Raw genomic sequence first — 57,671 nt, 5'->3', positions numbered from 1 at the left:
GTGACGCCACCGGGAGCTGTTGCGGCGACGGCGGTTTCGAAGGCGCGCACATTGCCCGCGGCCTCGATCACCACGTCGGCCTGCACGCCCTGCTCGGCGATCTCGCCTGGCGTGAACACGGCGGTGGCGCCGAATTCTCGTGCCAGCGCGAGCTTTTCGCCGACGGTGTCGACGGCGACGACCTCGCCGAGTCCGAGCGAGACCGCGACGAGCACCGCGGCCATGCCGACACCACCGAGCCCGACGACCATGATCCGGTCGCCCTGCACCGGTTTCGCCGCATTGAGCAGCGCCCCACCACCGGTGAGCACCGCGCAGCCGAGCACCGCGGCGATCTCCGGCGGGACGTCGTCGTCGACGGGAACCACCGACCGCCGGTCGACGACGGCATGGGTGGCGAACCCGGAGACACCGAGGTGGTGGTGCACCTCGGCACCGTCACGGCTCAGTCTGCGCCCGCCGCCGAGGAGCTCACCCGCGTTGTTGGCGACGCTGCCCGGACCACACGGGGTGCGCCCGTTGCTCGCACAGCCCGCGCAGTCACCGCAGCGTGGCAGGAACGTCATCACGACCCGCTGCCCCACCGCCACATCGTCGACGCCCGGCCCGACGGACTCGACGATGCCCGCCGCTTCGTGGCCGAGCAGCATGGGCACCGGGCGCACCCGATTACCGTCGACCACCGACAGATCCGAATGGCACAGTCCCGCCGCCTCGATCCGGACCAGCAGCTCACCCGCACCCGGCTCGGCCAATTCCAGCTCACACACGGTGATCGGCTGCGACGCGGCGAACGGCGCCGGGTCGGCGATGCGTTCCAGGACGGCTCCACGAATCCTCATGGCGCGAACCTACCGCGAAACGGCCATTGCGAGACCGCGGATTCGGCGCTAAATTCGTTCGCGGTGATGGTGCTCCTGTCGGCCGCCTCGTACCGTGCCCAGGGTCGGCGCCATCACGAACCTAGGAGAAATCCCCTGTCAGTACAGTTCAATCACACCATTGTCGGTTGCCGCGATAATAGGGAAACCGCCGAATTCTGGGCGGACATCCTCGGGTTGGACATAGGAAAGGAGTGGGGTCCGTTCATTCCGATCCCGCTCGACAACGGCGTCACCTTCGATTTCGCCCGGGTGCCGCCGCATGCTTCCGAAATCCAGCCGCAGCATTACGCATTCCTCATCTCGGAGGCCGAGTTCGACGCGGCCTACGCCAAGATCCAGCGCTACAAGCTGGACCATTGGGCTGATCCGCAGCAGCACGGAGTGAACGAGATCAACCACAACGACGGCGGTCGCGGAGTCTATTTCCTCGACCCCAACGGGCACTTCCTGGAGATGATCACCGTCCCGTACGGTGGCTGGCCCTCGTAAGACGCCATGACACCGGCCGGTCCGCATCCCGCGGACCGGCCGGTTTTGTCGTTATCGCGCGCCAGCCCGGCTGCCGCGCAGTCCGAGCAACGCGGCCAGTACGCACGCCACCGCGACGATCACGATGAACCAGGGAAACACGGTCGCCAGGCCCCAGGTGGTCGCTGCCCAGCCCGCCGCCAGCGTCGGCAACGCCATCGCGGAATAGGCGAGCAGGTAATAGGCCGACATGGTCTCCCCGCGCCGATGCGGCGGCACGACTTCCGACAGGTGACGCAGCGAACCACCGAACCCGAGCCCGAAGGTGGCGCCGAGCACGAGCCCGGCGATCAGCACCGCGACCGGTTGCCTGGTAGCCAGTGCGGGCACCGTGGCCAGCAGTGCGGCCGCCATCCCGAGGTCGCCGATGATCGCGGCCCGCCGCGCCGGAATCCGGGTGGCGAAGAGCTGGACCATGGCGGCGGCGAACGCGGTGCTGGCCACCACCACCCCGCCGAACAGCAGATTGTGCACCCCGGTCTCGGCCGCGGCCAGCGACGGATACAGCGACAGCAGCACACCCAGCACCGACCAGGCCGCCATCACACCGATCGCGGAGAACCAGAAATCAGCCCTGATCTCGTGCGGCACAGCGGGTTTCGCGATGGTGATGCGCCCCTTCACCCGGGCGGTGTGCGGTTCACGCAGCGCGAGCATGCCCGCGGCGACGGCCAGGCAGACCACCGCGATCACCACATACGGCGTGCGCAACGGCGAGGGCGCGTACTGCGCCAGCGCGGCCGACCCCAGCACGGCGACCGCCATGCCGACATTGAACGCCACGCCGCTGAGCTGCCCGGAGCGCGCGCCATGTTCGGGCCGCAGATCGAGCAGGGCCGCGGCGCCCGCCACGACGGTGGCGCCGACCGCAGCGCCGTGCAGCGCCCTGGCCAGCAGCAGCATCGACACCGAATCGGCGAGCAGGAACGCGACCAGCCCGAGGATCATGGTGACGAACGCGCCGACGATCACCGGCTTGCGCCCCACCACATCCGACACCCGGCCCGAGACCAGCACCGCGCCGAGGGCGGCCACCGCGTACACGGCGAACACCATGGTGGTGGTGAGCGGCGAGAGATGCCACTCGGTCTCGTAGATGCCGTAGAGCGGGGCGGGCGCCCCCGAGACGCCGAGCGCCACCCCGGTCGCGGCGAGCACCAGCCCGTACGCCCAGCGCTGCCCGGCTTCGACCGGCGCCATCGTTGTCGCTGCCATGGCGGCCCCCATCAGGTGAGTTTGATAACCATCGAACGGCTCCGACACTACGCCGAGTATGATGGCTATCAAACCCCGGAGTGAGGTAGATCATGACTCAGGCTAATGGTCACGCCGCGGCGCCGACCCTACCGGTCGCGGCGCTGCCCGCTGTCCTGGGTGCGCTGCACGATCCGGTACGGCTGGAGATGGTGCGCCGCCTCAGCAATGCGGCCGAGCCGCTGCGCTGCGCGGCGCTCTACGACGCGATCAACAAATCCACGGCGACCCACCACTTCAAGATCCTGCGCGAGGCGGGCCTGATCGAGCGCCTGACCATCGACGGCCAGACCTACCAGCGCCTGCGCGCCGACGCCGTCGAGGACGCCGTCCCCGGCCTGCTCCCCTCGATCGTCGAGGCCGCCAATCGCGCGCATCGCGAGGAGTAGGACCGGTCCGCTCAGCGGTCGGTGGTCGACGGCGGTGCGACGGTAGTACTCGGCCGCTTCGGCGGTGTCGGCAACAGCCGGCTCGGAATCGTCGGGAGCGTCGGGAGCGGTCGCCGCGAGGTCGGCGGCGCGGGCACGTCCACCAGGTCTCGCCCGCGCACCTCGCCCTCGACGATCTCGCCGCCACCCCACCACACGGCGGCACCGGCCACGACCAGCAGCGCGAGTACGCACGCCACGATCGCGGGCATCCGGCGATAGCTCCCTCGCTCCCGCCAGATCGCGATCACCCCTTCGAGCACGACGGTGGCCAGCACGATGCCGAGCACCGCGAGCAGGACACCGAGCAGCGCCGGCTGACGCGCCCATCCCCGCCCCAGTACAGCGATGACGAGCAGCGGCACCCCGAGCAGCGCGGATCCGATGAGCATCCCGAACGCGAAGTCGAAGGCGTCACCGGGAGAGGGATCGTCCCGACTGCGCTGCTGCCACGCGGTGAAGAGCAGCAGATGTCCGAAGGCCGCACCGAACGCGCCGAGCACCACACACCACCCACCCAGCCGGACGAGTTCGACGTACTGCGACCGCATCGCGATGGCGCCGAGGTCGGCGATCAGTCCGGCCCCGCCCACCGACAGCAGTGCGAACAGCGGCCGCGGCCGCATCACCCTGGCCCGCAGGTAGCCGGCGGGGAGTTGCTTGCGCAGCTTGCGGAACACCCCGTACCAAGCCAGCGGCAACGCCACGAACAGCACCGGTGACAGCACGCGCAACCCGCCCGCGGGGATCCACATCGTCGCGAAGGCGAGGCAGGCCGCGAACGCCCACACCCACGCGGCCAAACGCATCAGCGCCCGCCAGTGCACCTCGGCGAGGAGCCGGCGAGCCTTGGTGTCGGTCGGGGTCCGGGCGAGCACTCCGCGCAGGATCGCGACGGCCGCGGCCCGGCCGCCGTCGACGCCACCGAATTCCAGTCTGGCCTGCCTATGCAGCAGGTCGGTGTGGGTGGGGTCGATAGCAAGGCCCGCCGTCACGTGCCGCCGGACCGCGTCGAGGTCGGTCAGATGCTGGTAGATCTCGGCTGCTGAGCAGTGGACATCGGCGTCGTCGGGCATGAGGGTGACCGCTTCGGCCAGCGCTGCCCGCGCCCGTGTCTCGTCGGGTTCGGGCCCGTAGGCGAGCAGCCACGCCATCAGCAGCAATGCCGGCGCGTCGTGTGGACTCAGCCGCCAGCAGTTCCGGGTCGTCGGGCGCCGTCGCCAACGCCGTTCCCAGAATCCGCCGAGCCTCCTCGACCTTCCCGATCTCCTTGGCCACCCTGGCCCGTTCGATCGCCGCCTGTACCGGCACGACCCCTCCCCTCCCCTGTGCGGTCATCCGCGTGCAGAGTACCGGCCCATCGGGGTCGAAAAGATCAGTGCTCCACCAGTTTGCGCACCGAGGCCGGCAGGTCGCGGGTGCGCCGGTACGGACCAGCCACGGCCGCGCCGTAGGGCCGGGCGAGCAGGGTGCGGGCGATCGCGCTGACCTCCTCGGTGGTGACGGCGTCGATGCGGGCCAGGGTCGCCGAGACGCTGCGGTGGTTGCCGTAGCTGAGTTCGCTGCGCCCGATGCGGTTCATCCGGGAGGCGGAGTCCTCGAGCCCGAGGACCAGACCGCCGCGCAACGAGCCTTTGGCGCGGGCGCATTCGGCGTCGGTGACCCCGTTGGCCGCCACGTCGACGAGCACGTCGCGCGCCAATGTCGCGACCTGGGCGAGGTTTTCGGGCTGGCAGCCGAGGTAGACGGAGAACGCGCCGGTGTCGGCGAAGGTGTCCACGCTCGAGTACACCGAGTACGCCAGCCCGCGCTCTTCCCGGATGCGCTGGAACAGGCGGGAACTCAGGCCGCCGCCCACGATGGTGTTGAGCACCGACAGCGGCCAGCGCTGCTGTCCTTCGTGCCTGCCGAACGCGCGCACACCGAAGACGAGGTGGGTCTGTTCGCTGTCGCGGTTGATCCGGACCAGGCTCGGCGCGGCCTGCGCGCGGAACTTGCCCTCGCGGCGCGGCGCCGGTTCGACCGCGGAGTCCAGGTGCGCGGCGAAGGCGCGGTGCACGAGTTCGACGGTGCGGTCGTGGTCGACGTTGCCCGCGACGGCGACGACCATCCGGTCGGGCCGGTAGCGGCGCTGGTGGAATCCGCGCAGCTGCGCGGCCTGCATGCCTTCGATGGATTCGACGGAGCCGATCACGGGTCGCCCGATCGGGTGGTCGCCGAACAGGGCGGTGAGGAAGGAGTCGGCGACCAGGTCCTCGGGATCGTCGTCGCGCATGGCGATCTCCTCGAGCACCACCTGGCGTTCCACGTCGACATCGACGGCCCGGCACAGCCCGTTGAGCACCACGTCGGCGACGAGTTCGACCGCCAACGGCAGGTCCTCGTCGATGACGTGGGCGTAGTAGCAGGTCTGTTCCTTGGCGGTGAACGCGTTGAGTTCGCCGCCGACGGCATCCATCGTCTGGGCGATGTCGAGCGCCGAGCGGGTGGGTGTCGCCTTGAACAGCAGGTGTTCGAGGAAGTGTGCCGCGCCGGCGACGGTGGGTCCTTCGTCGCGTGACCCCACGCCGACCCACACGCCGATGGAGGCCGAGCGCACGCCGGGGACGTGTTCGGTGACCACGCGCAGCCCGCCAGGGAGCACGGTGCGCCGCACACCACCGTCGGTGGAGACGTCGTCAGCGGTTTCGGTACTCGACTCGGTCAACTGTGGCTTCGTCACCCGATCCCACCGGACGGCTGTACTGACATGGGGTTCTCAACCTCTCGGAACGGGTGCTGGCGACGTGCGCGGATGCCTGGGGCGAGCAGGCAGCAGGCTCGACGGCCGGCTTCGCGATTCTATGCGCCCGGCACCCCCGCCCGCGCATCGGGCCTCGTGGCGTCGATGCGGTCGTGCGCCGGTTCGGGCGCGTCGAGCACGGCGGCGATCCGGGCCAGCGCGGCCTCGCCCGCCATCGCCCAGTGCGTCGCGTCGATGCCGTAGCGGTGCACGTCGCCGCCGATCGCCGTCGCCCAGCTCGCCGCGCCGCGCGCGCCGGTCGGGTCGTCGACGGTGGCGGCGAAGTAGACGAGATCGCCGTCGAACCGGTCGGGCCGGTAGGTGTCGACCATGCTCATCGAGGCGGTGGCGGCGTCGATGACGCGGGCGATGCGGGTCCCGTCGAGCGCGGCCAGTGGACCGCCGATCCGCGCCGCGGCGGCGGCGAGTCCGTCGGCGTCGAAGACCACGTCGAGCGCGTCACCGGCCAGGCCGCCGAGCAGGTCACCGACGGTCGGCATGGGGGTCTGCGCCGGTTCGTCGCCGAGCCAGCTGTCCATCATCGCCAGCTGCGCCACGTCCGCGCCCTCGGCCTGCAACCGGGTCGCGACGGCGTGCGCGAGCAGACCGCCCAGCGACCAGCCGAGCAGGTGGTACGGCCCCTCGGGCTGTACCTCGCGAATGGCCGTGACGTAGCGCTGTGCCCAGGCGTCGATGGTGGCGGGCAGCGGTTCGTCCGCGGTGAGGGCGGGCGATTGCAGACCGTAGATCGGGCGCTGCGGGTCGAGGTGGCGGGTGAGGCCGGCGAACGACCAGGACACGCCACCCACGGGATGGATGCAGAACAGCGGTGCGCCGGTCCCGCTCGCGCGCAGCGGCAGCAGCACCGCGAACGCATCGTCGGCCGAATCGTCCTCGGCGCGCAGCCGTTCCACCACCACGGCCGGTGTCGGGTCGGTGAAGAACCACGCGACGGGCACCGCGATGCCCAGTGCCGCACCGAGCCGCGCGGACAACTGGACCGCGGTCAGCGAGTTGCCGCCGAGGTCGAAGAAGTTGTCGTCCATGCCGATCCGGTCCAGCCCGAGCACCCGGGCGAATTCGCCGGCGACGACCCGTTCGGTCTCGGTGACCGGGCCACGGTAGGCGGCCTGGCGCAGTTCCGGACGGGGCAGGGCGGCACGGTCGAGCTTGCCGGAGGTGTTGACCGGGAACTCGTCGAGCACGAGCACCACGGCGGGCACCAGGTACGCGGGCAGTTCCGCGGCCAGCGCGGTACGCACCACGGCCGGATCATCGTGCGCTCCAGCCGAATCCGCGACGATGTACCCGACGAGCCGATCCGCGCCCGCGCCCGACACCACCGCGGCCGCCGCCTGGGCCACACCGGGCTGCCGCAGCAGCGCGGCTTCCACCTCACCGAGTTCGACGCGCTGACCGTTCAGCTTGACCTGAAGGTCACCGCGCCCGACGTAATCGAGTGCGGCGGAGCCATTTTCGTCCAGGCACAACCGGACGAGGTCACCGGTCCGATACATCCGGGAACCGGCACCGGCGAACGGATCGGGCAGGAAGCGCTCGGCGGTGAGCTCGGGCGCGCCGACATAGCCGTGCGCGAGTTGCGCACCGCCGACGTACAGTTCGCCGGTCACCCCCGGCGGCACCGGCCGCAGTCGCGCGTCGAGCACATAGAGCCCGGTGTTCCACACAGGCGCACCGATCGGCACGGACACCGTGTCGGCATCGCGCACCACGTGGGTGCTCACCTGCACGGCGGTCTCGGTCGGCCCGTACAGGTTGATCACCTGGGCACCGGTCAGCTCCCGCGCACGCTGTGCCAGCGCGGCGGGCAACGCCTCGCCACCGGCGAACACACGCCGCAGGCCGGTCGGCGCTGCGAGCTGCTCCGTCCCGTCAGCCGCTGATTCGGCGGCATGGGCCGACTGCCGCCTCCCGGGGACGACCCCGGCATCCGCGACCTCGGACACCTGCCACCCACCCGGGACAACGCCCAAATCTCCGGCATCAGCCGACTGCCACCCACCCGGGACGGCCCGGGCATCCGTGGCATCGGCCGACTGCAGCTCGGCCTGGGCGACCTCGGCAACATAGGCCGCGAGCAACGTGGGCGCGAACTGCACTGTGTCGATGCCGTGTTCGGCGATCAGTGCCGCCAGGTAGGCCGGGTCTCCGTGGCCGCCGGGGCTGGCGAGGACGGTGCGGGCGCCGACGCGCGGCGGGAGCAGCAGTTCCCAGATCGACGCGTCGAAGGTGACCGGCGTCTTGTGCAGCACGGTGTCGCCCGCGCCGAACCCGAATTCGGCCGCCATCCAGTCGAGCTGGTTGACGATCGCGCGATGCGGCACCCCGACGCCCTTGGGCAGACCGGTGGATCCGGAGGTGAAGATCACGTACGCGGTGTGCTCGGGCAGCAGCGGCTGCACCCGTTCGGCGTCGGAGAGCGGTCCGGCCGGATAGGCGGTGAGGTCGACGGTGTCGGCCACGACCACGTCGACCCCGTCCAGCGGGGTACCGATGACCGGCAGGTCCGCGCGGTCATCGGACGTGGTGACCACGCACACCGGCTGCGCGATCCGCAGGATTCGTCTGATCCGCTCGGCGGGATGATCGGGGTCGATCGGCACGTAGATGCCACCGGCGGCGAGCACCGCGTGCACCGCGACCAGCAACTCCGGCGACCGGCGCGCGGCGACAGCCACCGCCGTGTCCGGCCCGACGCCCTGGTCGACGAGGTGCCGGGCGAGCCGGTTCACCCGCGCCGCGAACTCGGCGTAGGTGAGCGAGGTGTCACCGTCGGTGAGCGCGATCGCCGACGGTGTCGCGGCGGCCTGCCGGTCGAACGCGACGGGCAGTACTTCGGTGGACACCGGATACGCGGTGTCACACCAGCTTTCGAGCAGCACGCGGTCATCGCCGGTCAGCAGGCCGACATCGCCGATCGCCCCGGCCGGGTCGGCGGTGACGGCATCGAGCACCCGCACATAGCCATCGGCGATCCGGGCCGCGGTCGCGGCGTCGAACAGGTCGGTGGCGTAGGTGAGGCTCACCGCGCAGCCGCCGTCGGCCGTGTCGGCGAGCACCAGGTCCAGGTCGAACTTGGCGACGGCGGTGTCGATGTCGAGCCCGGTCACGGTGAGGTCGGGCAGGCTGACCTCGGCAGGCGCCGCGTCCAGGTTCTGGAAGGCGAGCATCACCTGGAACAGCGGGCTGTGCGCCGTCGAGCGGACCGGATCGAGTACGTCGACGAGCCGTTCGAACGGCACGTCCGCGTTCTCGAACGCGTCGAGGTCGACGCGCCGGGCCTGGCGCAGCAGGTCGGTGAAGGACGCGCCCTGGTCGACGGCGGTGCGCAGCACCAGCGTGTTGACGAACATGCCGACCAGGTCGTCCAGCGCCGCCGCACCTCGACCAGCGACGGGGGTGCCGACGGCGATATCGCCGGTACCGCTGAGCCGGGCCAGCAGCGCGGCCAGCGCCGCGTGGGCGACCATGAACGCACTGGCATCCGCACGCCGGGCCAGCTGCCCCACCCGCTGCCAGATCTCCTGCGGCACCACGGTTTCCACGCTCGCGCCGCGCTGCGAGGCGACCGCGGGCCGCGGCCGGTCGGCGGGCAGCTCGAGCAGTCCGGGCAGCCCGGCCAGCTCGTCGCGCCAGAACCGCACCTGCCGGGCGGCGACCGACTCGGCGTCATCCTCGCTGCCAAGCACCGCGCGCTGCCACAGCGTGTAATCGGCGTACTGGACTTCCAGCGGCGCCCACCCGGGTTCGGCTCCGGCCCGGCGGGCCAGGTAGGCGGCGGTCGTATCGCGCAGCAGCGGGCCCGCGGAGAATCCGTCGGCGCTGATGTGGTGGATCACCACGACCAGCACCACCTCGTCGGGCGCCGAGCGCAGCACCCGCACCCGCACGGGCGGTGCGACGGTGACGTCGAAGCCGCGGCCGATCTCGGCGGCCACCATGGCGGGCACCGCGATCGGGTCGACGGTCTCGACGACCGGGGTCGGCACGAACTGCCACACCGTCTGATAGCCGATGCCGTCGATCGCCGGGTACACGGTGCGCAGTACCTCGTGGCGGTCGAGCACATCGGTGACGGCGGCGGCCAGCGCCGCGGCGTCCACGTCGCCGCGCAGACGCACCGCGATCGGGATGTTGTAGGCCGCCGAGGCCGGATCGAGGCGGTTGAGCAGCCACATCCGCTGCTGCGCCGCCGACAGCGGAATCCGGTGCGGCCGTTGACCTGCCGTCAGCGCGACGCCGGCGCCGCTGCCCATCTGCGCGGCGAGCGCGGCCGCCAGGTCGACGACGGTGGTCGCTTCGAACAGGGTGCGCACCGGCACCCGGGCCGACAGTGCCGCGCCGAGGCGGGCCGCGACGCGGGTCGCGATGAGCGAGTTGCCGCCGAGCTCGAAGAAGTCGTCGTCGAGACCGACCTGCGCGCGCCCGAGCACCTCACCGAAGACCTCGGCGACCGCCCGCTGAGCCGGCGTGACCGGCGCACGGAACGGCCTTGCCACGAATTCCGGTGCGGGCAGCGCCTTGCGGTCGAGCTTGCCGGAGGTGTTGAGCGGGAACGCGTCGAGCACGACGATCACCGACGGCACCATGTACGACGGCAGCACCGCGCCCACGGCCGAACGCAGCCGCGCCGGATCGAGTTCGGCGCCGGGCACCGGCACCGCGTACCCGACGAGCCGGTCACCGGTCGCGCTCGCCGACACCACCGCCGCGGCCTGGCTGACCATCGGCAGCCCGCCCAGCGCGGTCTCGATCTCACCGAGTTCGATGCGCTGACCGCGGAACTTCACCTGGAAGTCGCTGCGCGCCAGATAGATCAGGACGCCGTCGCGGGTCCAGCGCACGAGGTCGCCGGTGCGGTACATGCGTTCGCCCGCCGCCCCGAACGGGTCGGCGACGAACCGGTCGGCCGATAGATCGGGGCGACCGAGGTACCCGCGAGCCAGCTGCTCGCCCGCCAGATACAGCTCACCGGCGACACCCGGCGCGACCGGCCGCAGCCGTTCGTCGAGCACGTAAACCCTGGTGTTCCACTCGGGCACACCGATCGGCACGGTCTGCCCGGTCGCGGCGCCGTCGGCGGGCCAGGCGGTGACCGACACGGCGGCCTCGGTGGGCCCGTACAGGTTGTGCACGGCCGCAGCCGATTTCGCGCTCAGCGCGGCCACGGTGTCCGGGGTGAGTGCCTCACCGATCGCGAGAACCAGACGCAGGCTCGTCAGCTGGCCGGGCTCGGCGTGCGCGGCGAACATCGCCAGCATCGACGGCACGAAGTCGGCGATGGTGATCCGCTGCGCGGCGACGAGTTCGGCCAGGTACAGCGGGTCACGGTGCCCGTCGGGAGTGGCGAGCACCAGCGTCGCGCCCGCGGCCAGCGGTGCGAAGAAGCCCCACACCGACAGGTCGAATCCGGCGGCCGACTTCTGCAGATACGTATCGGCATCGCCGATCCGATACCGCTCGATCAGCCACGCGATCTGATTCCGGACACCCGCGTGGCTCATCGCCACGCCCTTGGGCCTGCCGGTCGAGCCCGAGGTGAACAGGACATAGGCGAGGCTCGAATCCCGCAGGTGCGCGCGGAGTTCGGTGTCGGTCACCGCGTGCTCCGGGTACGCGGCAGTGTCGATGGTGTCGAGCACGACGATCCTGGGCGCCGGCGCGCCCCCTGCGACGATCGGCATATCGACGTCGTCCCCGGCAGTCGTGAGAACCAGGTGCGGCCGGGCGGTGTCGAGCACCTGGGCGATGCGGTCGGCCGGATGATCCGGGTCGACGGGAACATACGCGCCGCCCGCGGTGAGTACCGCGTACATGGCGACGACGAGGTCGACGGATCGCCGGATGGCGAGCGCGACCAGCACATCGGGGCCGACGCCGTCGTCGATCAGGTACCGGGCGAGGCGGTTGATCTGGGCGTCGAGCTCGCCGTAGGTCAGCTCGGTGCCCTCATAGACGAGCGCCGTCGCCTCGGGGTTCGAGCGCACCTGCGCGCGGAACGGGGTGAGCAGCGTTGCGGTGCGGTCGATCTCGTGTGTGGTGGCGTTCCACTCGGTGAGGATGCGGGTCCGCTCGGCAGGCTCGAGCACGTCCACGGTGTCCAGCGGCGTGTGCGGTGCCGCGGCGACAGCGGTGAGCAGTCGCTCCAGCCGGCCCGCGATCGACGCCGCGGTCTCGGTGTCGAACACGTCGTCGGCATAGGTGAGGACGCCCGTGACACCCGCGGCGGCACCGTCGGCGTACTCGTCGCTGACGATCAGGTGCAGGTCGAACTGGGACAGCTCGTTGTCGGTGTCCAGACCGGACACCGTGATCCCGGGCAGTGCCAGTTCGGCGCGCTCGAAGTTCTGGAAGGAGAAGCCGACCTGGAACAGGGGGTGCCGTGCGGTGGAGCGGGCCGGGTCCAGCACCTCGACGAGCCGTTCGAACGGCACGTCGGCATTGGCGTAGACCGCGAGGTCGGTGGCGCGCTGACGGGCCAGCAACTGCGCGAACGTCTCCCCCGCGACCAGCCGGGTACGGAACACCAGCGTGTTGACGAACATGCCGATCAGGTCTTCCAGCGCCGCCTCACCGCGACCGGCGACCGGGGTGCCGACGGTGATGTCGGCGCTACCCGAGAGCCGTCCGAGCAATGCCGCGAACGCCGTGTGCACGATCATGAACAGCGTGGCGCCGGATTCCCTGGCCAGCTCGCTCAGCCGGGCATGAGTGGCGGCATCGAGGGTGACCGGCACCGTGCCACCGGTGAGGGTGCGCACGGCCGGGCGCGGCCGGTCCAGCGGCAGGGCGAGTTCGTCCGGGAGGTCGGCGAGTTCGCCGCGCCAGAAGTCGAGCTGGCGGGCGGCCACCGAGGCCGGGTCGGCTTCGTCGCCGAGCACGGCGCGCTGCCACAGCGCGTAGTCGGCGTACTGCACAGGCAGCGGCGTCCACCGCGGCGTTGCGCCGTCGCGGCGGGCCAGGTAGGCGGTCATCAGGTCGCGCACCAGCGGCGGCACGGACGAACCGTCGGCGCTGATGTGGTGCACGACCATGGCCAGGACGGCCTCGTCGGCGGTGATCCGGTAGAGCACGACCTGCCACGGCACCCCGGCGGTGACGTCGAACGTGGTGGCGGCCAACGCGGTCACGGCCGCCACGACCCGCTCGGCCGTGACGTCGCGAACCTGAAGGGCGACACCGGCTTCGGCGGCAGTCAGGATCTGCTGTACCGGGCCGTCGGCGGTCTCGGGGTAATACGTCCGCAGGACTTCGTGGCGCTCGACGAGATCGCCGACTGCCGCGGCGATGGCATCGATGTCGAGCGCACCGTTCAGGCGCACCGCGATCGGCACGTTGTACCCGGCCGACTCGGGATCGAACCGGTTGAGGAACCACATGCGCTGCTGCGCGGGCGAGAGCGGGACGACCACGGGCCGCTCCCCCGCCACCAGCGCCAGCCGGGCGTCGCCGTCGGCGCCGTCGAGCGCGGCCGCCAGCGCGGCCACCACGGGCGCCTCGAAGATCCGCGCCACCGGCACCTGCTGGTCCAGCGCGGCGCCGAGCCGGGCGGCGACGCGGGTGGCGACGAGCGAGTTGCCGCCGAGATCGAAGAAGTCGTCGTCGGCACCGACCAGCTCGAGTCCGAGCACCTCGGCGATCACACCGGCGACCAGCTGCTCCGACGGTGTTGCCGGAGCGCGGAATTCGCGAACCGCCAGCTCCGGCGCAGGCAGTGCGCGCCGATCGAGCTTGCCGGAGGCGTTCACCGGCAGCACATCGAGGACAACGAAGGCACTCGGCACCATGTACGCCGGAAGCGCCTGCCGCAGTGCGCCTTTCACCGCATCGAGGTCGAGCGGACGACCGGCTGTGCTCGCGGGGACGAGGTAGGCGGTGAGGTAGTCGCCGGCGCCGTCGTCGCGGACGGTGACGACGGCACGGTCGACGGTGCCGAGGGCGGCGAGGACGGCTTCGATCTCGCCGAGTTCGATGCGCAGGCCGCGCAGCTTCACCTGGAAGTCGGTGCGGCCCAAGTATTCCAGCTCGCCGGTGCGGGCGCGCACGACGAGGTCGCCGGTGCGGTACATGCGTGCGCCGGGTGTGCCGTACGGGTTGGCGACGAAGCGGTCCGCGGACAGGTCGGGGCGGGCCAGGTAGCCACGGGCCAGCTGCACACCGGCCAGGTAGAGCTCGCCGGGCGTGCCGACCGGCACGGGCCGCAGGCGGGCGTCGAGCACGTGCAGGGCGGTATTGGCGACCGGCGCGCCGATCGGCACGGTGACGGTGTCGGCGTCGGTGACCTCGTGGAAGGTGACGTCGACCGCGGCTTCGGTCGGCCCGTACAGGTTGTGCACGGCTACCCCGGGCACCAGTGCGCGCAACCGTTGCGCGTCGACGGCGGGCAGCGCCTCACCGGAGGCGAACACCTGCCGCAGCGACACACACTCGGCGGCGCGGGGTTCGGCGAGGAACGCGGCCAGCATCGACGGCACGAAGTGCGCGACACCGACTCCGGTGCGGGTGATCACCTCGGCCAGGTAGGCGGGGTCGCGGTGCCCGTCGGGACGGGCGATCACCAGGGCGGCGCCGACCTGCAAGGGCCAGAACAGTTCCCACACCGACACGTCGAAGGTGATCGGCGTCTTCTGCAGCACCGTGTCGGCCGCGTCGAGCCGGTAGGCGTCCTGCATCCAGACCAGGCGGTTGACGATCGCGCTGTGACTGACCGCGACCCCCTTCGGCTTACCCGTCGAGCCCGAGGTGAACAGGACATAGGCCAGGTCGGCGCCACGCAGCGGCCGGATCCGGTCGTCGTCGGTGACCGGATCGGCGGCGAACCCGGACAGGTCGAGACCGGCGGGATCGACAGTGCGGGTATCGATGGCCGGGAAATCGTCCGCGGCCAGCACGCACACCGGCTCGGCGGTGGCGAGGACGTCGGCGATCCGGTCGGCCGGATGGTCGGGGTCCAGCGGCAGATAGGCCGCACCCGCGGCCTGCACCGCGTAGACGGCGACCAGCAGGTCGATGCCGCGGCGCAGTCCGACACCGACGATGGCGCCGGGGCCGACACCTTCGGCGATCAGCATCCGGGCCAGGCGGGCGACCCGAACAGCGAACTCGCCGTAGGTGATCCGCTCACGCTCGAATTCGAGCGCGACGGCGTCGGGTGTGCGGCGGGTCTGCGCGGCGAACATCGAGACGAGCGTCGCGTCGGTGTCCAGTGGCGTCGCGGTGTCGTTCCACGCCGCCAGCTGGGCGGTCTCGGCGGCATCGAGCAGGTCGATCTCGCCGACGGGCGAGGTGTCGTCGGCGACGACCGCCGCGAGGATGCGGACGAAGCGCTCACCGAACGCGGTGACCGTCTCGGCGTCGAACAGATCGGTGGCATAGCGCAGCCAGCCGCGCAGACCGGGTTCGCCCGCCGCACCGGTGATCTCGTTGATCGCCAGCGACAGATCGAACTGGGTCGTGGCGGCGGGCAGGGCGAACTCGCCGATCCGCAGACCGGGCAGCTCGATGGTGGTGTCGTCGCGGTGCTCGAACGCCAGCATCACCTGCACGATCGGCGAATACGCCGTCGACCGAACCGGATTCAGTTCGTCGACCAGCCGCTCGAACGGCAGATCGGCATGCGCGAACGCCCGCAGATCGGCAGCACGCACGTGCGCGAGCAGATCGGCGAACCCGACCCCACCGTCGACGGTCGTCCGCAGCACCAGCGTGTTGACGAACATGCCGACGAGATCGTCCAGCGCGGCATCGGCCCGTCCGGCGACCGGCGTGCCGACCACGATGTCGGCACCCGCCCCCTGCCGCGCCAGCAGCACCGCGAACGCCGCGTGCACCACCATGAACGTGGACACCCCGTGGCGACGCGCCAGCTCCTCGATCCCGGCCACCACACCGGCAGGCACATCGAACCCGACGGACCCGCCGACACCCGTGCGCACGGCAGGCCGCGGCCGATCGGTGGCGAGCTCCAGAGCCGGTGCGAGACCGGCCAATTCGTCCCGCCAATGCGCCAGCTGCCGCGCCAGCCGCGACGACGGATCCGCGGCATCACCGAGCACCGCGTGCTGCCACAGCGTGAAGTCGGGGTACTGCACCGGCAACGGTTCCCACACCGGCGCGCTGCCGGCACTCCGAGCGGCATACGCCGTGATCAGATCCCGGGCCAACGGCGTCGTCGACACACCATCGGCGGCAATGTGATGCACCGCGAGCACCAGCACATGCTCCGCATCCTGCACCACTTCGCCGGCCGACAACGGGTCGCCGAGAACGACACGCATCGCTACGTTTTCGACCACCGCGCCAGCGGCATCCGCACCGTTGCGCGCAACGCCATCGAGCACGGCACCGTCACGCACAACGCCATCGGCCAGCGCATTATCCGGCACGACACCATCGGCCACGGCACCGTTGCGCTGGACACCGTTGGGCACAGCACCGTCGCGCGGGGCGCCATCCGCCGCAACACCATCACGCACGGCACCGCCGGCCACCGCACCGTCGCACACGGCACGGTCGGGCACAGCGTCGGCGCGCGAGGCGCCACCGGCCACAACATCGGCCACTGCGTGATCCGGCACGGCACCTTCAGCCACCGCGCTGTCGCGCACGGCACCGTCAGCCACCGCACCGTTGCGCAGGACATCGTTGTGCGCAGCATCATTGCGAGCGACTTGGGCCAACGCGCCATCGAGGATGACGCCGTTCCGAATGGCAGCGGAATGGCCGGTGGTCCGGCGGCCCGACTGCGCCCGGCCGTCGGTGCTCGTGCACCGGAGAAGCGCAGCACGCACCGGCGGCTGGGTCGTCAGGTCGTAACCCGCCCCGACGATCTCGCGTACCACCCCGGCCAGCTCAGCCTCATCGACTTCGCGGACGACCGCGACCGGCAGCACGCGGTCCACCGGGAGGACGACCTGGGTCGGTCCCTCGGCGTCCTCCGGGAACACGGTCCGCAGCGATTCGTGCCGCTCGAGCACGTCGCCCAGCGCCGCCCACAGGGCGCCGGTGTCCAGCTCTCCGGACAGGCGCAGGGCGATCGGCAGGGTGTAGACGGCCGAGTCGGGGTCGATCCGGTTCAGTAGCCACAGGCGAGTCTGGGCCAGCGACAACGGAATACGGTCCGGACGCGGAGAGGCCACGGTCAGTGGCGGCAGGTTCTCGCCGCGGGCGGCGGCGCGTTCGGCCAGGCCCGCGACGGTCGGGGCGTCGAAGACATCGCGCACGTCGAGCGCGCTGCCCAGTGCCGCGTTGGCGCGGGCGACGAGCCGCATGGCGAGCAGGGAGTTGCCACCGACGGCGAAGAAGTCGTCGTCGGCGCCGACCCGGGCCAGCCCGAGCAACTCGCCCACCACGGCGGCGAGCGCGGTCTGCGCGCCCGGTCGCGGCGCCACGTAGGCGGTGGTGACGGACAGGTCGGCGGCCGGCAGCGCCGAGCGGTCCAGTTTGCCCGCGGAGTTGAGCGGGACGGTGTCGAGCACCACCAGGTGGGCGGGCACCATGTACGCGGGCACCCGGCCCGCGACGTGCGCGCGCACCACGGCGGCATCGACGTCACCGGCGACGTAGGCGACCAGGCACTGGCGCCCGGCGTCGTCGGTCGCGGGTACCACGGTCGCGTGGGTGACGCCGGGCGCGTCGCCGAGGGCGGCCTCGATCTCGCCCAGCTCGATCCGCAGCCCACGGATCTTGACCTGGAAGTCGTTGCGCCCCAGGTACACCAGCGCACCGGAGCGGTCGCGGCGTACCAGATCGCCGGTGCGATACATGCGCGCACCGACCCCTGCCCCGGTGAAGGAGCGTGCGCCCGTCGCACCATTGATCGCCGTCGCGAACGAGTCGGCAACGGGGCGTCCGCCCGCCACACCATCGAACTCCCCGGCGAACGAATCGGCGACGGGACGTGCGCCCGCTGCACCATCGAACGCCCCGGCGAACGAACCGGCGACGGGACGTCCGCCCGCCACACCATCGAACTCCGCGGCGAACGGATCGGCGACGAAGCGGTCGGCGGTCAGGTCCGGCCTGCCGAGGTAGCCACGGGCGAGCTGGTCACCCGCCAGGTACAGCTCACCCGCGACACCGGGCGGCACCGGGTGCAGCCGTTCGTCGAGGACGTAGGCGCGCACGTTCCAGGTCGGCCTGCCGATCGGCAGCTCGGTCAGCTCGACCGGTGCGGTGATGTGCTGGAAGGTGCTGGTAATCGTCACCTCGGTCGGGCCATAGGTGTTGTGCAGTTCGGCGGGGACGGTGTCGAGCACGGTGGCCGCCAGCGCGGCGGGCAGTTCCTCACCGCCGAGGTGCAGCATCCGCATACCGGCCAGGTCGCCGGCGAGCCCTTCGGCGAGCATGGCGGCCAGCACCGACGGCACGAATTCGGCGATGGTGACGCGCTGTTCGCGCACCACGCGCGCCTGGTAGGCCAGGTCGAGGTGGCCGCCGGGCCGCAACAGGACCAGGGTGGCACCGAGCAGCGCCGGGCACAACAGCTCCCACAGCGAGACATCGAAGGTCAGCGGCGCGCGCTGCAACAGCCGGTCTGCCGAGGTCAGGTCGTATTCCCCACGCAGCCAGCACAGTTCGTTGACCACCGCCCGGTGCGAGACCAGCACACCCTTGGGCAGACCGGTCGAGCCGGAGGTGAACAGCACATAGGCCGGGTGGTCGGGGTGCAGCGACGCGAGGCGTTCGGCGTCGGTGACCGGGCCGCTCGCGACGGGCGGCTGGGCCGGGTCCTCGAGCTGCGCGACGGTCAGCACCGGGAAGCCGGACCGCGAGGCAGCCGCGAAATGCACTGAGGCCGTGGCGGATCGGATGCCGCTGTCCATATGGTCGAGATCACCCGCCGACGCGGCGACGACCAGTCGCGGCGCCGCGGTCTCGAGCACATGGCCGATACGGTCGGCGGGCTGGGCCGGATCGATCGGCACGTACACGCCACCGGCGGCGAGCACACCGTGCAACACGACCAGCAGCTCGATGCCGCGCGGCACGGCGACGGCCACCGGGGTCTCCGGGCCTACGCCGCAGTCGATGAGCCTGCGCGCGAAGCGATTCGCGCGGGCGGCGAGGGCGCCGTAGGTGATCTCGTCACCTTCGAAGACGGCGGCGACGGCGTGCGGGTCGCGGGCGGCCGCCGCGTCCAGCAGGTGCGCGGCCAGCGGGGCGCGGATGCCGAGTTCGGCCAGGGCCGCGTCGAGCGGTTCGACGTCACCGTGCGGGCCTGCCAGCAGCGCAGCGCGCGCGATGTCGTCGAGCAAGGGGAGGTCCCCGACAGCGGTGCCGGGTTCGGTGACCGCGGCGCGCAGCACCCGCTCGAGCATCCCGAACAGGGTCACGATGGTGCCCGCGTCGAAAAGGTCGGTGGCGTAGCGCAGTTCGAGGTCGAGACCGCCTGCGGTGCCGTCGGCGGCGTAGTGGTCGACGAAGGTGAAGTCCAGATCCACCTCGATCGGCGCGTCCGGCAGAGTCAGCCCCGACAGGGTGAGACCGGGCAATTCGAACGCGGTGGTGCGCTGGTTCTGCAGGGCCAGCGACACCTGGTACAGCGGTGAATAGCCTTGCGAGCGCGCCGGGTTGAGCGCGTCGACGAGGCTTTCGAACGGCACGTCGGCCCGGTCGAAGGCATCGAGGTCACCCGCGCGGATCTCGTCGAGCAACTCGCTGAAGCGCACGTCCGACGGAACGTTCGCGCGCAACACGAGGGTGTTGACGAACATGCCGACGATGTCGTCGAGTTCACGGTGCCCGCGACCCGCGACCGGCGTGCCGACGACGACGTCGGTGCCCGCGGACAACCGCGACAGCAGCACGGCGAGACCGGCGTGCAACACCATGAACGGCGTGGCGCGCTGCGCGCGGGCCAGCTCCTCGATCCGCCGGTGCAAGTCGGCGTCGAGGGTCGCGGTGAAGGTGGCGCCCCGGTTCGAGGCGACCAGCGGCCTGCGGCGGTCGGCGGGCAGCGTGAGGACGTCGGGAAGACCGGCGAGACGCTCCGTCCAGTAGGCGAGCTGGTGCGCCAACGGCGCGTCGGGATCGTCGGCACTGCCGAGTCCCTCGGTCTGCCACAGCGCGTAGTCGGCGTAGTGCACGGCCAGGGCGGGCAATGGCGGCTCGGTGCCCGCGGCGCGGGCGGCATAGGCGGCGACCAGATCGCGCGTCAGCGGGCCCATCGACCAGCCGTCCGCGGCGATGTGGTGCACGACCAGCACCAGCACATGCTCGGTCGGCGCGACCCGCAGCAGCGCGGCGCGCACCGGCACCTCGGTGGTGATGTCGAAGCCGCCGCCGAGGACCGCGACCACGGCTTCGGAGACCTCGTCGGAGGTGACGGCGGTGACGGCGAGATCGGGCACGAACGGCGCGCCGACGAGTTGCGTTGCCTGCCCGTCGAATTCGGGATAGGTGGTGCGCAGGGTCTCGTGCCGGGCGATCAAGTCCCCCAGCGCACCACGCAGCGCGGCGGTGTCGAGCTCTCCGCTGAGCCGTATCGCGACCGGGATGTGATAGGCGGCCGACTCCGGATCGAACCGGTGCAGGAACCACATCCGCTGCTGCGCGGGCGACAACGGAATCCGCTGCGGCCGTTGCCCCGCCACGGGCCCCCGCCTGCTGCCGGTGCCACGCAGCGCGTCCAACCGCACCGCCAGCCCCTCGACGGTGCTCGCCTCGAACAGTTCCCGCACCGGCACCCTGGCATCCAGTGCCACCCCGAGTCGCGCAACCACCTGGGTGGCGAGCAGCGAGTTACCGCCGAGGGCGAAGAAGTCGTCGTCGGCACCTACCCGTTCGAGCCCGACGACTCCGGCGAATGTCGCGGCGACGATCCGCTCGGTCGCGGTGGCGGGTTCGCGGTAGTCGCGCTCCGGCAGTTCCGGCGCGGGCAGTGCCCGCCGATCGAGCTTGCCGGAACTGTTGATCGGCAGCGCGTCGAGGAAGACATAGGCGCCGGGCACCATGTACGACGGCAGCACCGCCGCGACCGCGGCATCGAGGTCGGCGGGTGACAGCGTCGCCGGCACGACACGGGCACTGTCAGCGACATCGGCACCATCAGCGTCTGCGATACCGGCGCTGCCGGTGCGGGTGGGAAGAGTGGTGTTTTCGGAGACAGGGGTGGGGACGACGTAGGCGACCAGTTGGTCCGGGCGGTCGTCGTCGGAGCGGACCAGGACCGCGACTCGGCCGACGCCAGGGACCGAGGTGAGCGCGGCCTCGATTTCGGCGGGCTCGATCCGGAGGCCGCGCAGCTTCACCTGGAAGTCGGTGCGGCCCAGGTAGTGCAGGGCGGCGCCGTCGGGGCCCGTGCGCCAGGCGACGAGGTCGCCGGTGCGGTAGAGGCGCTCGCCGGTACCGAACGGGTCGGCGACGAAACGTTCGGCGGTGAGGTCGGCGCGGCCGTAGTAGCCGTCGGCCAGCTGCGCACCGGCGACAAACAGCTCGCCGGGGACTCCGGCGGGGACGGGGCGCAGCCGCGAATCCAGCACGTACACGCGGGTATTGGCGACGGGCGTGCCGATCGGCGCGGCGGCTGTCTGCTCAATGCCGACCTCGTGAGTGGTGACCTGGATGGCGGTTTCGGTGGGGCCGTACAGGTTCACCACCCTCGCACCAGTGGCCGCGCACACTCGCTGCGCCAGCTCGGTGGTCAGTGCTTCACCGCCGGCGAAGACCAGTCGTAGGGAACCCGACCCCACCGGTTCGGCCACCACGGCGGCCAGCACCGACGGCACATACTGGACGACGCTGACCGCGTGCCGAGCGGTCGCGGCGGCCAGATAAGCCGGGTCCCGGTGTCCGTCGGCGGTGGCGAGGACCAGTCGCGCGCCGGTCTGCAACGGCCACAACAGTTCCCACACCGAAGCGTCGAAGGTGAACGGGGTCTTCTGCAGGACGACATCGTCGCCGGTGAGCGCGTATTCGCGTTGCAGCCACAGCAGCTGGTTCACCGCGGCCCGATGCGGCACAGCCACACCCTTCGGCCTGCCGGTCGAACCGGAGGTGAACAGCACATAGGCGAGGTGCTCCGGACGCAGCGGGGCGAGCCGCTCGTCATCGGTGATCGGCTGATCCGACAGCTCGGACAGGTCGAGCGCATCGATCTCGATGACCGACTCGCCCACGGCGACACCGTGACCGGCGGCGGTCAGCACGCAGACCGGTGCCGTCTGCCCCAGCACGTCCGCGGTCCGGTCGGCCGGATGATCGGGATCGATCGGCACATAGGCGGCGCCCGCCGCGAGCACGGCATGCACCGCGACCAGCTGATCCACACCACGCCGCAGGGCCACAGCGACAACCGATCCCGGCGCAGCGCCGAGACCGATGAGGTGCCGCGCCAGCCTGGCGACACGACTCCCGAACTCCGCATACGTCAGCGACGCGACAGCGACCTGCCGACCGTCCGCGACATGCCGGTCTCCCGAGACCAGATCCTCCGCCGGATCGGCGTCGACGACCACCGCGATGGCATCCGGTGTCGCGGCGACCTGGTCGGTGAACAGGGACGCGAGGGTGGCCGCGGAGTCCAGGGCCAGGTCCGTGGCGTTCCAGGCGGTCAGGACCTCGGTGGATTCGGCCGGGTCCAGCAGGTCGATGTCGCCGACCGGACGGGCCGGGTCGGCGAGGACGCCGTCGAGCAGGCGACGCAGGCGAGTGGCGAAACCCGCGACGGTGGTGGCGTCGAACAAGTCGGTCGCGTAGAGGAAAGCACCGGTCAGGCCCGCGGGGGCGCCGTTGCCGTCGCGGTGCTCGGTGAGGGTGAGTTCGAGATCGAATTTGGCGACGCCGGTGGGCAGGTCGAATCCCGCCACCGCGAGACCGGGCAGGGCGAGGGTGCGCGGGGTGTCCTCGTTGAGGGACAGCATCACCTGGAACAGCGGATTACGGGCGGTGGAGCGGACCGGGTCCAGCACCTCGACGAGCCGCTCGAACGGCACGTCGGCGTGGCCGAAGGCGGCAAGATCGATCTCGCGCGCCCGGGCCAGCAGCTCGGTGAACGAGGCGGCGGGCGCCACCTCGGTGCGCAGCACAAGGGTGTTGACGAACATGCCGACCAGGTCGTCGAGCGCCCGATCGCCACGCCCTGACACCGGCGTACCGATCGCGATATCGGTGGTCGCCGACAGTCGCGCCAGCAGCGCGGCGAACACGGCGTGGGCGGCCATGAACACCGTGACACCCTGCGCGCGAGCGAATTCGGCCAGCGCACTGTGCGTTTCGGCATCGATGTCGATCGCCTGCAGCGCACCACGTCGCGACGCGACCGCGGGCCTGGTCCGATCCGCCGGCAATTCCAGCTGCTCCGGCGCACCGGCCAGCGCATCGGCCCAGAACGACAGTTGCCGCGCCGCTGTCGATTCCGGATCAGTGGCATCACCGAGCACTGCGTGCTGCCACACCGCGTAGTCGGCATACTGCACACTCAACGGCGCCCACTGCGGCGCCTCCCCCGCGGCCCGCGCACTGTAGGCGGTGAGAACGTCCCGGATGAGCGGGCCGAACGAGAACCCGTCAGCGGCGATGTGATGCACCACGATCACGAGCACATACTCGGGTTCGAGAGAGCCCGCCGCGCTCGGCGCAGACGAATGCTTCGCTGCCGCATCGGTGACCCGGAGCAGAATCGCCCGGATCGGGGCGTCGAGGGTGAGGTCGAATCCGGTGGCGGCGAAGGTGCGGACCGCGTCCGGCAGTGCCTGCGCGGTGACGATCTGCGGGAGGACCTCCGGGACCAGGCCCGCGGCGGGCAGGATCTCGGCGATCGCGTGACCGTCGCGCTCCGGATAGCGGGTGCGCAGGACCTCGTGCCGGTCCAGCACATCGACGAGCGCGGCCTGCAGGGCGGCGATGTCGAGGGCGCCGGTGAGGCGCACCGCCATCGGGATGTTGTCGGTGGCCGAACCAGGGTCGAAGCGGTTGAGAAACCACATGCGCTGCTGGGCGGGCGACAGTGGCAGCGGGTCGGGTCGGGTTCCCGCGACGAGGGCGGGTCCGGAGCCGGTGCCGCGCAGTCGGTCGGCGGCCGCGGCGAGGGCCAGAACGGTGGTGGTGTCGAAGAGCTGGCGGACCGGGATGCGGGTGTCGAGGTCGGTGCCGAGGCGGGCCATCAGCCGGGTCGCCAGCAGCGAGGTGCCGCCCAGGTCGAAGAAGTCGTCGTCGCGGCCGACCTGTTCCAGGCCGAGGACCTCGGCGAAGGCGGCGGCGACGGCCTGCTCGGCCGGAGTCTCCGGTGCGCGGTAGGCGGCGGCCTCGAAGACCGGGGCAGGCAGCGCGGCGCGGTCGAGCTTGCCGACGGGGGTCAGCGGGACGGCGTCGAGGGCGACGATCGCGGCGGGCACCATGTGGGCGGGAAGGTGGGCTGCGGTGTGCGCGAGGAGTGTCGCGGCATCGACGGTCGCGCCGTCGACCGGGACCACGTACGACACCAGCACGGTCGCACCCGAGTCGGTGTGGTGGCCGATGGTCGCGGCGAAGTCCACCGCGGCGTGCCGGGCGAGAACGGCGTCGATCTCGCCGAGCTCGATCCGGAACCCGCGCACCTTGACCTGGAAGTCGTTGCGGCCCAGGTATTCCAGATCCCAGGAGTCCGCGGACCGCACCCAGCGCACGGTGTCGCCGGTACGGTACATCCGCTCCCCCGGCGCACCGTAGGGGTTGGTGACGAACCGGCCCGCGGTCAGCGCGGGCCTGCGGTGGTAGCCACGGGCCAGCTGCGGACCGGCGATGTACAGCTCGCCGACGACACCGGCCGGGACGGGACGCAACCGCTCGTCGAGCACCAGTTCGGTGGTGCCTTCCACCGGGGCGCCCAGCGTGATCGGCGTTGTCGCGGTGAGTGGTTCGCTGATATTGGTGACGATGGTCGTCTCGGTCGGGCCGTACCCGTTGCGGAAGACGAGCCCCGGAATCGCGGCGGTCCATCGCGCCACCAGCTCCGCCGGGCACGCCTCACCACCGACGACCACCACGCGCAGGTCGTCGAGGCCCTCCGGGTTCACCGTCGCCAGCGCCGACGGGGTGATGATCACGTGGGTCACCCGCTCGGCCCGCAGCAGCTCACCCAGCTCAGCCCCACCGAACACACCGGCCGGTGCGACGACCATGGTCGCGCCCTCGGTAACGGTCAGCAGCAGCTCGGCCACCGAAATATCGAACGACGGCGACGCGACATGCAGCACCCGAGCATCCGCCGACGCCAGGTACCGCCCCGCCTGCACCGGCAGATACGCCGCGACCGCGCCGTGCGGGATCACCACGCCCTTGGGCAGACCGGTGGTGCCCGAGGTGTAGATGACATAGGCGGGATCCAGCGGATCCAGAGCACGACTGCCGGCCGACGATTCGGCACCGATGGCCGCGTAATCCACCAGGTCGACGTCGGCTGCGGCGGGGTCGAGCACGAGCCAGTCCACGGCGGCAGGCAGGTCGGCCCGCACCGCGTCGACCGTGATGCCCACTGCCGCACCGGAGTCCGACAGCATGTGCGTGATGCGGTCGGCCGGATAGTTCGGGTCGACGGGCAGGAAACCGGCGCCGGACTTGATGACGCCCCAGACGGCGATCACCGAGTCGGCCGAGCGCGGAATGCTCACGGCGACAAGATCGCCCGCGCCGATGCCGAGACCGGTCAGGTGCGCGGCGAGGCGGGCGGACGCGGCGTCGAGTTCGCCGTAGGTGAGGGTGCGCGCGCTGTCGCGGATCGCGATCGCGGTGGAATCGGCAGCCGCGCGGGCCAGCACCTGCGGCAGCAGCGAGGACGGAACGGACGGGCCGCCGCTGCGGCCGGTGAGCTCGGCGAGTTCGGCGTCGATCAGCAGCGGCAGATCCGCGACGGCGGTGCGTGGTGCGGCGGCGACCGCGGCGAGCACACCGGTGAACCGGCGCACCATCCGCGCGACCGTGGTCTCGTCGAACAGATCGGTGGCATAGGAGAATTCGCCGGACAGACCGGTGGCGCCGGACTCACGCAGCGTCACCGAGAGATCGAACTTCTCGATGTCGTAGGGCAGTTCGACGGCGGCGGCGCGTAGGCCGGGCAGTTCGAACGTGGTCGGCGGCAGATTCAGCAGCGACAGTGCCACCTGGAACAGTGGATGCCGACCCGCCGAACGCGGCGGTGCGAGCACCTCGACCAGACGCTCGAAGGGCAAGGTGGTGTGCTCGAAGGCCGCCAGGTCGTCGGCGCGGACCCGGCCGAGCAGGTCGGCGAAGGACTCCCCGCCGCGCACCTCGGTACGCAGGACCGCGGTGTTGACGAACATGCCGATGACATCGTCGAGTTCGGCGGCGCCGCGCCCGGCGACCGGGCTGCCGATCGCCACATCGGCATTACCCGACAAGCGCGCGACCAGCACCGACAGCGCGGCATGCAGCACCATGAACAGGGTCGCGCCGTGGTCGGCCGCGACGGCATTCAGCCCGGCCACCAGGTCGGCGTCCACGGCGAACTCGACCCGGCGTCCCCGCATCGACGCGACAGCGGGACGGGGCCGATCGGTCGGCAGACTCGACTCGTCCGGCAGCCCGGCCAGCGCTGCCCGCCAGTACGCGATCTCGCGCCCGGCCCGGGAATCGGGATCGTCCTCCGCGCCGAGCACGGCCCGCTGCCACAGCGTGTAATCGGCGTACTGCACCGGCAAGGGCGCCCACTCGGGCGCGCTCCCCTCGGTGCGCGCGTAGTAGGCGGCCATGGTGTCGCGCACCAGCGGACCGGCCGACCAGCCGTCCGATGCGATGTGGTGCACCACCAGCACCAGCACGTGGTCACCGTCGACCTTGTACAACCGCGCCCGCAGCGGCGGGGCCGCGGTCACGTCGAAACCGCCCAGGATCACCTCGGCCAGCACATTCGGGAGTTCCTGTGCTGCAACGCTGATAGGTGTCAGCACTTCCGAAAGCGCCGACATCCCCGCCGGCATCAAGCCGCCGACGGACTCTTCCGCTCGCCGGCCGTCGCGGTCCAGCGTGTTTCCGGGACCGCTGGCCCCGGCATCACCAGCAGCCCGAGCCACGCGAGCAGCGCCGGCAGCCGGGGCGCCCGAGTTCGACTCGGCGGCAAGCGATTCGAAGGCCTGTGCGGGCGCCAGCACATACTGCGTGCCGACCCCGTCGACCTCCGGGTACATCGTGCGCAGCACCTCGTGGCGGGTGATCAGATCACCGACCGCGGCGCGCAGAGCCTCGAGATCGAGCGCCCCGGACAACCGGACCGCGATCGGGATGTTGTAGGCCCCGGTCTCCGGATCGAACCGGTTCAGGAACCACATCCGCTGCTGGGCGGGCGAGAGCGGCAGCACAGCGGGCCGCGGACCGGCGACCAGGGCGGGCCGATCGTCGGTGACGCCCCCTTCGACCAGCTTGGCGAGCACCGCGACGGTCGGACTGTCGAAGAAGTCCCTGACATCGACGCGCACACCGAAATTCGCCTGCAGCCGGGCGATCGCGCGGGTAGCGATGAGCGAATTGCCGCCGAGGCGGAAGAAGTCGTCGTCCAGGCCGACGGTCTCGACATCGAGCAGTTCACCGAACATCGCCGCCACCGCGCGTTCGGTGTCGGTGCGCGGTTCCCGGAACTCGGCCGCCGCGGCCCGGAAATCGGGTTCCGGCAGGGCTTTCCGATCCAGCTTGCCGCTGGCGTTGATCGGCATGGCAGGCAGCTGCACCAGCAGCGAAGGCACCATGTACTCCGGCATCGACGTCTTCGCGTGCGCGGCCAGCTCGGCGGAATCCAGCTCCTCGCCGTCGACGCTCACCACATAGCCGACCAGCGCCGCACCGGCCGCGTGCCGGTGCAGCACCACCGCCGCGTTGCCGACCCGGGGATGGGCGGCCAGCACGGCCTCGATCTCCCCGAGCTCGATCCGCAGACCACGCAGCTTCACCTGGAAATCGGTGCGACCCAGGTATTCCAGCTCGTCGCCGCCGGGCAGCTGCCGCACCAGGTCACCGGTGCGGTACATGCGTTCACCGGGCTCGCCGAACGGGTCGGCGACGAAGCGGTCGGCGGTCAGGCCCGGCCGCGCCACATAACCGCGAGCCAGCTGCACACCCGAGAGATACAGCTCGCCCACCACCCCGGCGGGCACCTGGTCGAGGTTCTCGTCGAGCACCAGCAGCCCGGTGTCGTCGGCGGGGCCACCGATCGGCACCGACACCTCGTCGGCGGCGGTGACCTCGTGCGCGGTGACGTCGACCGCCGCCTCGGTGGGTCCGTACAGGTTGTGCAACGCGGTCGCCGACAGCGTGCGCAGGCGCGCCGCGGTGGCGGCGGGCAGCGCCTCACCGGAGGCGAACACCATCCGCAGCGACGACAGATCCACCGGTGTGGCGGCCTCGGCCAGCTCACCGACGAACGCGGCCAGCATCGACGGCACGAAGTGGGTGACGCTCACCCGGTGCTCGGCGATCAGCGCGGCCAGATAGCCGGGATCGCCGTGGCGGCCGGGCTCGGCGACCACGAGCCGCGCACCGATCTGCAAGGGCCAGAACAGTTCCCACACCGAGACATCGAAGGTGTAGGGCGTCTTCTGCAACACCACGTCGGCGTCGGTCATCGCGTAGCACCGCTGCCGCCAGTCCAGGTTCGCCACGATCGCCCCGTGGGTGACGGCCACACCCTTGGGCCTGCCGGTGGAGCCCGAGGTGAAGATGACATAGGCGGTGTTGCCCGCCTGCGCACCACCGACCACCTCGGCTGCCTGCGCGGTCCAGTCGATCTCGTCGGTGCGCAGAACCGGGGCGCCGTGCAGATCCGGCTCGTCGCAGCCGCGGGTCACCACCACGACCGGCCGCGCCACCTCGAGGACGTACTGCAGCCGATCCACCGGGTGATCCGGATCCAGCGGCACATACGCGCCGCCCGCGCGCACGATCGCGTGCACGGCGACGATCAACTCCACACTGCGCCGCATCGCCAGGCCGACCAGCGCTTCCGGCCCGACACCGAGCGCGACCAGCCGCCCGGCCAGCACCCGCACCCTGGCGTCGAATTCGGCATAGGTCAGCGTCTCGGCGCCGAACCGTACCGCGACACCGTCGGGCGTGCGGGCCAGCTGCTCGGCGAACCGGTCGACCAGGGTCGGCGCCTGATCCGCCACCGGCAACTCCACACCCAGCGCCGCCATGGCATCGCGCGCCAGCGAATCCAGCAGCACACCGAATGTCCCGTCGGCCGCGTCGACCACACCGGGGAACAGCTCGGCGAGCACGACCTGCACCAGCGTTTCCGGATCCAGTGCGCCACCGGTGAGCTCGGCCATCAGGGTGAGCTGGGCATCGAGATCGACATAGGCCACCGCGGTCCCGTCGAACTCGACCGCGATCCGTGCCGGCTCCATCGCCGCGACCGTCGCCACCAGCGCTGCCAGCTGTTCTGTTCCCGCGCGCGCCGGAGTGGTGTTGGTCATCTGGACTGCCTTCCATCTACCGACCGCAGGTGACGCCACACGGCCGCAAACAACTCTGGGGAATTCCCCGGACCCACCGGGGTGACGGGATCGGCGCCGGGCGGCCAACCTCGGGCACCCTGCCCGAAATCCGCCCTCTCACACCGGAATTCAGCGCGATCGGCTATGACACGATCACCGCGATCCGGTTCGCCGCCATGCAACCAGCTATGACTCGGTTATCTCCCGACCTCCATCGTCAAACCACGACACCTGACACCCGCACCAGCAGACGAGGAGAAGCGTATGCGGTCGGATAATAAACCGGACCAGATTCCGCCAAAATCTCGACTCGAAGACCAGGTTTCCCGGCGCTGAGAACGGTCCAGCAATTCGACCGCATACGCCGAGTGGACAGCGGAGGACATATCGCTCCCGAGGCGACATGTCAGCTGTCGGCACAGCTGCACGCTGTGTCGGGCAACACTATGTGAAACAACGTTGCATCAACGTTGCATCGCAGTGATTCACACCACTTTTCTGTGGCCGCTACTCCCCCGGACACGACGAAACCCCCCGCCGTGCGACACGGCGAGGGGTTTCGGCAGGTGGTGAAGCTACCGCGCGCTTACTCCGCGGCGGCGGTCTCCTCAGCGGGAGCGGCGGCCTCGGCCGTCTCCTCCTCGACGGGGACCAGCGAGATCTTGCCGCGGTTGTCGATGTCGGCGATCTCCACGCGCAGCTTGTCGCCGACGTTGACCACGTCCTCGACCTTGGCGACGCGCTTGCCGCTGCCCAGCTTGGAGATGTGCACCAGGCCGTCACGGCCCGGCAGCAGCGAGACGAACGCGCCGAAGGCGGTGGTCTTGACGACCGTGCCGAGGAAGCGCTCGCCGACCTTCGGCAGCTGCGGGTTGGCGATCGCGTTGATCGCGTCGATCGCGGCCTGCGCCGACGGGCCGTCGGTCGCACCGACGAACACGGTGCCGTCATCCTCGATGGAGATGTTGGCGCCGGTGTCCTCGGTGATCTGGTTGATCATCTTGCCCTTGGGGCCGATGACCTCACCGATCTTGTCGACCGGGATCTTGATCGCGGTGACGCGCGGGGCGTACGGGCTCATCTCGTCCGGGGTGGCGATGGCCTCGGCCATCACGTCCAGGATGGTGGTGCGCGCGTCGTGCGCCTGGTTCAGCGCACCGGCCAGCACCTGCGAGGGGATGCCGTCGAGCTTGGTGTCCAGCTGCAGGGCGGTGACGAACTCACGGGTACCGGCAACCTTGAAGTCCATGTCGCCGAAGGCATCCTCGGCGCCGAGGATATCGGTCAGCGCGACGTAGCGGACCTCGTCCTCACCCTTGTCGTTGGTGACGGTGTCCGACACCAGGCCCATGGCGATACCGGCGACCGGCGCCTTCAGCGGCACACCGGCGTTGAGCAGCGACAGGGTCGAGGCACAGACCGAACCCATCGAGGTGGAGCCGTTGGAGCTCAGCGCCTCCGAGACCTGACGGATGGCGTAGGGGAACTCCTCCTGCGAGGGCAGCACCGGCATCAGCGCACGCTCGGCGAGCGCGCCGTGGCCGATCTCGCGACGCTTCGGCGAACCGACGCGGCCGGTCTCGCCGGTGGAGAACGGCGGGAAGTTGTAGTGGTGCATGTAGCGCTTGGTGGTCTCCGGGCCGAGCGAGTCGACCTGCTGGGCCATCTTCACCATGTCCAGGGTGGTGACGCCCATGATCTGGGTCTCGCCACGCTCGAAGATCGCCGAACCGTGGGCGCGCGGGATCACGTCGACCTCGGCGGAGAGCTCACGGATGTCGGCCAGACCGCGACCGTCGATGCGGAAGCCGTCGGTGAGGATGCGCTGACGCACCAGCTTCTTGGTGACCGAGCGGAACGCGGCGCCCAGCTCCTTCTCGCGACCGGTGAAATCGTCACCGAGGCGACCGAGCACCTCGACCTTGATCTCGTCGATCTTGGCCTCGCGGGCCTGCTTGTCGGCGATCGACAGCGCCTCGTTCAGCTCACGCTTGGCGGTGCCCTCGACGGCCTCGAACACGTCGGCGCCGTACGGCGGGAAGAGCGGGAACTCCTCGGTCGGCTTGGCGGCCAGGGAGGCCAGGTCCGACTGCGCGCGGCACAGGCGGGCGATGAACGGCTTGGCGGCCTCGAGGCCCTCGGCGACGACGGCCTCGGTGGGCGCCTGCGCGCCGTCGGCGATCAGCGCGATGACCTTGTCGGTGGCCTCGGCCTCGACCATCATGATGGCGACGTCACCGGTATCGGTGACGCGACCGGCGACGACCATGTCGAACACGGCGCCCTCGAGCTGCTCCACGGTCGGGAACGCGACCCACTGGCCACCGATCAGGGCGACGCGCACGCCGCCGACCGGGCCGGAGAACGGCAGGCCGGAGATCTGGGTGGACGCCGAGGCGGCGTTGATGGCCACCACGTCGTAGAGATCCTGCGGGTCCAGGCTCAGCACGGTGACCACGACCTGGATCTCGTTGCGCAGGCCGTCGACGAACGACGGGCGCAGCGGACGGTCGATCAGGCGGCAGGTCAGGATCGCGTCGGTGGAGGGGCGGCCCTCGCGACGGAAGAACGAGCCGGGGATACGGCCCGCGGCGTACATGCGCTCTTCGACGTCGACCGTCAGCGGGAAGAAGTCGAACTGGTCCTTGGGGTGCTTACCGGCGGTGGTCGCCGACAGCAGCATGGTCTCGTCGTCCAGGTAGGCGACGACGGAGCCGGCGGCCTGCTTGGCCAGACGGCCCGTCTCGAAGCGGATGGTGCGGGTGCCGAAGCTACCGTTGTCGATCAGCGCGACCGACTCGAAAACACCGGGCTCGACCTCGACCGCAGTCGAAGTACGTTCAGTTGTCTGCGTCATTTTCTTCTCTCGACCTCTCGTCTCGCCGGAGCGCAGCACCATGTGGGCGCGAACCGGCTATTCGTCAGCCGTACCGGACACGGACACGTGGAAACCCTCCTGGCTGCCACGCGCAGCACCCGGCCGTATCCCCTTGGAAGCGGCGACGCGGAGGCGGTCATCGATCGAAGCCCGACGGCGGTGAGGAACACGCCAGCCGAAAGGCCACTACCGAAGACCGACGCCACGCGGACGGATGCACACGGCTGTCACATGTTGTAGTGCACGTGGGAACCCGATGGTCCCCGAATACACGAATAGCCAACGAGAAGAAGTGTACTTCTTCCCATTGGCTACTCGCCGACCGCCTCAGCGGGGAGGCGTGTCGAAGCAGATCAGCGGCGCAGGCCGAGACGCTCGATGAGCGAACGGTAACGCTCGATGTCCTTGGCCTGCAGGTACTTCGACAGGCGGCGACGACGACCGATCAGGGCCAGCAGGCCGTGCCGGGTGTGGTGATCGTGCTTGTGCTGCTTGAGGTGCTCGGTCAGGTCCGAGATCCGCTTCGACAGCAGCGCGATCTGCGCCTCCGGCGAGCCGGTGTCCTTCTCGTGCAGGCCGTATTCGGCCAGAATGGCCGACTTCTGCTCAGTGGTCAGCGCCATGCGGCATCGACTCCTATTTCTCAGTTCCGCGCTCGAAGTTCCGGTTACCCGGGAGGGGCGCCACCGCGGACCGCAGCAAACCCGAGGATCAACCTTACACGCGACCAGGTGAGACGGTGAATCGGGTTCAGGCCTGCTTGGCCGCCTCGGCTGCGGTCAGGATTTTGCGCGCGTTCTCGACATCGCGGCCCATGGCCTCGACCAGGTCGTCGATGGTGTCGAACTTGCGCATGCCGCGCAGCTGCTCGACGAAGTCGACCGCGACGTGCTGGCCGTACAGGTCGGCCTCGCCATCGAGGACGAACGCCTCCACGGTGCGTGAGCGGCCGGAGAACGTGGGGTTGGTGCCGACCGAGATCGCGGCCATCGCGCGCTCACCGGGTTCGACCGTGCCGATGGCCGGGCCGTGCCCGAGGACGGTGAACCAGCCCGCGTACACGCCGTCGGCGGGGATCGCGGCGTGCATGGGCGGGGCGACGTTGGCGGTCGGGAAGCCGAGCCCGCGGCCACGGCCGTCGCCGTGCACGACGACGCCTTCGACGCGATGCGGGCGGCCGAGTGCTTCGGCGGCCGCCGTCATGTCACCGGCTTCCACGCAGGAGCGGATGTAGGTGGAGGAGAAGGTGACGGCGTGCTCGCCGAGCAGGGTGACCCCGTCGACCTCGAAGCCGAAGCGGCCACCGAGTTCGCGCATGGTGTCGACGGTGCCCGCGGCCTTCTTGCCGAAGGTGAAGTTGTCACCCACGACCACCTCGGTGACGTGCAGGCGTTCCACCAGCAGGTCGTGGACGTACCCGGACGGGGTGAGCTTCATGAAGTCCTGGGTGAACGGCATCACGCAGAACACGTCGATGCCCAGTTCCTCGGCGAGTTCGGCGCGCCGGGTCAGGGTGGTGAGCTGCGCGGGATGCGAACCGGGCCGCACCACTTCCATCGGGTGCGGATCGAAGGTCATCAGAACCGACGGAACACCACGCTTCTTCGCCGCGGCCACCGCACGGCTGATCAGCTGCGCGTGCCCGCGATGCACGCCGTCGAACACGCCGATCGTGAGGACGCAGCGCCCCCAGTCCGCGGGCACATCGTCGAGACTTCGCCATCTCTGCACAGAGCGAAGCCTACGCAAAGCGGTACGGGAACAGAATTCCGGTGTGAGAAGGATCCTGCACCGCGCCGTGCCGTTCGCCGATGTGTCATTCGGGCCAGGGATGCCTAACATCAATGATGTGCCAGGTAAACGAGATGTCGCTCCCCGCCGCGCGTCGACGCAGCTCGGTGAACAGGCCGAACTCGCTGCCACCGCGACGATCGCGCCCGAGTTGTCGGCGGTGGCACAGGACTACCTGAAGGTCATCTGGACCGCGCAGGAATGGTCGCAGGAGAAGGTGTCGACGAAGCTGCTCGCCGAGCGGATCGGGGTGTCGGCCTCCACGGTGTCGGAGGCCGTGCGCAAGCTGTCCGATCAGGGTCTGGTCGAGCACGCCCGCTACGGCTCGATCACCCTCACCGAGCACGGCAGGCGCGCCGCGATCGCGATGGTGCGCAGGCATCGGCTGATCGAGACCTTCCTGGTGAACGAACTCGGCTACGGCTGGGACGAAGTGCACGACGAGGCCGAGGTGCTCGAGCACGCGGTCTCGGAGCTGCTGATGTCCCGCATCGACGCGAAACTCGGCCACCCCGACCGCGACCCGCACGGCGACCCCATCCCCTCCGCCGACGGCGCCGTCCCCACTCCCCCTGCCCGCCGCCTCAGCGACTTCGCGGCAGGCGAATCCGGCCGCGTGGCTCGCATCTCCGACTCCGATCCGGCGATGCTGCGCTACTTCGACTCGGTCGGGATCGCCCTCGACACCGTGATCGAGGTCGAGGAGCGCCGCGATTTCGCCGGCACCATCGCGGTCCGCATCGCGGCCGCCGCCACCCCCACCGAGCTGGGGACACTTGCCGCCGAGGCGATCTGGCTCACCGCCTGATCAGCAGTTGAAGTAGCGCCGCAGGCTGTCCGGCACGCCGTCGGCGGTGGCCGTGTCCCAGCAGGTGGTGTGCGGGAACAGGACATAGGTGGTCCAGGTTCCCGAGGTGCGGGTGATGATTCGCTGGTTGTCACCGGGAGTGGCCCAGGAGATCACGGCCCACTGTCCGTTGCACTCGCCGATGTCGGCGGCCGGTGCCGGGTCGACGCCGAGTTCGGTCTCGATGGTGGATTCGGCGCAGGCCGGTGCCGGTTCGGGTGCTGCGTCCTGGAAGCGGAGCTGTCCGGTGACGGTGGCGCCCTGGTCGACGAGGAAGAGGCTGTGCATGCCTTCCGGGACGGGGTCGGTGCCCGCGGGGGCCGTCATACCGAAGCGGTAGCAGCCGGTCACGGTGGTGAAGACGGCCAGCCCGGACGTGTCGGTGACACCGTCCAGCCGCTGGGTTTCGGTGGTTTCGCCGACGGGGATGTCGTGGCTCGCCGGATCGCACGGCTGCTGGAGCGAAAGGTATACGGGAACACCCGGAACAGGAACACCCGACAGCGTCGCGGTGCGCAGGACGACGGTGCCTGTCGTGGGTGTCGGCGGCGGGCCGGGCTGTGCCGGGGTGGTGGGCACGGCGGTGGTCCCGGGGGCGGTGTCGATCGGCGCGACCGTGGCCGGGGCGGCGGTGGCCGGGGCGCCGCTCGGCGGGGTGACGACCGACGGACGTGACGTGCTGGTCGGTCGCGCCGCACTCGAGGTCCCTGACACCTGCGGGTCACCAGCTCCACATCCGGCGAGAAACAGTGCTGTCACACCGGCAACGACGCCGATCCAGGTCTTCCGCATCGCAGCCATGATTCACCCTCCGAGCCGCCAGATATACATCTCGGCTATCGCCCGGTGCGGTGCGTACGTTAACGACAAGTCAAGTGGCACTGACACAGTGGCGCGCCCGATCAACGGGTCGACAGCGGGTGACGACCGAGCCGCCGATCTCCCGCTGGGTATCAGCGCGACAGGAAGTCCAGCAGTACCCGGAATTCCGCGAGGGACAAGTACCCGTCGCCGTCCTGGTCCGCGGCGGCGAGCAGATCACCGGCCGGTTCCTCGATCCGCCCCGCGCCGACGTGGCGGATCAGCGAATCCAGTTCGGTGACCGAGATTCGCCCGTCGCCGTTGACATCGAACACCCGGAACGCTGCCTCGGCATCGGTCACCTCGATGCGCCCCTCGACGACGGCGGCATCGAATTCGGCACGTGAGACCAGGAAGTCACCGTCGGTGTCGGCCGCGGCGACGAGTCGCTCGATCGCCGGGCGGTCGACTTCGATACCGGCGGAACGGATTCCGGCCGCGATATCGTCCACGGACACCAGGCCGTCACCGTCCCGGTCCCACAGCGCGAATGTGTCGACCTGTTCTGCAGTCATCTCGCTACCCTTCCCCGCGGGCGGCGATAACCATGGCGCCGACCGTTACCGCCACTGTACTTATCCGAGGGCCGGTGCACGTCGGCCCGTTCCTGCCAGCGGGTATGCCTGGGCCCGGCATTTTCGTGCGAAACGGCCGTCGGCAGTCAGTTTTCTGACTGCGCGGCAGCGTAGTGCACGAAAATGCCGGGCGTATCCCTCGGCGGACTTTCCGCGAAGGTCAGTCGCCGATGCCCTGGGGGCGGACCACCATCACCGACGCCGCGCGCTTACCGCTCTCCTCCAGCAGCGCGATGGCGCGGCCAGCCGGATCGATCGCGGCGTACACGCCCTTGCGGCCGATCGGTTCGAGCCAGCGCCCGTTGCGCAGGTCGTTCGCCTGGGATTCGTCGATGTCGCGGTGCGGGAACGCCGTACGCACCGCGGTGTCGATATCGAGGCTGAGCAGTGGCTGTCCGGCCTCGGCGGCAGTGGCGAGTTCGTCCAGGGTGCGGGCGTGTTCGAGGGTGAACGGGCCGACCCTGGTGCGGCGCAACGCCGTCAGGTGGCCGCCGACGCCGAGGGCGGCGCCGAGGTCACGGGCGAGGGCGCGGATGTAGGTGCCCGAGGAGCATTCGACTTCCACGTCGAGGTCGACGAATTCGCCGTCGGCGAGATCGCGGCGGGCCAGGATGTCGAAGCGCGACACGGTGACCGGACGCGCGGCCAGTTGGACGTCTTCGCCGGCGCGGGCGCGGGCGTAGGCGCGTTCACCGTCGACCTTGATGGCGCTGACCGTGGCGGGCACCTGCTCGATGTCGCCGGTCAGCGCGGCGACACCGGCCGCGATCTGCTCGTCGGTGAGGTGCAGCGCGGGCGTGGTCGCGGTGACCTCGCCCTCGGCGTCGTCGGTGATCGTGGCCTGGCCGAGCCGGATGGTCGCCGTGTACGCCTTGGTGGTGAGGATCAGCTGACCGAGCAGCTTCGTCGCCCGCTCCACGCCGAGCACGAGAACACCGGTGGCCATCGGGTCGAGGGTGCCCGCGTGGCCGACCTTCTTGGTGCGCAACAGTTTCCGGCTGCGCGCCACCACGTCGTGGCTGGTCCAGCCGCCGTCCTTGTCGACGATCACCAGCCCGCCGAGCTGGTCGACCGCGGGTGTACGCGCGGCCATCAGCCGTGCGCGATCGCGGTCAGGATCAGCCCGTCGGCGATCAGCCAGCGTCCGTCGAACGAGGTCAGCGGGGCGCCGCCGTCGTTCGTCCTACCGGGGACGAGCAGCTTCGTGTGGAACGTTCCCGAGCCGGAATCGGCGGTGCGGGAATCGATCTCGAAGGTGATGTGCGCGTCCTCGAAGCCGAGCCAGCGCAGAGTCAGCGGGAACCAGGCCTTGTAGGTGGCTTCCTTGGCGCAGAACAGCAGGCGATCCAGGTGCAGGCCCGCACTCGGCGCACCGGCCAGCCAGTCCCGTTCGGCGGGCAAGCTGACCGATTCGAGCACGCCGTCGGGCAGGGCACCGTGCGGTTCGGCGTCGATGCCGACCGAGCGGAACCGCAGCGCGTGCGCCATCGCGGCAGCACGGTAGCCGTCGCAGTGGGTCAGGCTGCCGACCACACCGCGCGGGAACAGTGGCATGCCACGCTCCCCTTTACCGATCGCCACCGGCGGCTCGCCGAGCTGCTCGAGCGCCAGCCGCGCGCAGTGCCGGGCACCGATGAAGTCGCGGCGGCGCTTCTCGACCGACTTGGCGATGAGGTGCTCCTCGGCCGGGTGCGCCTTCAGGTCCTCCGGGTACGCCAGCAGCTCCGCGGCAGCAACCCCGGACGGCAGAATGTTCTGAATCATCGGGAACCAGCGTAATCGGTGCCATAGCTCGCCGTCCGACCGCAGCCGCTGTTGCCTGTTGCGCTCATCGCTCCGGCGTCGGCCGAGGCCACAGCCGCACCCCCGCCCGTGAATGCCGGCCCGGCGGCCGTCACTGCCCCGCGCCCGCCACGGCCTGGCGCCCGTCACTGCCGGCGGGCGTCTGCCCTGCGGCTGCCACTGCACGACAGCTGTGTCTGCCCGCCCGGCTACCGGTGGCCGGAACGCGCTGCGGTCGGTGCCGGAACGTGGTGCTGCCGGTACCGCGACGGGGTCAGATGCCCCGGCGCCGGTCGGCTTTCGCCCGCATCTCGGCCGCCGCGGCTTCCATTTCCGGGGTGACGGTGAAGTGGCCGCCCCAGGCGTTGAGGTCGCCCTCGGCGTAGACCGGTTCGGGCAGGATCTGGCGGAGCAGGGGTTCGGGCATGCCGCGGCGCTTCCATTCGCGGGGGTAGCCGAGGGAGACCTCTTCGAAGCGGACGCCGTCGTAGTAGGTGGTGCGCGGGATGTGCAGGTGGCCGTAGACCGAGCAGACCACGTTGTAGCTGGTGTGCCAGTCGGCGGTGAGGTCGGTGCCGCACCACATCGAGAACTCGGGGTAGAACAGGATCTCGGTGGGCTGGCGGACCAGCGGGAAGTGGTTGACCAGCACCACGGGGGTGTCGGCGCCCAGGGCGTCGAGGCGGCGCTGGGTGTACTGCACGCGGGCGTGGCACCAGGCGTCGCGGGTGAGGTACGGGTCGGGGGTCAGCAGGAATTCGTCGGTGGCGACGACATTGCGCTCGCGCGCGAGGGCCAGGCCCTGGGTCTTGGTGGTGGTCCCGGCGGGTAGCCACGAGTAGTCGTAGAGCAGGAACATCGGTGCGATGGTGACGCGGCCGCCGTACTGCTCGGCGCCGGATCCGGTCCACACCGGGAACGGGTCCTCCGGTGTCACGACGTCGAGGTCACGGCACATCGCGACGAGGTAGTCGTAGCGGGCGGCGCCGTGCATCTGCACCGGGTCCTTGGGCGTGGTCCACAGCTCGTGGTTGCCCGGCACCCAGATGACCTTCGCGAACCGGCCACGCAGCAGCTCGAGCGCCCAGCGGACCTCGTCGGCCTTCTCGCCCACGTCACCCGCGACGATCAGCCAGTCCTCCGGCGAATCCGGCTGGATCTGCTCCACCACCGGCTTGTTGCCCTGATGCCCCACGTGCACATCACTGACCGCCATCAACTTCGGATTCACCTGTCCACAGTGGCATACGCGCGCGGCGGCGCGTCCGTGGGGCGCGGCAGCGCCCCTGTCCACGCTGACGCGGATCAGGCGCGGAACAGTCCGTCGACGAAGGTCAGCACGCGGTCGCGCGAGGCTTCCTCGATCTCCTCGTGCGAGACCGAGTACATCTCGAAGTCGACCTGGGTGCCCGAGGCGCGCAGTTGGGACAGCAGGGTGAAGGTCATCGGGATCGGGACGACGGTGTCGGTCACGCCGTGGGTAATCAGCACCGGCTCCTGGTAGCCGGCGGTCGGGGCGACCATGTAGTCGCGCAGGCCGGTCCCGATGCCGTTGTCCGCCATCGGTTTCGCGAGTATCGACCCGAGTGACATGCCCGCCGAGAGCATGTCGAAGTCCTGGACGCAGGCAGTGGAGATGGCGTCGACGAGGGTCCGGCCCGGTTCACTGAGGTGCCCGTTCACGTCGAGGTCGGGACGGGTGGCGCGCAGCCCGGCGAGCATGCCGGCGAACGGGCCGGTGAGCCGGTCGACCATCGGCAGGTTGGGCACCTGCGGACCCACCTGGGAGAGGATGTTCTCGTAGTTGGACTCCGGCGCCATCGCCACGGTGCCACGGAAATCGAGGTCAGGCGCGTAGCCGGTGGCGAGGTTGCCGGTGGCCAGCGCGGCGTGCCCGCCCTGGGACGAGCCGACGACGGCCCACGCGTTCGACAGCGCGGGAACCGCGGACCGTGCCGCCTTGACCAGGTCGACGGTTGCCGTCGCCTCGGTGCGCGTGTGCAGGTACGGGTGGACGGTCCGCGAGTTCGGCGACAACCCGACATAGTCCGGGGCAACTACCGCCCAGCCGCGATCCAGGAATGCTTGCAGCAGCGGCCGGTCGTTGGCCGCTTTCGTCGTCGTGATGCCGCACTGTGGACCGAGTCCGCTGGTGCCGTGGTCCCACGCCACGATCGGGTAGCCGCCCGCGGGTGCGGGTGCAGCGGGGAGCAGCACCAGTCCGGCGCTGTCGACCAGTCCGCCGGTGGGTCCTTCCGTGCGGTAGTCCACGATCGCCGCGCGCGACCAGTCTCCCCAGCCCGCGGGCTGGTCGACGTGCGCGAGGAGTGCGCCGGTGCCTTCCGGAGCCGCCTGCGCCGGGGGTATCCCCACCCCGGCACCGGCCAGCAGCACTGCCGCGCCGGCCGCCAAGCGCAGGCCGGCACTCCTCGAAAACACGTCCAGCACCGCTACTTCGCCTCCATCATCGGCTCGAAGTCATCCGTTCCGACGGTAGTGCGACATCGCCATCGGGGGGATCGGTGTGACGAGCGCCACTCCCTTCAGGCGGCTCCGCTCGGCACATCGGCGCCGACACGAGCCCAGCGGCCGGAGCGAGCCCGGGCGACGACGGCGATCAGGCGCAGCAGCATGAAGGCGACCAGGCCGGACCAGATCCCCGCAACGCCCCAGTCGAAGACGAGGGAAAGCCAGATCAGCGGAAGGAATCCGGCGAGGGCCGCGGCGAGGGTGGCGGTGCGCAGGAACGCGGCGTCGCCCGCGCCGAGCAGCACGCCGTCGAGCGCGAAGACCGCGCCGGCCACAGGGATCATGGCGACGAAGAACCACCAGATGACGTGGGTACGATCGAGGACCTGCGCGTCGTCGGTGAACAGCAGCGGGATCACGCCCGCACCGGCGGCGAAGACCGCGGCCAGGACCAGCGCGAAGATCTCCGACCAGCCGGTGACCCGGCGCGCGATACCCTTCGCGCCGCGCGCATTGCCCGCGCCGAGCGCGGCGCCGACGAGGGTCTGGGCGGCGATGGCGAGCGAATCCAGGGTCAGCGCAAGGAAATTCCACAGTTGCAGGACCAGCTGGTGGGCGGCGACGGAGGCGGCGCCGAAGCGCGCGGCGACCGCGGCGGCGGAGACGAAGCACACCTGGAACGACAGGCTGCGCACGATGAGATCACGGCCGAGCACCAGCTGCGCGCGCATCACGGCGGGACGCGGACGCAGCGAAACCCGTTCCCGCAGCAGCGCGTAGACGAACAGGGCGCCGGACACGAGCTGCCCGGCGAGATTCGCCACCGCCGAACCGGCCAGTTCCATCCGCGGCGCGCCCAACAGCCCGTACACCAGCACCGGGCACAGCACGGCCGACAACGCCAGTCCCGCAACCACATACATCAGCGGGCGGCGCACGTCCTGCACGCCACGCATCCAGCCGTTACCCGCCATCGACAGCAGGATCAGCGGCACACCGCACAGCGCGATCCGCACCCAGATCAGCGCCTCGTCGGCGATCTCGCCACCACCGGCGATCGCCGCGCACAGCGGCCCCGCGAACAGCTGCACCACCAGCACGATGAGCACACCGATCGCCGCCCCCACCCAGCTCGCCTGGATGCCTTCCTCGACCGCACCGGCCCGATCCCCCGCACCGTGCCGTCGCGCCGCCCGCGCCGTCGTGCCGTACGACAGGAAGGTCAGCTGGGTGCTGACTGTGCCCACGATGACGCCACCGACGGCCAGCCCCGCCAGAGCCAGCGCCCCGAGCCTGCCGACGACCGCCATGTCGAACAGCAGATACAACGGCTCGGCCACCAGCACACCGAGCGTAGGCAGCGCGATCCCGAGAATCCGCCGCGGACCGACCTGACCCTTCGGATCATCGATGGAACTCACGCCCCGGCCTCCCCCGTCGATGGGCGCCCGTTCCGGCGCACGCCAGTGCTGATCACGGCCGATGGTCGCACACCGCACCGACAAGCCGGCGGCGACGGCACGGCATGCGGTCCAGCTGCCCAGGCACACCGACCGGGCACCGGACGATCCCAGCGCATCGGGGACGCGCCGCCCGAGCAGACCGATCGGCATCGTGGGCGCGATACCGACCGAATCGATGGGCACCGTGGGCGGCCCGGAGGCACCGTGGGCGCTACACGGTCCTGATCGCCCGGCACTCAGTGCGCGACAAGCGCCAGACCGGCTCGGCCCGACACCGTGGCCACGACACCGGCATGACCCCTCGACGAGGCCATCTTCCGGTCGATCGTCGCCGCCCGGCGCGACACCCCGAGCCACACAGTGGGCGCGACGCGGGCTTGGCCGCTCGGCATCATGGGCCGACGCCGTCCGGTCCGATGCACGTCATAAGCCCGGCGCCGACGGGGCTGATTCCGGAAAGTCGCGTGATGTACGCCCCGACGGGGCATTATTGGTCACCCGCCCAGATGCTGCCGGTACGACCACACCGCACGCTCGGGCGAGCGAACACCGCGAACTCCCAGTCCGCCCGAACCACCGAGGACGATCGACCATGGCGAACCGATGGCGCATGATCACGGCGTTTGCCCTGGTCGGCGCGGCCACGCAGCTGGTGTGGCTCACTTACGCACCGGTGACGACCGTCGCCGCCGAGCATTTCGGTGTCTCCGAATCCGCCGTCGGCTGGCTGGCGAACATGTTTCCGCTGCTCTACGTCGTCCTCGCGGTGCCCGCGGGCATCCTGCTCGACCGCTGGTTCCGGCCGGCGTTGATCGCCGGCGCGGTGCTGACCGCGTTCGGTGCAGGACTGCGGTTGCTCCACGACGGGTTCGCGGTGGTGTTCGTCGGGCAGACCGTCGTCGCCGTGGCGCAGCCGCTGGTGCTCAATGCGATCACCGGCATCGCCGGGCACTACCTCGACGAGAAGGACCGGCCGACGGGGATCGCCGTGGGTACGGCGAGCACGTTCGCCGGGATGGCCGCCGCCTTCGTCCTCGGCGCGGCGCTGCCCGCGGAATCTCAGCTCGGAACGCTGGCGGCGATCGGTGCGCTCTTCGCCGGTGCGGCCGCGATCTGGCTGACGGTGGAGCTGGTCCACGCCGGACGCGGACCGGCGGCGAGTACACAGACGTCGCTGTCCGCCCTGCGCGCCACGCTCGGCGACGGCTATGTGCGCAGGTTGTGCGTCGCGGTGTTCTTCCCGTTCGGCACCTTCGTCGCCCTGGCCACCTACGGTCAGGCGCTGCTGGAACCCGCGGGCGTCAGCACCGATGCCGCGAGCATCGTGCTGCTGATCAACGTCCTCGCCGGCGTCGTCGGATGCGCGGTCGTCCCGGTGGCGGTGCTGCGGCGCGGCGTCGAACTGCCCGCGGTCATGGTCGGCCTCACGGCCAGCGCGCTCGCCTGCCTGCTCGTGGCCGTGGCGCCGGGCCTTGCCACCGGATTCCTGGCGTTTGTCCTCATCGGCCTCACCCTGTTGCCCGCGCTGCCGATCGTCCTCACCATGGCCGAACGCCACACCGGGGCGGCCGAAGGCACGGCGGCCGGACTGATCTGGATGACCGGCAATCTCGGCGGCCTGGTCGTCGCCGGCGCCACCGGGCTACTCGTCGACCGACCGGCACTCGCCTTCGGATTGTGTGCTGCCACAACGATTCTGGGCGTCCCGCTCACGATGCGCTTGCGCCGCACTCCTGTTCAGGTCGGCTGATCGCGCCCGGACAGATCGGCAGCGCCGTCACTCACCTGAGCCGAGCCGGTCGACTGGACCGCCGCCAGCCCGAGCCGGGCCGCTCAGCAGGGCCATCACCACCTGCGCCAGACGATCAGCTAGGCCATCCTCAGCCTGGTCGCTCGCCGGCATGGACCGAGCCGATCGGCTGGACCGTCACCAGCCTGCGCCGGGCCAATCGGCTGGACCGTCACCAGCCTGCGCCGGACCGGTCAGCTGGACCGTCCCGCCTTGGCCGGACTGGGCGTCCGGTCACCAACTCGGCGATCAACCAAGCGCGGTGACCAGAGCCTGCACCACGTCGACCGCGTTGCCGTAGGTCGTATACCCCGCCGCGAACCGGTGCCCGCCACCGCCGAACGATGCGGCGATCGCCGCCACATCCACACCATCGGCAGCACCGGGCGCGGAGTCACGGGAGCGCAGCGAGACCGTCCACCGGTCGTTCTGACCGCGGGCTTCCTTGAAGACGGCCGCGATCCCCGCTTCGGCGGTGGTCCGGACGACGTCGATGACGCTCTCCACCTCTTCGGGCCCGACATCATGGGTGTCGGCGGCGCGCACCAGCGCATAGACCAGCCCGACGCCCGCGGCCGACGGGACGACGACGGCCGTCGACAGCACCTTCGACAGCATCGGCAGCCACGAGAACGGGTGGGTGTCGAGCAGCACGCGGGTGATCTCGGCGCCATCGATTCCGGTGGCGAGCAGCCGCTCGGCCATGGTGTGACTGCCGGTGCGCGCCCAGCGGAACGATCCGGTGTCGGTCACCAAGCCCGCGAACAGGCAGTGCGCGATGTCGGCGTCGATCGGGATGCCCCACGCGTCGAGCAGGCGGGTCACCAGTTCGGTGGTCGACGCCGCCGACTCGTCGATCAGGTCGACGGTGCCGAAACCGTCGTTGGCGCGGTGATGATCGATGACCAGCGTCGTCGCCGCACCGGGCAACCGGTCGGCGAGCGCGCCGAGCCTGCTGCGCGCGCCACAGTCGACGACGACCAACAGGTCGACCTCGAGCGGCACCTCGGCGGGCGCCACCAGCAGATGACCGCCGGGCAGCGTCCGCAGCGAGGCGGGCAGTTCGGCGGGCTCGGCGAACGACACCGCCACCGGCACGCCCTTGCGCTCCAGCGCCAGTGCCAGCGCGAGCCCGCTGCCGATGGTGTCGGCGTCGGGCTGCACGTGACACAACACGGTCACCGAACGCGCCGCCGCCACCGCGGCGACGGCGGCGTCCAGCACCATCGCGTCCCTGGCGCCGGTCATGCTGCGTCCGATCGGCATGCCCGGGCGCCCTGCGTGCTCACGCAGGCTTCCGTCGCCGGGCGCTGACCGTTCATACCGGGTTACTCGTCGCCGTCGTCGTCGCGATCGGCCTTGTACGGGTCGGCCTCACCGGCGTGGGTGGCGTTGGCCGCGACCTTGGCGACCTCGTCGTCGATGGCGCGAGCTCGGGCAAGCAGCTCCTCCATCTCGCGGGCGGCGTCGGGCACCTTGTCCAGCGTGAACGACAGGATCGGGGTGAACTTCACCCCGGTACCCGCACCTACCTTGGACCGCAGGACGCCCTTGGCCGCGTCCAGACCGGCGGCCGCGGCCGCGTAGTCGGGTTCGGTGTCGAGCGTCTCGCCCATCACCGTGTAGAACACCGTTGCCTCGCGCAGATCGCCGGTCACCTTGGCATCGGTGACGGTGACGAACCGCAGCCGCGGATCCTTGATCTCGTACTCGATCGCGGTGGCCACGATCGCGGAAATCCGCTTGGCGAGTCGGCGTGCCCTGGCTTGATCCACCATGGGTCTGACTCCTCTCCTGGGCGGCACGGGTGAGGCCCTGCGTGGTCACGCAGGCTACCGCCTCCGGGCCTTGACACCCGTGCCGCATCTCTACTTCAGTCTTCGGGTCCGAAGATCCGGCGGCGTACTGCCAGCAACTCTATCTCCGGACGCGCGGCAACGTGCCGCTCACACTTGTCGAGCACCTCGCTCAGGTGCCCGGTATCCGCACTGACCATGGCCACCCCGAGCAATGCCCGGCGGTGCAGGTCCTGATCTCCCGCCTCGGCGGCGTGTACGGCGAAGCGCTTCTGCAGCTCGGCGAGAATCGGGCGGATCACCGACCGCTTCTCCTTGAGCGAATGCACGTCACCGAGCAGTAGATCGAATTCGAGCGCACCGATGTACAGCGGTGCTCACCTCCTGGTAGATGGATTGCCCGCATGACCGCACGCCGCACCCGAAGACTCGGATGCGGCGTGCGGAACGGTGTGCGTTATCAGTCGCGCGGCTTCTCGCGCAGCTCGTACGCCTCGATGATGTCGCCGTCCTTGATGTCGTTGTAGGTCACGGTCATACCGCACTCGTAACCTTCGCGCACCTCGGTGGCGTCGTCCTTCTCCCGCTTGAGCGAGGAGATGGTCATCGTCTCCGCGATCACCCTGCCGTCGCGGATCAGGCGCGCCTTGGCGTTGCGCTTGACCGAACCCGACAGAACCATGCAGCCGGCGATGTTGCCGACCTTCGACGAACGGAAGATCGCGCGGATCTCCGCCCGGCCCAGCTCGACCTCTTCGTAGATCGGCTTGAGCATGCCCTTGAGGGCCTTCTCGATCTCGTCGATGGCCTGGTAGATCACCGAGTAGTACCGGATGTCGACGCCCTCGCGGTTGGCCAGCTCGGTGGCCTTGCCCTCCGCACGGACGTTGAAGCCGATGATGATCGCGTTCGAGGCCGACGCCAGGTTGACGTTGGTCTCGGTGACGCCACCGACACCGCGGTCGATGACGCGCAGACGCACCTCGTCGTCGATCTCGATGCCGAGCAGGGCCTCTTCGAGGGCCTCGACGGTACCGGAGTTGTCGCCCTTGAGGATCAGGTTGAGCTCCGAAGTCTCCTTCAGGGCGGCATCCAGATCTTCCAGGCTGATCCGCTTGCGGCTGCGCGCGGCCAGTGCGTTGCGCTTGCGCGCATTGCGGCGGTCGGCGATCTGGCGAGCGATCCGGTCCTCGTCGACCACGAGCAGGTTGTCGCCTGCGCCGGGCACCGAGGTGAAACCGACGACCTGGACGGGCCGCGACGGCAGGGCCGCCTCGACGTCGTCGCCGTGCTCGTCGACCATGCGGCGCACGCGACCGTAGGCGTCGCCCGCCACGATCGAGTCGCCGACGCGCAGCGTGCCGCGCTGGATGAGCACGGTGGCCACCGGGCCACGGCCGCGGTCGAGGTGCGCCTCGATGGCGACACCCTGGGCGTCCATGTCCGGGTTGGCCCGCAGGTCGAGCGAGGCGTCGGCGGTCAGCAGGACCGCTTCCAGCAGCGCGTCGATGTTGGTGCCCTGCTTGGCGGAGATGTCGACGAACATGGTGTCGCCACCGTATTCCTCGGTCACCAGGCCGTATTCGGTCAGCTGCTGCCGGATCTTGTCCGGGTTCGCGCCTTCCTTGTCGATCTTGTTGACCGCCACCACGATCGGCACGTCGGCCGCCTGGGCGTGGTTGATCGCTTCCACCGTCTGCGGCATGACGCCGTCGTCGGCCGCGACAACGAGGATCGCGATGTCGGTGGCCTTCGCACCACGGGCACGCATGGCGGTGAACGCCTCGTGACCCGGGGTGTCGATGAAGGTGATCAGGCGCTCGTCGCCGTTGAGATCGGTCAGCACCTGGTAGGCGCCGATGTGCTGGGTGATGCCACCGGCCTCGCCCTCACGGACGTTGGCCTTGCGGATCGTGTCCAGCAGTCGGGTCTTACCGTGGTCGACGTGACCCATGACGGTCACGACCGGCGGACGCTGCTCGAGGTCTTCCTCGCCGCCTGCGTCCTCGCCGTAGGTGAGGTCGAACGACTCCAGCAGCTCGCGGTCTTCGTCCTCGGGGCTGACGACGTGGACGACGTAGTTCATCTCGCTGCCGAGCAGCTCGAGGGTCTCGTCGTTCACCGACTGGGTCGCGGTGACCATCTCGCCGAGGTTGAACAGCGCCTGCACGAGAGCAGCCGGGTTCGCGTCGATCTTCTCGGCGAAGTCCGACAGCGACGCGCCACGGGCGAGACGGATGATCTCGCCGTTGCCGCGGGGCAGCCGCACGCCACCGACGGCGGGCGCCTGCATGTTCTCGTATTCGGCGCGCTTCGCCCGCTTCGACTTACGGCCACGACGCGGAGCGCCACCGGGACGACCGAACGCGCCCGCTGCGCCACCACGGCCACCGGGACCACCCGGACGACCACCGCCGCCACCGGGACGACCACGGAAACCACCGGCCGCGGGTGCACCGGCACCCTGACCTGCACCGGGGGCACCGCCACCGCCACCGCGGTAGCCGCCACCGCCGCCACCGGGACGACCCGCGCCGCCACCGGGAGCGCCGCCCGGACGACCCGGACGGCCACCGGCCGCCGGACCCGGACGCGCGGAACGCTGGGGCATGGCACCGGGGTTCGGACGCGGAGGCATCGAACCCGGGTTGGGGCGCGGACCACCGGGACGCGGGGCACCGCCCTGCGCGGCGGCCGGACGCGGGCCACCCTGACCCTGACCGGGGCGGGGACCGCCCTGACCCGGAGCAGGACGCGGACCACCCTGGCCGGGAGCCGGACGGGGACCGCCCTGACCCGGAGTCGGACGCGGGCCACCCTGCGGGGCGGGACGCGGCGCCGGACGCTCACGGTCCGGGGCGGAGCTGAACGGGTTGTTGCCGACGCGCGGGGTCTTCGGGCCCGGCTTCGGGCCGGGACCGGCCGGACGCGGGGCCTGGGCACCCGGCGTCGGCTGGCCCGGACGGGCCTGACCCGCGGCGGGCTGACCCGGACGCGGCGCGCCGGGGGCCGGACGCGGACCGGGCGCCGGCGCGGCACCGGCCGGCTTGGCGGCAGGCGCGGACTGCGCGGCCGCGGGGGTGGGGCGAGCGGCCGGAGCCGGCTTCACCTCAGCCGGAGCGGCCGGTTCGGCGGGCGCCGGGGCCGGGGCCGCGGGGGCGGCAGCGGCGGGGGCCGCCGGAGCCGGACGCGGACCGGGACGCGGACCGCCCGGGGTTGGCTTGGCAGCCGGACGGGCTGCCTGGGACGGACCGGGACGGGCCGCCGGCTTCGCGTCGGCCGCCGGGGCGGACTTCGACGCGAGCGATTCGCGGAGGCGACGTGCGACGGGTGCTTCCACCGTCGAGGACGCCGACTTCACGAACTCGCCTTGCTCCTTGAGCTTCGCGAGTAGTTCCTTGCTCGTGACACCGAGTTCTTTGGCCAACTCGTGCACGCGGGCCTTGCCTGCCACTGCTCTCCTCACTGAGAGGTCGAGCAGTGACGCCGCCTAGGGAAGGCGGGCCCGCACGACCTCGGGTTATCTCCGATGGACGTTCATCGTTGGTGCTTCACGGTGTGCTCATGAGTGCTCGTGCCTGTTCTCGAGGTACTGCTCCAGGGCTGAGATATCCAGATTTCCGGACACTCGTAGGGCTCTGCCGAATGCTCGGCGCCGCTCTGCGGAACGCAGACAAGCTGAAACGGGGTGCAGCCAGGCACCCCGTCCGGGAAGTCTGCGCCGCGGATCGGGAAGGATCGCAACAGCCGAGGCCCCGGCGGAACCGGTGTCCCGATGCTGCGCCACGATCCGCAACAGTTCGGCAGACGGCTCGCGTTGACGGCATCCGATACAGGTTCGAACGGATTGCGCGGGCCGGTCTTCTACCCACTCTACCGGTGACCCGGTCATAACGACGAACCCCTCCCCTTCCGAAGTTACGAACATGTCATCCGGGGGCCGGGATTCCCGCATTTTCGTCAACTACGGTGCGCCTCCGGCCGGACCGAGTCGCCCGGCTCCGGAGCCGCGTCGCTGCGGATATCGATGCGCCAGCCGGTCAGACGGGCGGCCAGGCGGGCATTCTGGCCCTCCTTGCCGATCGCCAGCGACAGCTGGAAGTCCGGCACGATCACCCGCGCCGCCCTGGCGTCGGGATCGACGACAGTGACCGAAACCACCTTCGACGGCGAGAGCGCGTTGCCGACGAAGGTCGCCGGGTCTTCGGCGTAATCGATGATATCGATCTTCTCGCCTGCCAGCTCGCTCATCACGTTGCGCACGCGCTGGCCCATCGGGCCGATACAGGCACCCTTGGCGTTCACGCCAGGCACGGTGGACCGCACGGCGATCTTGGAACGATGACCCGACTCGCGGGCCACCGCGACGATCTCCACCGAGCCGTCGGCGATCTCGGGCACCTCGAGCGAGAACAGCCTGCGCACCAGATTCGGGTGCGTGCGCGAGAGCTGGATCTGCGGGCCACGCGGACCACGGGAGACGCCGTAGACGTAGCACTTGATCCGGTCGCCGTGCTCGTAGGTCTCCCCCGGCACCTGCTCGGCGGGCGGGATCAGACCCTCGGCGCCGGTGGCCTCGCTGCCGATGCGGACGACCACGATGCCGCGGGCGTTGGCCCTGGCGTCGCGCTGGACCACGCCGCCGACGATGTCGCCCTCATGGGTCGAGAACTCGCCGAAGGACTTCTCGTTCTCGGCGTCACGCAGCCGCTGCAGCACCACCTGACGGGCGGTCGTCGCCGCGATGCGGCCGAAACCCTCCGGGGTGTCGTCCCATTCGGAGACGAGGTTGCCGTCGGCGTCGAGTTCGCGCGCCATCACCCGGACCACACCGGTCTTCTGGTTGATGTCGATGTAGGCGTTGGGCTGGTGCCCCTCGGTGTGCCGGTAGGCGGTGAGCAGCGCCGACTCGATCGCCGAGATCACGGTCTCGATGGGGATGCCCTTGTCGGCGACGATCGCCCGCAAGGCTTCGATTTCGATGTTCATTCTGCAACCCCTTCGGTGGGAGAGTCACTGTGCTGGCCTGCGGCGGCGAGGTCGGCGGGCTCTTCGCCCGGTACCGGACGGCCGGCGGCGATGCCGCCGGCCAGTTCGAGTTCGGCGGCGCCCGGCGCGTTGAACTCGACCTGGACCACCGCGGAGGCGATGTCGGCGAGTGGCACGTGCACCCGGTGCGGCTTGTTCTTGCCGCCGAGGACGAGCGCGATGGTGCCGTCGTCGGCGAGCACGCCGACCCGCGCCTCGAAGCGGGCCTTGCCCTCGAGCGGTTCGGCGCCCTCGCGCAGCGCGAGCTTCACCTTGCGGCCCTGGGCGCGTCGCCAGTGCCGCTCGGCGGTCAGCGGCCGGTCGACGCCGGGGGTGGTCACTTCGAGCAGGTAGGCGGATTCGCCGAAGTCGCCCGCGTCGTCGAGCAGCTCGGACATCTCCCGGCTGAGCTCGGCGATGGCGTCCAGATCGGCCGGGCCGTCGCTGTCGACGGTGACCTTCAACCGAACCGGCGCCAATTCGTCTTTGCCCGCAGACGCGATCGCGACGCCCTCGAGGTCGAATCCCCGGCGTGCGACGAGCTCAGCGACGAGCTGGCTCACCCTTTCCTCGGTGGGCATCGGCATATGGGCGGCTCCTGGTTCAGTTGTGACGCGATCGGAAATTTCTACGCCGAAGGTCTAGCGTAACGCGCCCCGAGAGTGTAAAGGACCAGCCACTGGGCGTTGCGCACCGGTCCGCCCCGGCGTGCCTCGTCGTGTCGGGCCACCGTCGGCGGATCTGGCACGATGGTGTTCGTGCCCTTCCGCCATACCGCCCCGCCGAGCGCCGGGCGACCTTCCGGCATGCGCTCCGACCGGCACGAATCCCGCCCGATGACCGTCGAGTCGTCGCGCCTGGTCGCCACGCAAGCCGGATCGACGTTTCTCTCCGCTCTGCCCACGGCCGTCCCGATCGCGGCGCGGCAGGGATGGGGGCGTCGCACGATCCTGCGGCTGGTCGGCGCCGGCGCGGTCGGCCTTCCGGCACTGAGTGTGCTCACCGCGTGCGCCGAGGACGACACCGTGCACGCCCCGGATCCGCTTGCCGCGCAAGAGATTCTGGCGCGCGCCGACGCCGCCGCCGCCCAGGCTGCCATCGCGCTCGCGCCCCGGTTCCAGGCGGCGCTGACCACCATCGCGACCGAGCGCGGCGCCCACGCCGACGCCCTGCGCACCGAAATCGACCGGGTGATCGGCGTCTACGGCGACGGCACCACCCCGGTGCACCGCACCGGCGAGATCACCGTGCCGGGCCCGGACGGGCAACCCGTGCCCGCGTCGGCCGTCCAGACCGCCACCCAGCCGCTGACGATCGCGCAGCTGCGCGATCAGCTGGCCCGCTCCCAGCAATCCGCCGCCGCCCTCGCGCGCACCGAATCCGGTTACCGCGCAGGGCTCCTGGCGTCGATCAGCGCGGCCTGCGCCACCGAGGCAGGAGTCTTGCTGACATGACCGATCAACGACAGGCACTGCAGGCCGCGCTCGACGCCGAGCACGCCGCCGTGTACTCCTACGGCGTCATCGCGGCCTACGCCAATGCCGACCGGGGCCGTGTGGTCGCCGAGTTCAGCGCCGCGCACCGAGCCCGCCGCGACGCCACCATCGAACTGCTGGAAGCCGGTGGCACCGCGCCTGACGCGCCGGACGCCGCCTACAACCCGCCGTTCCCGGTCGACGATCCGATCCCCGCGGCCAACCTGGCGGTCGCGGTCGAATCCGATTGCGCCGCAGCATGGTACGCCGTAGTGGAACAGGCATCCGACGAGTCGGTGCGGGCCACCGCGACCGAGGCGCTCACCGAATCCGCGGTGCGCCGGGCCCGCTGGCAGGCGATCCTGGGCGCGAACCCGGTGACCACCACCTTCCCCGGCCGCGCCGCGGTGTAGTCCCGGGCGGCACACACCACCCGGGACCTGCCGCTGTCAGGGGCGCATGGCGTAGGCGCCGTCGTAGGACTCCACCTGCTCCCACACCCGATTGAAGCGCTCGGCGTCGGCGACGGGGCTGCGCAGGGCGCCGACGGCCCACTCCCGCTGCGCCTCGGTGACCGAGGGCTTGCCGAGCAGGGCGGTGGCCTGGGTGTTGAAGTCGCGGATCTGGAAGTCGAAGATCTGGTCGAGCACGTCGCGATCGAGCCCGGTGAGCTCGGCCTGCTCGAGGATCAGCTGTCCGTAGACCACGGTGGAGAACAGGTGGCCGATGGTCAGCATGAAGTCCAGGTCCTTCTGCTGTTCGGCGTCGGGCGCCGCGGTGAGCAGCAGGGTGCGCAGCGCCGTGGCCTGCTCGTAGAACCGGCCGACGTTGGGCACGTCGGCGGCCTGCTCGTAGGGCGGGGTCCAGTCGGCGAACTGCACCTTGCCCGCACCGCGCGCCGGGCCCTGCTTCCAGAAGAACTCCTGATCGCCCGGCGCCAGGTCGGTGCCGATCGCCGGGTACTCCTTCGGGTTGAGCAGGTAGTTCGGCATGAACTTCAGGATCTGGCCCACATTGACGTGCACCGTGCCCTCGAGCCGGGGCAGGTGGTTGATGTAGCGCGAGGCCTCGGCGAAGTAGGTGGCCTTCTCGAAACCCTTGGCGGCCAGCACATCCAGCAGCAGAGTCATCGCGACCTCGCCCTCGGAGGTCACCTTGGACTTGGTCATCGGGTTGAACAGCAGGTAGCGGCGGTCCTCGAGCGAGGCACTGCGGAAGTAGTCCACCGCGCGGTCGCTGAACAGCTTCATCGCGATCAGGCGCGCGTAGGCGTCGACGAAATTGCCGCGCACGTGCGGGAAGTCGGTGACCGGGTTGCCGTAGAGGATGCGGTTGTTGGCGTGGGTGATGGCCTCGAAGAACGAGTGCTCGACCATACCGATGCTGCCGTGGCAGAGGTTGAACTTGCCGACGTTGACGGTATTGAGCGCGGCCGAGAAGCCCTCGGGCCCTTCGTGCAGCACGTCGGCGGCGGTCACCGGGTAGTTCTCCAGCCGGAAGTGGCTGACATACATCTGACCGTGGATGACGCTCTCGATCAGGTGGTAGTTGTCGTGGCGGCTGTCGGCGGCGAACCAGATGTAGCCCTCGGCGCCCTCGACATCGGCGCGGCGGGAGAACACCGACACCATCGAGGCGACGTTGCCGTTGCCGATGTAGTACTTCTCGCCGTTGGCGCGGAACAGGATGCCCGCCTCGGCGTCGGCGCTGCCCGGCTCGCTCGGGGTGAGGACCAGGTCGGTGTTGTAGATGTCGGCGCCGTGGTCGCGCTCGGACAGCGCGAACGCCATGACCTGGCCCTCGTCGAGGTCGGCGGCGGCCTTGCGCTTGGCGATCTCGTTGTCGCTCTGCCAGATCGGGCCGAGACCCAGGATGGTGACCTGCTCGGCGTACCAGTACGCCAGGCCGTAGAAGCCGAAGATCTCGGCCAGCGCCGCGTTGCGGGCGGCGTCCCAGCGCTTGTTCGGGTCACCGTCGGCGTAGGCGGCCGGGGTCAGGAAGGTCGCGAACAGCTTCTCCTTCGCGACGAAGTCGAGGAACTCCTTGGTGAACACCGCGTCGCGGTCGTCGGCCAGCAGCTGCGCCTTGCCCTTGGACTCGAACCACTCGATGGTGGCTCGCAGCAGCCGCCGCGTCTCGGCATCGAAGTGCTGCGGGTCGTAGGTGGCGGGGTTGAACAGCAGGCTCGGCGAACTCGTCATGGAGCTAACTTAGCAGCGCCGCCGAGCCGCCACGCCGGGCCTCGAGGCTATGACCTGCAGGTTTCCCCTACGTAGGCGTAAGTTCCCAGGGGAACAGCAGCGGCGCCGGACAACCCGGAAAACGACCATCGCGCCGCCCCGCATCGCGTGCGGGACGGCGCGATGCGCCGATCAGAACTCAGCCGCGGATCTTCGCGGTGACCGCGGTGACGGCGTCGGAGGCCGGGATCTCCTCGGCCTCACCGGTGAGGCGGTTGCGCAGTTCGACCTTGCCTTCGGCCCAGCCGCGGCCGATCACGAGAATCCACGGCATACCGAGGAGCTCGGCGTCCTTGAACTTCACGCCGGGCGAGGCGGTGCGGTCGTCGAAGAGGACCTCGAGGCCCTGGGCGTTCAGACCGGCCACGACCTGCTCGGCGCCCTCGCGGGCGGCGGCGTCCTTGTTGGCGATGACCACGTGCACGTCGAACGGGGCGATCTCGGCGGGCCAGCGCAGGCCCTTGTCGTCGTGCTGCTGCTCGGCGATCACCGCGACCATGCGGGAGACGCCGATGCCGTAGGAGCCCATGGTGAGGCGGACCGGCTTGCCGTTCTCGCCGAGCACGTCGACATCGAAGGCGTCGGTGTACTTGCGGCCGAGCTGGAAGATGTGGCCGATCTCGATGCCACGGGCCGCCACCAGCGGGCCCGCGCCGTCGGGCGAGGGGTCGCCGTCGCGGACCTCGGCGGCCTCGATGGTGCCGTCGGGGGTGAAGTCACGACCGGCGACCAGGCCGACGACGTGCTTGCCCTGCGCGTCGGCGCCGGTGATCCAGGCGGTGCCCTCGACGACACGGGGGTCGACGAGGTAGCGAACACCGTTGGCCTGCAGCGCCTTCGGGCCGATGTAGCCCTTCACCAGGAAGGGGTTGGCGGCGAAATCGGCCTCGGTGAGCAGTTCCACCTCGGCGGGCTCGACGGAGGCTTCCAGGCGCTTGCCGTCGACCTCGCGGTCGCCGGGGAGGCCGATGCCGAGGATCTCGGTCTTGCCGTCCGGGTGGCGCAGCTTGACCATCACGTTCTTCAGCGTGTCGGCCGCGGTGACGGTGCGGTCGAGCACCTTCGCCTCGTTGGCCCACTCGACCAGCGTCGCGATGGTGGGGGTGTTCGGGGTGTCGTACTCGACCGCGGCGGGCTGACCCTCGATGGGCAGCGGCGCGGGCGCCGGCGTGACCACGGCTTCCACATTGGCCGCGTACCCGGACTCCACGCAGCGCACGTAGGTGTCCTCACCGATGGGGCTCTCGGCGAGGAATTCCTCGGAGGCGCTGCCGCCCATGGCGCCGGAGGTGGCGGCCACGATCACGTACTTGACGCCGAGGCGTTCGAAGATGCGCTGGTAGGCCGCGCGGTGGGTGGCGTAGCTGGTGGCGAGGCCGTCGTCGTCGAGGTCGAAGGAGTAGGAGTCCTTCATGGTGAACTCGCGGCCGCGCAGGATGCCCGCGCGGGGACGTTCCTCGTCGCGGTACTTGGCCTGGATCTGGTACAGCGTGACCGGCAGATCCTTGTAGGAGTTGTATTCGCCCTTCACGGTGAGCGCGAACAGTTCCTCGTGGGTGGGGCCGAGCAGGTAGTCGCCGCCCTTGCGGTCCTGCAGGCGGAACAGGGCGTCGCCGTATTCGGTCCACCGGTTGGTGGTCTCATAGGGCTCGCGCGGCAGCAGCGCGGGCAGGGAGATCTCCTGGGCGCCGGTGGCGTCCATTTCCTGGCGCACCACGTCCTCGATCCGGCGCAGCGTGCGCAGGCCCAGCGGCAGCCACGAGTACACGCCGGGGGCGACGCGGCGGACGTAGCCGGCGCGAACCAGCAGTTTGTGGCTCGGCACCTCGGCGTCGGCGGGATCGTCTCGCAGGGTGCGCAGGAACAGGCGGGAGAGGCGGGTGATCACGGATGCACAGAGTAGTCCCTGGTCCGGGGCGCCGCGCAAGCCGATAACGGTTGCGGGGCCACCAGCGACCGCGCCGGCCGACGACGCCGGTACCGTAGGCGATCGTGCTGGTGCTGCTGCCTCCCTCCGAAACCAAGTCCGACGGCGGAACGGGCGCGCCCCTCGACCTGGCCGATCTGGCGATGCCGCAGCTCACCGCGGTGCGCGACAAGCTGGTCACCGAGGTGGTGCAGCTCGCCGCCGACCCGGCCGCCGCGATCGCCGCGCTCGGACTCGGCAAGGGCGCCGACGCCGAGATCGCCCGCAACGCGAGCCTGCGCACGTCGCCGACCCGGCCCGCGCTGGAGCGCTACACCGGCGTCCTCTACGACGCGCTGGACGCGAAGTCGTTCACCAAGGCGCAGCGGGCGAAGGCGTACGCGCGCCTCGGCATCGGCTCGGCCCTGTTCGGCGCCGTCCGCGCGAGCGACCCGATCCCGGCCTACCGCCTCTCCGGCGGCACGAAACTCCCCGGCCTGCCGACACTGTCGGCGCTGTGGCGCGACGTGTTGCCCGACGCCCTCTACGCGGAGGCCGCCGGCGAGCTCGTCATCGACCTGCGCTCGGGCACCTACCAGCAGCTGGGCCGGGTCCCCGACGCGATCACCGCCAACGTCCTCACCGAGCACCCCGACGGATCACGCACGGTGGTCAGCCACTTCAACAAGCATCACAAGGGCCTGCTGGCCCGCGCCCTTGTCCTCACCAGGGCCGAGCCGACCGATATCCGCGCGGTGGCGCGGGTGGCGACCAAGGCCGGACTGCGCACCGAGATCGCCTCTCCCACCGAACTTCTCATCATCACGCGGTAGCGGGTGCGCCCATCAGCTGGATGAGGTTGCCGCAGGTGTCGTCGAAGACGGCGGTGGTGACCTCGCCCATCGGCTGGGGCGGCTGGGTGAACAGGACGCCGCGGTCGAGCAGGCGGCGGTATTCGGCGTCGAGATCGTCGACGGTGAAGATCATGCACGGGATGCCGTCGGCGGTGAGGGCGGTCTTGTAGTTCTGGGCGATCGGGTTCTGGTCGGGTTCGAGCAGCAGTTGCGTGCCGTCGATGTCGGCGGGCGAGACCAGGGTGAGCCAGTAGTACTCGCCGATCGGCACCCGGTCCTTGACCTGGAAGCCGAGCACGTCGGTGTAGAACTTCTCGGCCTTGTCCTGGTCGTCGACGAAGATGCTGGTCACACCGATGCGGATCATGTGTCCTCCTGGGGGATCGGCCATCGCTCCGACACCGCGCGCAACGGCGTGAAATCGGCGTGATGGAACTTGTAGCGGCCTGCACGACGGGTGGTCACCAGTCCGGCGGCTTCGAGCATTCCCAGGTGCTGGGTGATCGCCTGCCGCGAGGAACTGATCCCGTGTTTGGTGGCGAGCTTGGCGCACAGTTCGAACAGGGTCTGTCCGTCCCGGTCCGCCAGTTCGTCGAG

Annotated in this window: 33 protein-coding genes (2 of these 33 only partly in view); 7 read left to right on the top strand and 26 right to left on the bottom strand. The window is 70.4% G+C overall.

Features of this window, described 5'->3' with window-relative positions; genetic code table 11:
* Positions 1-842, bottom strand: the 5' portion of a protein-coding gene (locus ACWF9G_RS16630; protein WP_379308945.1) for an alcohol dehydrogenase catalytic domain-containing protein. 265 nt of this gene lie to the left of the window's left edge; the window shows 842 of its 1,107 coding nt (coding positions 1-842); the start codon lies at positions 840-842; its stop codon lies beyond the left edge, outside the window.
* 135 nt (positions 843-977) lie between these two features.
* Between ACWF9G_RS16630 and ACWF9G_RS16625 the strand changes: the two genes are divergently transcribed.
* Positions 978-1,373: a VOC family protein gene (locus tag ACWF9G_RS16625; protein WP_452516223.1), complete on the top strand. Its 396-nt coding sequence runs from the start codon at positions 978-980 to the stop codon at positions 1,371-1,373.
* 51 nt (positions 1,374-1,424) lie between these two features.
* Here the strand turns inward: ACWF9G_RS16625 and ACWF9G_RS16620 are convergent, their stop codons facing one another.
* The gene (locus ACWF9G_RS16620) at positions 1,425-2,627 is read right to left on the bottom strand and encodes an MFS transporter (RefSeq protein WP_452516197.1); all 1,203 of its coding nucleotides are present in this window, start codon (positions 2,625-2,627) and stop codon (positions 1,425-1,427) included.
* A gap of 92 nt (positions 2,628-2,719) precedes the next feature.
* On the opposite strand from ACWF9G_RS16620, the gene ACWF9G_RS16615 reads away from it, so the two are divergent.
* Positions 2,720-3,055 carry an ArsR/SmtB family transcription factor gene (locus ACWF9G_RS16615; protein ID WP_452516196.1) on the top strand — a complete coding sequence of 112 codons (336 nt, stop codon included), beginning with the start codon at positions 2,720-2,722 and terminating at the stop codon, positions 3,053-3,055.
* A gap of 11 nt (positions 3,056-3,066) precedes the next feature.
* On the opposite strand, the gene ACWF9G_RS16610 is transcribed toward ACWF9G_RS16615, so the two are convergent.
* From ACWF9G_RS16610 to ACWF9G_RS16585, 6 genes are all read right to left on the bottom strand, one after another.
* Entirely contained in the window at positions 3,067-4,248 is a 1,182-nt protein-coding gene (locus ACWF9G_RS16610) for a tetratricopeptide repeat protein (RefSeq protein ID WP_452516195.1), read from the bottom strand.
* A gap of 221 nt (positions 4,249-4,469) precedes the next feature.
* Positions 4,470-5,801, bottom strand: coding sequence for a M16 family metallopeptidase (locus ACWF9G_RS16605; protein WP_452516221.1), 1,332 nt, complete (start codon positions 5,799-5,801; stop codon positions 4,470-4,472).
* A gap of 134 nt (positions 5,802-5,935) precedes the next feature.
* Positions 5,936-29,299: a non-ribosomal peptide synthase/polyketide synthase gene (locus tag ACWF9G_RS16600; protein WP_452516194.1), complete on the bottom strand. Its 23,364-nt coding sequence runs from the start codon at positions 29,297-29,299 to the stop codon at positions 5,936-5,938.
* Between the two features lie 607 nt (positions 29,300-29,906).
* Positions 29,907-32,177 (bottom strand): polyribonucleotide nucleotidyltransferase, encoded by a 2,271-nt coding sequence (locus ACWF9G_RS16595; protein WP_452516193.1) that lies wholly within the window; start codon positions 32,175-32,177, stop codon positions 29,907-29,909.
* Between the two features lie 374 nt (positions 32,178-32,551).
* Positions 32,552-32,821, bottom strand: a complete 270-nt coding sequence (gene rpsO / locus ACWF9G_RS16590; RefSeq protein ID WP_019048089.1) for a 30S ribosomal protein S15 — start codon at positions 32,819-32,821, stop codon at positions 32,552-32,554.
* Between the two features lie 127 nt (positions 32,822-32,948).
* Complete coding sequence (locus tag ACWF9G_RS16585; protein WP_379309425.1) at positions 32,949-33,929, bottom strand: bifunctional riboflavin kinase/FAD synthetase; 981 nt, start codon at positions 33,927-33,929, stop codon at positions 32,949-32,951.
* A 100-nt stretch (positions 33,930-34,029) separates the two neighbouring features.
* Between ACWF9G_RS16585 and ACWF9G_RS16580 the strand changes: the two genes are divergently transcribed.
* Complete coding sequence (locus ACWF9G_RS16580; protein ID WP_452516191.1) at positions 34,030-34,797, top strand: metal-dependent transcriptional regulator; 768 nt, start codon at positions 34,030-34,032, stop codon at positions 34,795-34,797.
* Here ACWF9G_RS16580 and ACWF9G_RS16575 read toward each other — a convergent pair whose 3' ends face one another.
* The 7 genes from ACWF9G_RS16575 to ACWF9G_RS16545 all read right to left on the bottom strand — a co-directional run bounded on the left by ACWF9G_RS16575 (position 34,798) and on the right by ACWF9G_RS16545 (position 41,944).
* On the bottom strand, positions 34,798-35,628 hold the full coding sequence (locus tag ACWF9G_RS16575; RefSeq protein ID WP_452516189.1) for a hypothetical protein: 831 nt from the start codon (positions 35,626-35,628) through the stop codon (positions 34,798-34,800).
* Positions 35,629-35,789: 161 nt separating this feature from the next.
* On the bottom strand, positions 35,790-36,212 hold the full coding sequence (locus tag ACWF9G_RS16570) for an EF-hand domain-containing protein (RefSeq protein ID WP_379309428.1): 423 nt from the start codon (positions 36,210-36,212) through the stop codon (positions 35,790-35,792).
* A gap of 220 nt (positions 36,213-36,432) precedes the next feature.
* Positions 36,433-37,365, bottom strand: a complete 933-nt coding sequence (gene truB / locus ACWF9G_RS16565) for a tRNA pseudouridine(55) synthase TruB (protein ID WP_379309429.1) — start codon at positions 37,363-37,365, stop codon at positions 36,433-36,435.
* Positions 37,365-38,036 (bottom strand): 4'-phosphopantetheinyl transferase Npt, encoded by a 672-nt coding sequence (npt, locus tag ACWF9G_RS16560; protein ID WP_452516188.1) that lies wholly within the window; start codon positions 38,034-38,036, stop codon positions 37,365-37,367. The genes truB and npt overlap by 1 nt, the downstream gene beginning before the upstream one ends.
* Positions 38,037-38,328: 292 nt before the next feature.
* On the bottom strand, positions 38,329-39,270 hold the full coding sequence (locus ACWF9G_RS16555; protein WP_379309450.1) for a metallophosphoesterase family protein: 942 nt from the start codon (positions 39,268-39,270) through the stop codon (positions 38,329-38,331).
* 89 nt (positions 39,271-39,359) lie between these two features.
* Positions 39,360-40,502 carry a lipase family protein gene (locus ACWF9G_RS16550; protein WP_452516187.1) on the bottom strand — a complete coding sequence of 381 codons (1,143 nt, stop codon included), beginning with the start codon at positions 40,500-40,502 and terminating at the stop codon, positions 39,360-39,362.
* Between the two features lie 95 nt (positions 40,503-40,597).
* Complete coding sequence (locus tag ACWF9G_RS16545) at positions 40,598-41,944, bottom strand: MATE family efflux transporter (protein ID WP_452516186.1); 1,347 nt, start codon at positions 41,942-41,944, stop codon at positions 40,598-40,600.
* A gap of 652 nt (positions 41,945-42,596) precedes the next feature.
* On the opposite strand from ACWF9G_RS16545, the gene ACWF9G_RS16540 reads away from it, so the two are divergent.
* The gene (locus ACWF9G_RS16540; protein WP_452516184.1) at positions 42,597-43,736 is read left to right on the top strand and encodes an MFS transporter; all 1,140 of its coding nucleotides are present in this window, start codon (positions 42,597-42,599) and stop codon (positions 43,734-43,736) included.
* A 288-nt stretch (positions 43,737-44,024) separates the two neighbouring features.
* Here the strand turns inward: ACWF9G_RS16540 and ACWF9G_RS16535 are convergent, their stop codons facing one another.
* The 7 genes from ACWF9G_RS16535 to rimP form a co-directional block, all read right to left on the bottom strand.
* On the bottom strand, positions 44,025-45,041 hold the full coding sequence (locus ACWF9G_RS16535) for a DHH family phosphoesterase (protein WP_379309434.1): 1,017 nt from the start codon (positions 45,039-45,041) through the stop codon (positions 44,025-44,027).
* A 62-nt stretch (positions 45,042-45,103) separates the two neighbouring features.
* A complete protein-coding gene (gene rbfA, locus ACWF9G_RS16530; protein WP_189024213.1) occupies positions 45,104-45,553 on the bottom strand; it encodes a 30S ribosome-binding factor RbfA in 450 nt (149 codons plus the stop codon).
* Positions 45,554-45,648: 95 nt separating this feature from the next.
* The gene (locus ACWF9G_RS16525) at positions 45,649-45,942 is read right to left on the bottom strand and encodes a DUF503 domain-containing protein (protein WP_379309451.1); all 294 of its coding nucleotides are present in this window, start codon (positions 45,940-45,942) and stop codon (positions 45,649-45,651) included.
* An 89-nt stretch (positions 45,943-46,031) separates the two neighbouring features.
* Positions 46,032-49,025, bottom strand: a complete 2,994-nt coding sequence (gene infB / locus ACWF9G_RS16520; RefSeq protein ID WP_379309435.1) for a translation initiation factor IF-2 — start codon at positions 49,023-49,025, stop codon at positions 46,032-46,034.
* Between the two features lie 108 nt (positions 49,026-49,133).
* Positions 49,134-49,463 (bottom strand): YlxR family protein, encoded by a 330-nt coding sequence (locus ACWF9G_RS16515; RefSeq protein ID WP_379309436.1) that lies wholly within the window; start codon positions 49,461-49,463, stop codon positions 49,134-49,136.
* A gap of 68 nt (positions 49,464-49,531) precedes the next feature.
* Positions 49,532-50,560 carry a transcription termination factor NusA gene (gene nusA / locus ACWF9G_RS16510; RefSeq protein WP_379309437.1) on the bottom strand — a complete coding sequence of 343 codons (1,029 nt, stop codon included), beginning with the start codon at positions 50,558-50,560 and terminating at the stop codon, positions 49,532-49,534.
* Positions 50,557-51,186, bottom strand: a complete 630-nt coding sequence (gene rimP, locus ACWF9G_RS16505) for a ribosome maturation factor RimP (RefSeq protein ID WP_452516181.1) — start codon at positions 51,184-51,186, stop codon at positions 50,557-50,559. Before rimP ends, nusA begins: the two co-directional genes overlap by 4 nt.
* Before the next feature lie 162 nt (positions 51,187-51,348).
* Here rimP and ACWF9G_RS16500 point away from each other — a divergent pair, with 162 nt between their 5' ends.
* Together ACWF9G_RS16500 and ACWF9G_RS16495 are read left to right on the top strand one after the other, a co-directional pair.
* Positions 51,349-52,053: a hypothetical protein gene (locus ACWF9G_RS16500; protein WP_452516179.1), complete on the top strand. Its 705-nt coding sequence runs from the start codon at positions 51,349-51,351 to the stop codon at positions 52,051-52,053.
* The gene (locus ACWF9G_RS16495; RefSeq protein ID WP_379309440.1) at positions 52,050-52,487 is read left to right on the top strand and encodes a ferritin-like domain-containing protein; all 438 of its coding nucleotides are present in this window, start codon (positions 52,050-52,052) and stop codon (positions 52,485-52,487) included. The genes ACWF9G_RS16500 and ACWF9G_RS16495 overlap by 4 nt, the downstream gene beginning before the upstream one ends.
* Positions 52,488-52,523: 36 nt before the next feature.
* Here ACWF9G_RS16495 and ACWF9G_RS16490 read toward each other — a convergent pair whose 3' ends face one another.
* A complete protein-coding gene (locus ACWF9G_RS16490; RefSeq protein ID WP_452516177.1) occupies positions 52,524-54,275 on the bottom strand; it encodes an acyl-CoA dehydrogenase family protein in 1,752 nt (583 codons plus the stop codon).
* A 178-nt stretch (positions 54,276-54,453) separates the two neighbouring features.
* On the bottom strand, positions 54,454-56,202 hold the full coding sequence (locus ACWF9G_RS16485; RefSeq protein ID WP_452516175.1) for a proline--tRNA ligase: 1,749 nt from the start codon (positions 56,200-56,202) through the stop codon (positions 54,454-54,456).
* 104 nt (positions 56,203-56,306) lie between these two features.
* Between ACWF9G_RS16485 and yaaA the strand changes: the two genes are divergently transcribed.
* A complete protein-coding gene (gene yaaA / locus ACWF9G_RS16480) occupies positions 56,307-57,053 on the top strand; it encodes a peroxide stress protein YaaA (protein WP_452516173.1) in 747 nt (248 codons plus the stop codon).
* On the opposite strand, the gene ACWF9G_RS16475 is transcribed toward yaaA, so the two are convergent.
* Both ACWF9G_RS16475 and ACWF9G_RS16470 read right to left on the bottom strand, forming a co-directional pair.
* Positions 57,043-57,438: a VOC family protein gene (locus tag ACWF9G_RS16475; protein ID WP_452516219.1), complete on the bottom strand. Its 396-nt coding sequence runs from the start codon at positions 57,436-57,438 to the stop codon at positions 57,043-57,045. The genes yaaA and ACWF9G_RS16475 overlap by 11 nt on opposite strands.
* Positions 57,438-57,671 carry the 3' portion of an ArsR/SmtB family transcription factor gene (locus ACWF9G_RS16470; protein ID WP_379309444.1) on the bottom strand. The gene runs 48 nt beyond the window's last position, so 234 of the gene's 282 nt are visible here — the last part of the coding sequence; the start codon falls outside the window, past its right edge — the gene reads right to left on this strand; the stop codon is at positions 57,438-57,440. The genes ACWF9G_RS16475 and ACWF9G_RS16470 overlap by 1 nt, the downstream gene beginning before the upstream one ends.

This window comes from Nocardia sp. NPDC055029, assembly GCF_053608525.1.
The sequence above is the reverse complement of the archived record's forward strand: the minus strand, read 5'-3'. Positions and strand labels throughout refer to the sequence as shown.

What these genes read in the sequence shown, in the direction of transcription:
- ACWF9G_RS16620 (WP_452516197.1), bottom strand. Translation starts at nt 2,627, where the DNA reads ATGGCAGCGACAACGATGGCGCCGGTCGAAGCCGGGCAGCGCTGGGCG.
- ACWF9G_RS16615 (WP_452516196.1), top strand. Translation starts at nt 2,720, where the DNA reads ATGACTCAGGCTAATGGTCACGCCGCGGCGCCGACCCTACCGGTCGCG.
- ACWF9G_RS16610 (WP_452516195.1), bottom strand. Translation starts at nt 4,248, where the DNA reads ATGGCGTGGCTGCTCGCCTACGGGCCCGAACCCGACGAGACACGGGCG.
- ACWF9G_RS16600 (WP_452516194.1), bottom strand. Translation starts at nt 29,299, where the DNA reads ATGACCAACACCACTCCGGCGCGCGCGGGAACAGAACAGCTGGCAGCG.
- ACWF9G_RS16595 (WP_452516193.1), bottom strand. Translation starts at nt 32,177, where the DNA reads ATGACGCAGACAACTGAACGTACTTCGACTGCGGTCGAGGTCGAGCCC.
- rpsO (WP_019048089.1), bottom strand. Translation starts at nt 32,821, where the DNA reads ATGGCGCTGACCACTGAGCAGAAGTCGGCCATTCTGGCCGAATACGGC.
- ACWF9G_RS16580 (WP_452516191.1), top strand. Translation starts at nt 34,030, where the DNA reads ATGCCTAACATCAATGATGTGCCAGGTAAACGAGATGTCGCTCCCCGC.
- ACWF9G_RS16575 (WP_452516189.1), bottom strand. Translation starts at nt 35,628, where the DNA reads ATGCGGAAGACCTGGATCGGCGTCGTTGCCGGTGTGACAGCACTGTTT.
- ACWF9G_RS16570 (WP_379309428.1), bottom strand. Translation starts at nt 36,212, where the DNA reads ATGACTGCAGAACAGGTCGACACATTCGCGCTGTGGGACCGGGACGGT.
- truB (WP_379309429.1), bottom strand. Translation starts at nt 37,365, where the DNA reads ATGGCCGCGCGTACACCCGCGGTCGACCAGCTCGGCGGGCTGGTGATC.
- npt (WP_452516188.1), bottom strand. Translation starts at nt 38,036, where the DNA reads ATGATTCAGAACATTCTGCCGTCCGGGGTTGCTGCCGCGGAGCTGCTG.
- ACWF9G_RS16555 (WP_379309450.1), bottom strand. Translation starts at nt 39,270, where the DNA reads ATGGCGGTCAGTGATGTGCACGTGGGGCATCAGGGCAACAAGCCGGTG.
- ACWF9G_RS16540 (WP_452516184.1), top strand. Translation starts at nt 42,597, where the DNA reads ATGATCACGGCGTTTGCCCTGGTCGGCGCGGCCACGCAGCTGGTGTGG.
- ACWF9G_RS16535 (WP_379309434.1), bottom strand. Translation starts at nt 45,041, where the DNA reads ATGCCGATCGGACGCAGCATGACCGGCGCCAGGGACGCGATGGTGCTG.
- rbfA (WP_189024213.1), bottom strand. Translation starts at nt 45,553, where the DNA reads ATGGTGGATCAAGCCAGGGCACGCCGACTCGCCAAGCGGATTTCCGCG.
- ACWF9G_RS16515 (WP_379309436.1), bottom strand. Translation starts at nt 49,463, where the DNA reads ATGACCGGGTCACCGGTAGAGTGGGTAGAAGACCGGCCCGCGCAATCC.
- nusA (WP_379309437.1), bottom strand. Translation starts at nt 50,560, where the DNA reads ATGAACATCGAAATCGAAGCCTTGCGGGCGATCGTCGCCGACAAGGGC.
- rimP (WP_452516181.1), bottom strand. Translation starts at nt 51,186, where the DNA reads ATGCCGATGCCCACCGAGGAAAGGGTGAGCCAGCTCGTCGCTGAGCTC.
- ACWF9G_RS16500 (WP_452516179.1), top strand. Translation starts at nt 51,349, where the DNA reads ATGGTGTTCGTGCCCTTCCGCCATACCGCCCCGCCGAGCGCCGGGCGA.
- ACWF9G_RS16495 (WP_379309440.1), top strand. Translation starts at nt 52,050, where the DNA reads ATGACCGATCAACGACAGGCACTGCAGGCCGCGCTCGACGCCGAGCAC.
- ACWF9G_RS16490 (WP_452516177.1), bottom strand. Translation starts at nt 54,275, where the DNA reads ATGACGAGTTCGCCGAGCCTGCTGTTCAACCCCGCCACCTACGACCCG.